This is a genomic window from Microcoleus sp. LAD1_D3 (assembly GCF_036702135.1).
GTDB lineage: Bacteria > Cyanobacteriota > Cyanobacteriia > Cyanobacteriales > Microcoleaceae > Microcoleus.
Genome location: NZ_JAUBSB010000013.1, coordinates 55,357 through 113,027 on the forward strand (window position 1 = coordinate 55,357; position 57,671 = coordinate 113,027).

General features: G+C 48.3%; 27 protein-coding genes (2 of these 27 only partly in view). 15 read left to right on the forward strand and 12 right to left on the reverse strand.

Annotated elements, in window-relative coordinates; translation table 11 throughout:
- Positions 1-694, forward strand: partial view of a hypothetical protein gene (locus QUA74_RS10240; RefSeq protein WP_333327668.1) — the 3' portion only. The gene continues 392 nt to the left of window position 1, outside the view; only the last 694 of its 1,086 coding nucleotides appear in the window; its start codon lies off the left edge, out of view; the stop codon is at positions 692-694.
- Between the two features lie 373 nt (positions 695-1,067).
- On the forward strand, positions 1,068-3,173 hold the full coding sequence (locus QUA74_RS10245) for an acylase (RefSeq protein ID WP_333327671.1): 2,106 nt from the start codon (positions 1,068-1,070) through the stop codon (positions 3,171-3,173).
- Here the strand turns inward: QUA74_RS10245 and QUA74_RS10250 are convergent.
- The 3 genes from QUA74_RS10250 to QUA74_RS10260 form a co-directional block, all read right to left on the reverse strand.
- Positions 3,150-4,496: an MFS transporter gene (locus tag QUA74_RS10250; protein WP_333327674.1), complete on the reverse strand. Its 1,347-nt coding sequence runs from the start codon at positions 4,494-4,496 to the stop codon at positions 3,150-3,152. The two genes, QUA74_RS10245 and QUA74_RS10250, sit on opposite strands and share 24 nt — an antisense overlap.
- Before the next feature lie 90 nt (positions 4,497-4,586).
- Positions 4,587-5,768: a PepSY-associated TM helix domain-containing protein gene (locus QUA74_RS10255; RefSeq protein WP_333327677.1), complete on the reverse strand. Its 1,182-nt coding sequence runs from the start codon at positions 5,766-5,768 to the stop codon at positions 4,587-4,589.
- Positions 5,769-6,039: 271 nt separating this feature from the next.
- Entirely contained in the window at positions 6,040-8,850 is a 2,811-nt protein-coding gene (locus QUA74_RS10260; RefSeq protein WP_333327679.1) for a TonB-dependent receptor domain-containing protein, read from the reverse strand.
- 804 nt (positions 8,851-9,654) lie between these two features.
- On the opposite strand from QUA74_RS10260, the gene QUA74_RS10265 reads away from it, so the two are divergent.
- The 10 genes from QUA74_RS10265 to QUA74_RS10310 all read left to right on the forward strand — a co-directional run bounded on the left by QUA74_RS10265 (position 9,655) and on the right by QUA74_RS10310 (position 45,758).
- Positions 9,655-18,294 carry an amino acid adenylation domain-containing protein gene (locus QUA74_RS10265; protein ID WP_333327682.1) on the forward strand — a complete coding sequence of 2,880 codons (8,640 nt, stop codon included), beginning with the start codon at positions 9,655-9,657 and terminating at the stop codon, positions 18,292-18,294.
- Positions 18,295-18,328: 34 nt separating this feature from the next.
- Complete coding sequence (locus QUA74_RS10270; protein ID WP_333327685.1) at positions 18,329-23,050, forward strand: amino acid adenylation domain-containing protein; 4,722 nt, start codon at positions 18,329-18,331, stop codon at positions 23,048-23,050.
- Position 23,051: 1 nt separating this feature from the next.
- The gene (locus QUA74_RS10275) at positions 23,052-26,315 is read left to right on the forward strand and encodes an amino acid adenylation domain-containing protein (RefSeq protein WP_333327687.1); all 3,264 of its coding nucleotides are present in this window, start codon (positions 23,052-23,054) and stop codon (positions 26,313-26,315) included.
- 98 nt (positions 26,316-26,413) lie between these two features.
- Entirely contained in the window at positions 26,414-28,102 is a 1,689-nt protein-coding gene (gene panP / locus QUA74_RS10280; RefSeq protein ID WP_333327690.1) for a pyridoxal-dependent aspartate 1-decarboxylase PanP, read from the forward strand.
- Positions 28,092-29,633, forward strand: coding sequence for a condensation domain-containing protein (locus QUA74_RS10285; protein ID WP_333327693.1), 1,542 nt, complete (start codon positions 28,092-28,094; stop codon positions 29,631-29,633). Before panP ends, QUA74_RS10285 begins: the two co-directional genes overlap by 11 nt.
- 67 nt (positions 29,634-29,700) lie before the next feature.
- Positions 29,701-30,750 (forward strand): TauD/TfdA family dioxygenase, encoded by a 1,050-nt coding sequence (locus tag QUA74_RS10290; RefSeq protein ID WP_333327697.1) that lies wholly within the window; start codon positions 29,701-29,703, stop codon positions 30,748-30,750.
- A 22-nt stretch (positions 30,751-30,772) separates the two neighbouring features.
- Positions 30,773-34,012: an amino acid adenylation domain-containing protein gene (locus QUA74_RS10295; protein WP_333327700.1), complete on the forward strand. Its 3,240-nt coding sequence runs from the start codon at positions 30,773-30,775 to the stop codon at positions 34,010-34,012.
- Entirely contained in the window at positions 34,009-39,873 is a 5,865-nt protein-coding gene (locus QUA74_RS10300) for an amino acid adenylation domain-containing protein (RefSeq protein ID WP_333327703.1), read from the forward strand. The genes QUA74_RS10295 and QUA74_RS10300 overlap by 4 nt, the downstream gene beginning before the upstream one ends.
- 298 nt (positions 39,874-40,171) lie before the next feature.
- Positions 40,172-44,512, forward strand: coding sequence for an amino acid adenylation domain-containing protein (locus QUA74_RS10305; RefSeq protein WP_333327706.1), 4,341 nt, complete (start codon positions 40,172-40,174; stop codon positions 44,510-44,512).
- A gap of 58 nt (positions 44,513-44,570) precedes the next feature.
- Positions 44,571-45,758 carry an aldo/keto reductase gene (locus tag QUA74_RS10310; protein WP_333327708.1) on the forward strand — a complete coding sequence of 396 codons (1,188 nt, stop codon included), beginning with the start codon at positions 44,571-44,573 and terminating at the stop codon, positions 45,756-45,758.
- A 162-nt stretch (positions 45,759-45,920) separates the two neighbouring features.
- Here QUA74_RS10310 and QUA74_RS10315 read toward each other — a convergent pair whose 3' ends face one another.
- The 8 genes from QUA74_RS10315 to QUA74_RS10350 all read right to left on the reverse strand — a co-directional run bounded on the left by QUA74_RS10315 (position 45,921) and on the right by QUA74_RS10350 (position 53,038).
- The gene (locus tag QUA74_RS10315; RefSeq protein WP_333327711.1) at positions 45,921-46,961 is read right to left on the reverse strand and encodes a tetratricopeptide repeat protein; all 1,041 of its coding nucleotides are present in this window, start codon (positions 46,959-46,961) and stop codon (positions 45,921-45,923) included.
- A gap of 390 nt (positions 46,962-47,351) precedes the next feature.
- Positions 47,352-48,125: a BMC domain-containing protein gene (locus tag QUA74_RS10320; protein WP_333045652.1), complete on the reverse strand. Its 774-nt coding sequence runs from the start codon at positions 48,123-48,125 to the stop codon at positions 47,352-47,354.
- A gap of 204 nt (positions 48,126-48,329) precedes the next feature.
- The gene (locus tag QUA74_RS10325; RefSeq protein WP_333327714.1) at positions 48,330-49,010 is read right to left on the reverse strand and encodes a carbon dioxide concentrating mechanism protein; all 681 of its coding nucleotides are present in this window, start codon (positions 49,008-49,010) and stop codon (positions 48,330-48,332) included.
- Positions 49,011-49,299: 289 nt separating this feature from the next.
- Positions 49,300-50,952, reverse strand: coding sequence for a ribulose bisphosphate carboxylase small subunit (locus QUA74_RS10330; RefSeq protein WP_333327717.1), 1,653 nt, complete (start codon positions 50,950-50,952; stop codon positions 49,300-49,302).
- Positions 50,953-51,070: 118 nt separating this feature from the next.
- On the reverse strand, positions 51,071-51,376 hold the full coding sequence (locus QUA74_RS10335; protein ID WP_006635057.1) for a EutN/CcmL family microcompartment protein: 306 nt from the start codon (positions 51,374-51,376) through the stop codon (positions 51,071-51,073).
- A gap of 280 nt (positions 51,377-51,656) precedes the next feature.
- Complete coding sequence (locus QUA74_RS10340) at positions 51,657-51,998, reverse strand: carbon dioxide-concentrating mechanism protein CcmK (RefSeq protein ID WP_006635058.1); 342 nt, start codon at positions 51,996-51,998, stop codon at positions 51,657-51,659.
- 96 nt (positions 51,999-52,094) lie between these two features.
- Entirely contained in the window at positions 52,095-52,406 is a 312-nt protein-coding gene (locus QUA74_RS10345) for a carbon dioxide-concentrating mechanism protein CcmK (RefSeq protein ID WP_006635059.1), read from the reverse strand.
- A 506-nt stretch (positions 52,407-52,912) separates the two neighbouring features.
- Positions 52,913-53,038, reverse strand: coding sequence for a hypothetical protein (locus QUA74_RS10350; RefSeq protein WP_333327720.1), 126 nt, complete (start codon positions 53,036-53,038; stop codon positions 52,913-52,915).
- Between QUA74_RS10350 and QUA74_RS10355 the strand changes: the two genes are divergently transcribed.
- Complete coding sequence (locus QUA74_RS10355; RefSeq protein ID WP_333327723.1) at positions 53,030-54,904, forward strand: NAD(P)H-quinone oxidoreductase subunit F; 1,875 nt, start codon at positions 53,030-53,032, stop codon at positions 54,902-54,904. The two genes, QUA74_RS10350 and QUA74_RS10355, sit on opposite strands and share 9 nt — an antisense overlap.
- A gap of 134 nt (positions 54,905-55,038) precedes the next feature.
- Here the strand turns inward: QUA74_RS10355 and QUA74_RS10360 are convergent, their stop codons facing one another.
- Positions 55,039-55,650, reverse strand: coding sequence for a Uma2 family endonuclease (locus QUA74_RS10360; protein ID WP_333327726.1), 612 nt, complete (start codon positions 55,648-55,650; stop codon positions 55,039-55,041).
- Positions 55,651-55,778: 128 nt separating this feature from the next.
- Here QUA74_RS10360 and QUA74_RS10365 point away from each other — a divergent pair, with 128 nt between their 5' ends.
- Both QUA74_RS10365 and QUA74_RS10370 read left to right on the forward strand, forming a co-directional pair.
- Entirely contained in the window at positions 55,779-57,293 is a 1,515-nt protein-coding gene (locus QUA74_RS10365; RefSeq protein ID WP_333327729.1) for an NADH-quinone oxidoreductase subunit M, read from the forward strand.
- Between the two features lie 281 nt (positions 57,294-57,574).
- Positions 57,575-57,671, forward strand: the 5' portion of a protein-coding gene (locus tag QUA74_RS10370; protein ID WP_333327731.1) for a CO2 hydration protein. It continues 1,070 nt past the right edge of the window; 97 of the gene's 1,167 nt are visible here — the first part of the coding sequence; it begins with the start codon at positions 57,575-57,577; its stop codon lies off the right edge, out of view.

Genomic DNA, 57,671 nt, shown 5'->3' on the forward strand with positions numbered 1-57,671 from the left:
TACAGGCACTTTTACCTCAACTAACGGCATTCGTTACGAAGGCTCTTTTACAAATAGTTCCCCCAGCGGCCGAGGGGCTTTTACGTTCAGTAATGGCACTCGATGCGAAGGAGATATTAAAGAAGGAAAAGTTAACGGCAAAGGCGTCTGTCAATATGCTAATAAGAACCGCTACGAAGGAGAGTTGCTGAATAATCTACCTCACGGGCAGGGAATTTATACCTTTGCCGAAGGAGGCCGTTATGAGGGGCAATTTAGTGAAGGGCAGTTTCACGGTAAAGGGGTTCGCGAATATCCGAACGGCAACCGCTATGAAGGAGAGTTTGTGAAGGGCAACCTTCAAGGTCAGGGGTTGTTTACTTTTAAAGAAGGGGGACGTTATCAAGGGCCGTTTGACAATGGAGAATTTAGTGGTGAAGGTGTCCGTGAGTTCGCCAATGGAAATAGCTATAAAGGCACTTTTGTCAAGGGTAAGATGAGCGGGAAAGGAGTTTTCATTTTTGCGAATGGCGATCGCTGCGAAGGCGAATTTAGCGATGGTCAGTTCAACGGCAAAGGTACCTGCATTTACGCCAATGGCGATCGCTATCAAGGTGAATTCCTCAACGGCCAGAAACACGGTCAAGGTTCTTATCTATATGCAGATGGGACGAAGGTAGAGGGAAATTGGCAACAGGGGCAGCTCCAAAAATAACTTTATAACCTATTTCTCCCTACTTGTTTACCCCCCTCGTCACCAATGACATTAATGCGCTTTACAGCGGAAACACCGGGGTTTTATAGCGCTTTTTAAGTTGGTGAGCGTAGCGGAGGGCTTTTAATTTCACATCCGATTTACACAGGGTCTTTTTTCGGATTTTCTGGATTGCTCGAAAAAGAGTTATTTTTTTTAACTGCATATCGACGCAGATAGACCTAGATACCTTACGTTTTTGGGCAACGGATTTGGTATAAATTTCTCCCTTGTTCTCCATAAAAGGGGTTTAAATCCTCCGCGTTTTGTTCATGCAGCTTGTTGAAAAGGCTGCACTGTCTCAGTTTAACCAAACCTAGCCAATTAATTTCCAGTGTTTATACAACTAAAAAAACAAGGCCGGTGGATTGTCTCCTTATTAATGAGTTTTATTTTAGTTTTGCTTCTAAATAATGGGGTTCAATCCTCGCCTGAAATTGGCAATCAAATTCTTTGGGATACCTATGGAATTCCACATATTTACGGAGAAAATAGTAAAAGCCTTTTCTACGCTTTCGGGTGGGCGCAGATGCAAAGTCACGGTAATCTGATTTTGCGTCTTTACGCGCAAGCTCGCGGGCAAGCTGCCGAATTTTGGGGCGAAGATTATCTGGAATCCGATCGCTGGGTGCAAACTATGGGAATTCCTAATCGCGCCAATGCGTGGTATGAATCACAAAATCCCATTTTTCGCAACTATCTCGATGCTTTTATTGGTGGAATGAATGCCTATGCAAAAGAACACCCAGAAGCGCTCACCGAAGAATTAAAGGTAGCATTGCCCCTCAAACCGGTAGATGTATTGGCACACGCGCAACGGGTCATCAATTTTACTTTTGTAGTCGATCCAGAGCGCCTTGAAGATATCGCTGAAAATGCTACCCCCAAAGGCTCTAATGGTTGGGCGATCGCTCCTTCCCGTTCTGAAAGCGGCAATGCCATGCTATTGGCAAATCCTCACCTTCCTTGGTCGGATTTATATTTATGGTACGAAGCACAACTGATTGCCCCAGAAATTAACGCTTACGGAGCGACTCTCGTCGGATTTCCTGTATTAACGATCGCCTTTAATGACAACTTGGGATGGACTCATACTGTCAACACTCACGATGGCTGGGATGCCTACGAATTGCCCCTCGCTAACGATGGCTATCGCTTCGATGGCGAAGTCCGAAAATTTGACAGGGAAGAGAAGGTTTTAAAAGTCAAAGAAAAGAATGGGAATTTGCGATCGAAATCTCTAGTAGTGCGGCGTTCTGTTCACGGGCCGATTGTCACAGAAAAACAGGGCAAAGCGATCGCTCTGCGCGTTGTCGGACTCGATAAACCAGCAGCCCTTCAGCAGTGGTGGGATATGGCGCGGGCAAGGAATTTCAATGAATTTGAGGCTGCTTTAAAGCGTTTAGAAATTCCCATGTTTACCGTCATGTATGCCGATCGTGAGGGGCATATCATGCACTTGTTTAACGGTCAAGTCCCCATACGCAAAAACGGAGATTTTAAATACTGGTCAGGCACGATCGCAGGCAATACATCAGAAACTTTGTGGAGCAAAAATCATCCCTATGCGGATTTGCCGCGCGTTGTCGATCCGCCCAGCGGTTGGTTGCAAAATACCAACGATCCTCCTTGGACGACGACGTTTCCCAGCGCGATCGCACCGGATAATTATCCCGCCTACATGGCACCGCGCGGCCCGATGGATTTGCGATCGCAGCGATCGGCAAAAATGCTCTTAGAAGATGAAAAAATCTCTTTCGATGAATTGATGCAATACAAACATTCCACTCAGGTAGAACTTGCCGATCGCCTCCTCGATGATTTAATTCCTGTCGCACGGCAAGGCAGTGAAAAAGCGCGTCGCGCTGCGGAAGTTCTCGCCACTTGGAATCGCAAAGTCGATGCTGACAGTCGCGGGGCGGTGCTGTTTGCCTTTTGGAAACAAGCGATGGATGCCGATCGGTTATTCGCTAAACCTTGGAGCGAAGATGCGCCGCTAACTACGCCCGACGGGTTGGCAAATCCTGCGGAGGCGGTGCGGGTGCTGGAAGCGACAGCAACCAAAGTTGAGGTAACTTATGGCGCGTTAGATGTGGCATGGGGGGAAGTCTTCCGATTGCCTGGGGAGGCGAATCTGCCTGCAAATGGAGCTGACGGTGCTTTGGGTGTATTTCGCTCAGTATGGTTCGCTCCTGGGAAAGACAATCGCTTTCAAGCGGTTGCGGGCGATTCTTTTGTCGCTGCGATTGAGTTCTCGAATCCGGTGAAAGCAATGGCGCTAAACAGTTACGGCAACGCCACTCAACCTGGTTCGCCCCACGCAGGCGATCAGTTGCAGCTCTTTGCTCGCAAGGAATTGCGCCCTGTATGGCGATCGCGATCGGAAATTGAAGCTCACCTGAGTTCGCGCCAGAAACTATCGCCTCAATTCAACCGATGAATTGTTCTCTATTGTCCTGCGATCGATTTGAATGCTTTCGATATCGCGCAGCAGTCGGGAAGCATACCCACCGACTGCAACGAGCAATAAGCCCAGTGAGGAGATAGCGTACAACAAAGCCATGCCAGCACCGGCACCTGTCCCGATAATTGGGCCAAAAATAGCTGCTAAAAAGCCTCCCGGTTGCATGGCGGGTTCAAAGACGCGATCGGCAAGTGGCCCTGCGATCAATAAACCGATCGCTGACGCCAATTGCACAATAACTGCTCTGGTAGCAAAAACGCGCCCCTGTACCTCTGGTGCGACTTTCGCCAGCCAGATCGCCTCGTTGGAACTGCCGAGGATGGGGAAATTGAAAGACGAACAAAATTGAGCGGGAATCCAGATGGAAAGCGCCTGACCGAAAGCAAAGACTATTTTACTCAAGCCCGCGCCTGCCATGCCGAACACAAAGCCCCGGATTCGGCGTTTGGGCCCGCCCCAAATAGTGACGATCGATGCTCCTAAAACGCCGCCGGCGCCGGCGGCTGAAAGGATAGTACCTAGGATTCTGGCATTGTTGCCGGTGCGTGCCAGAATCATCGGTGAGTAGAGGGCCGCGCCGATGTCGTGAGCGAACCAGAATAGCGACACGGACACCAGCAAGGCAAGCAGGCTGGGACGCTCGACGATGTAGCGGAATCCGAAGCTGAGTTCTTGCAACAGGTGGGGGCTAGTCGGCTGGGGATTGGAGGCGATATTGCTCCGCAACGCTGGCGCGATCGCGGGCTGGGGTATTTTGACACATACTAGCGTGGCGATCGCGATTGTAAAAGTTGCCAGGTCGATCGTAAAAATCCCGCCGGGCCCAATCGCAGAATAGAGAATCCCCGCCAGCGTCGGAGCAATAATATTCGCACCGTAACTGGCCAAAAAGCTTAAACTGCTAGCGCGGCTGTAATGCTTTTCTGGCATCATGGTGGCAATGGCTGCTGAGTAAGCTAACTGCTGAATTTGGTCAAAAATTCCGTTAACCGCACCCGCTACATATAAATGCCATAGTTGCAGGTTTTGGCTGATATAAAGTAATAGGATAGCGAGCGTTAACAGAGCTGAAACCGCATCGCCGATCGCCATCAAAAATTTTCGATTACAGCGATCGACGAGAATGCCAGCAACCGGAGCGAGCAAGATGCGCGGCAATTGAGTAAAAAACATCAACAAAGCCAAAGCCGTCGCTTGACTGGTGGACTCCCAAATCCAAATAGTCAGCGCAAACGCGGACATAGCGCTGCCAATCATCGAAGCAGTTTGTCCGAGCCAGAGTTGAATAAATTTTTGCATGAAATAGGGGATTGATAGGATTTAAAATTCAGAGGATAGGGGTTTTTAGGCAGGAGAATGACACCCGCATCAAACCGCACGTCGCTCTCATTAAAACCAAGGCCATTGCTGGCTAAGTGGAGATAATTCTTCATATTGCTGTCTCGCTTCCTTACGGTAAAATTTCGCCAAATGCCGCTGCCGCCACATCATTACACCCGTAATAAACAGTACAATAGCTGCTAATCCTGCGATCGCGTGTACCAGCCGCAAGTAAATTCCCCCATAGCTGCCAATATGTAGCGGATAAAGCGAGTTGAGAATTCGATTTGCTATAGAAGCTGATTTTACACTGTCAGCCTGCAATATTTCGCCACTGTATTGGTCGAGATAAATGGTGCTAATCCCGTTTGGGTGCGGCTCATTGGGGAATTTTTTCCGTACTTTAAAAGTTGCTTCAGGCGTCAAAGGCAGAGAAATAAAAGTGGTTTTAGCTTCTGTCCAAACGGTATTAACTTGGTCTAATATCTCGTCAAGGTTTTGCCTCAAACTGCTAGAGTGGGGATGAGAAGTCAATGCTGGCTGTGGCTTTTCATTCGTTAGCCAATACAGAGCCGATTCAACCGGCGCGTAAAAAATTATCGCTGTCCCTGTAGCGGAGATGAGTATGAGAAAAGCGACCGATACAATGCCAGAAACGTTATGTAAATCAAATACAGTCCGCTGCCAGTGAGCTTTCCAATTAATAGAAAATCCGCGACCCAAATTTCGCCAACCAGTCCACAATACCAAGCCACTAAAAGTTATTCCTAGCATTACTATACCGCAAATACCGACAACAAGATGACCGAATTCTCCTCCCGCTAATTCCGCGTGTAACGTAAAGATAAAACCTGTAAAAGTTTCTTTCCAAAGGCGTCCACCCGTAATTTTTCCACTGTAAGGATTGACATAAACGCTAACTATTTCCTCACTCTTGGACAGCATTGAAACTTGGCAAACATCCTTTGTTTCTCGGGGCAGCAAGATACTAAGAGCTTGATTTTGCGGATAAGATTTTTCGACAATTTGCAGGACATTTTCCAGCGGTATCCGTTCGGCTTGAGGAATAACTTGCAGGAGTTGGGGATTGAAAAACCGCTCGATTTCGGGGCCGAAAATTAGCAAGCTACCCGTTAAAGCAATTACTGCTAGAAATATTCCTACTACCAACCCCAAATACAAGTGCAGTTTGAATGCGAGTTTGCGGAACTTCATCTCGAAATTTTTCTCAAAGCCGTTAACTGTTCTCATTAAGGTAAAACCGATAGTCCGACAGGGAATTCATTCCCTGTCTCAAAGCTAAAGTCCTCGCTATGAGGACTGAGAAAAACACTTTTCAACTCATTAGTCCTCTTGAGAGGACTTTAGCTATTAGACAGGGGTTTCAACCCCTGGCGGACTGGCGGACTAGCGGGTGGCCGCGAGGACTGGCAGACTAACAGCTTAAATTGACACCAATGGGTTCTTGGAGTGTCCCTACGAGGATATTGAATCTACCTCATAACCCTGCAATCTGCTGTAATTACCAGTTAAGGCGGTAATTAACACTGAGAGTCAAACCTCTGCCTGCATAATTAGCGCTGTCCGATCCAAATCCAGCTAAGTATTGGGAGATCACGGGAAAATATTGATTATTCAATAAATTCTCGACTTTGACTTGTAGCAGCCCAGAGCCAATTTTAACCGCGCTGATGTAATCCACTGTGAGATAGCTGCTAATCGGGCCGCCATCCGAGCCGTCTTTGAAGGCTTGATCGCGATTTCCAGAATATAAGAACTGTAACCGATTGTTCCATCCCGGCAAAGTTTCGTTTTGGAGATAAGCTGTTAGCTTGAGCGGTGGAATTCTGCTGCTATCGAGGGCGATGTAACGGTTGTCCTCCTCATATTCGCCTTGAATATAAGTAGCAGTACCGCCGATCGACCATGCTTGTGCAGGTTGCCAATCCACAGTCCCTTCTAAGCCGTAAATGCGTTCTGGGGCGCGGATGAGCTCCAGGCGACCTGTGTTGCCAACTGGTTGAAAATTTACTCCTAGATCGGAGGTATTGTAAAAAGCGGCAAGCGACATTTGCACGGATCGCCACCCTCCTCGAATCCCAATTTCGTAGTTGTTGACTTTTTGCGGTTGAGTTACTTCTAACGAAGATTCAATTCCGACAAAATTGTCGGGGGGTTGGCGGAGGATGCGGCCGAAATCTGGAACTGAGAAACCTTGAGAGAAGTTGCCAAATATGTTGAAGTTGTCAGTAATTTTATAGACAGCCCCTGTATTAAATAGGGTGGCGTTAAATTTGCGATCGCCTCCTTCGATCTGGCGATCGTTAAAAGTGGTATAATCATTGACGTTTAACCCGACGCGTTCGTGACGTATCCCGCCACTTAAAATGACGATATCGTCAATATTCCATTCCAATTGACCGAAAAAGCCAAGGCTGTCGTAAGTGTAAGGAGGAACGAAAGGACGCTCGGAGATTTTCCGGTAAACCCGGCCACCACTTGCGTCAAATCTCTCCGGATCGTACAAGTCGAAACGCTGTTTGCTATCTTCAGTAATATAGTCAGAACCCCAAGTTAATCGAAGATTTTCGGCACGAGATAAAGGAGTGGTAATCGCCAGTCTACCTCCTATCTGTTCGCTCTCGGCTCCCGAACGAGCAACACCGACAAACGGCCCAAAGAAATCCGACGTGCGGTAATCTGAAGGAACACCTACATTGGAATTCGTTCGATAGTAGATTTGGCTTTGAAGGCTGCTGCCAAAAAGGTTTTGGTTGGTGTAACTTAGGTTGAGCTGTGTACTTTTATTTCCCGGTGTTTCCCCGTCAATATCCAACTCCCCGGTTCGGATGGCGCGGGCTTTTTGCCGTCCTTCCTGGTCGTCAACACTAGGGTCTGGAATCACATTGGGATCTTGGGTTTCCCGATAGTGATTGACAGTTAGTTGCAGCCGCTGTTCGGTATCCAAATCTACCCCGACTTTGCCCATCACGTTGAAGAGGGTGCTGCTGTCTCCGCCGAGTTCAAAAAAGGGAATGCGATCGCCTTTGGCATCGTAAAAAGCTCCACTTCTAGAGAGCGAGACAGTGCCCGTCAGATCGAAATTGCCCGATCGGCCAGAAATCGTCTGCTGAGCGTTAAAGCCTAGAGCATCTTCTGTGTTTGTTAAAGCGCTACTGACGCCCACTTCAGTAACAGCAGTTAGCCTTTCCTCAGTTGGCCGACGAGTAATGATATTAATCACGCCACCTGTAGCCTGAGCGCCATAGATTGCGGTAGACCCCCGCACTACTTCAATGCGTTCGATCGCGCTGGGGTCGATGTTTCTAAATTCTCTGCCAAAAGATTGAATATTGGTCGTTTGCGGCACGCCGTCAATCAGAACCGAAACGTCGCGACCCCGCAAAGTTTGTCCATAAGTGGCAGTAGTTTGAGTCGGGGGCGCGAAACCGGGAACCTGATTTGCCAGAGCTTCCCCGACATTTCTCGATTGCCCTACCTGCTGCTGAATTTCTTGTGAGTCTATCACCGTTATAGAGCGCGGCACGTTCGTCACTCTTTCTGCGGTTCGTGTTGCAGTGACGACGATTTCAATCGGGTTTCTCCCCGCCTGTGGTGTCCCTGGTGGCTGCGCTGTAGGTGGTAAGGGTTCTCCGGGCGTCCCTGGTGGCTGCGCTGTCGGCGGCAAGGGTTCTCCGGGCGTCCCTGGTGGCTGCGCTGTCGGTGGTAAGGGTTCTCCGGGTGTTCCTGGTGGCTGCGCTGTCGGTGGCAAAGGTTCTCCGGGTGTTCCTGGTGGCTGCGCTGTCGGTGGCAAGGGTTCTGCGGGTATCTCTACCGGCTGCCCTGTCTGTGGGAAGGGTGCTGCGGGTGTCCCCGGCCGCTGTGTTGTAGGAGCCGGTGCAGGCGGGCGAGCAGTCATCTCCGAGGTGGGTTTTAAACTGAGAATCAGACCCGCAGCATTAGGAATCACCCGTGCCACTGGTTGACCCCTCTCGCCAATCACTTTGATTCGGATGCTGTTGTTATCTAAAGGAGTAACGATGACAGAAGCAATTCCGGCAGCAGGCTTGTCTTGACGAAACTCATTTCCCCCCGGTAGTCGCAGTTGAGCGGTGATGACATCAACTTGTAAAGTTTCGCCAAAGCTGGCGCTGAAGACTTGCAGGGGCCTTCCATCTTCAGTGTCTAGGATGATTTCAATGCCTTCTGACGTGGGGTTGAGGCGAACTGCCGTCACCTGCGCGATGTTGGAAGCGCACACCGGCTGAGCGACTAACGCCGACACGACTCCTGCCAGCCCAAGGCTACTTAGTAATTTCTGTGATCTCTTCATTACTCTTGAATCAACAATTAATGGAACTTCGGATATGTGGTTTGCGTTGCTTGCACAACATGATTTGTGGCAGCGTTGCTGCTCTTGTGTGCCTCTTGAAACTGACCTGCGGAAGATCCGGCCCAGTTGTCGGGCGCAGTTCGATCCGATTCTCCCGTCGCTAGTGGCATTTGTCTGGGAATACAGGAGGCGCGTAAGGGCGAAAGCCTGAGTCCGGTGGCGCTCTGGACGATCGACCACGGTTGGCACCTTCCTCAGTTAAAGGAAGTAGTCGCTGGGCGCTTAATGAGAAAGTGCCTTAATTAGATAACAGAGCACTTGCATCTGTCAAGAGTTAACTAATGAAAATTTATTGCATTTTAAGTTGGGGGGTGTCACCCCTCTATCTAGTTAGACGCCACTTGCTTATTATGATTGCTTGTCAGGGCTAGACAAAAGATCGCCTAAAATGCTATGGCAAGAGTTAGAAAAATTGTCATATAGGCACTGATAGGAGTCAATAAATTATCTCAACTACTCTTGACAATAAATATCATCTAGCCTACTATGCTAAAAGTCGATAGCCGTAAAGCCCCTGAAGCTGATGTCGAAGCTGGCTCGGACTGAAATCGCCCCGGAGCCATTGCCGAACAGCGCGATCGACAACAAAACGTGAAAAGAAGCGCTAATACCCGGATTGAAGACTCAAACGCGCTGATGGGAGACTCGTAACGCCCGAAAACTGTTCACAGAAAGTCTATGTGGAAAGAATTTGGCGGAACTGGTTGGCGTACTGCAAACAAGATTTATAGGTAAAAAGAATCGATGAGTGACGCAAGCATTCAGGGAAACCAACTCACCGAAAGTTGTACCAATTTAGTAGAACTCCTACAAAACAGAGCGCTACACCAACCAGAGCAGAAATATACATTTCTGTTAGACGGAAAAACTGAAACCGCCAGTTTGACTTATCGAGAGTTAGATGCGATCGCCCGATCGCACGCCGTGCGACTTCAGACATTGGGACTCACTGGCGAACGAGCCTTACTGCTTTTCCCGCCAGGATTGGACTATCTCGCCGCCTTCTTTGGATGCTTGTACGCCAAAGTGATCGCCGTTCCCCTCTATCCGCCGAAGCTGAAACGGAATTTAGCGAAAATTAGTGCGATCGCCAAAGATGCAGGAGCAACAGTTGCGATCGCTCCCGCGCGACACCTGGAAAATTTAGAGCAGCTATGCGAACAAGCGCCGGAACTCAAAGCGATGCGTTGGCTGAGTGCAGAGGTGCTTTCCGATGACGGCGAAAAGTGGCAGCAGCCACCCATCCATCCCGACGAAGTGGCTTATCTTCAGTACACTTCCGGCTCAACCTCCACCCCCAAAGGCGTAATGGTGAGCCACGCAAACGTTTTGTACAACATCGAATACATTCACCGAGGCTTTGACCACGATGCCGAAAGCGTTGCCGTAACGTGGCTCCCCCCGTTTCACGACATGGGGTTAATTGACGGATTGCTCAAACCTTTGTATCTGGGAATTCCCTCTTACTTCATGCCACCAGCGGCGTTTATTCAGGACCCGATGTGCTGGTTGGAAGCGATTTCGCGCTACAAAGCTACCCACAGCGGCGGGCCAAATTTTGCTTACGACTTGTGTGCTAGCAAAATAAGCAAAATCTTGGGCGATGGCAAAAAAATGCTCGACTTGAGTAGTTGGCGCGTGGCCTATAACGGCGCAGAACCCATCCACAAAGAAACCCTAGAGCGATTTACCAAAGCTTTTGAGCCCTGCGGTTTTCAGGCGGATGCCTTTTGTCCTGCTTACGGAATGGCAGAAACCACGCTAAAAATTGCCACGGTTCGCAGCGGGACAACACCGACTTTCTTACCTGTTGACGCTGGGGCGCTGGAAAATAATCAGATTGTAGAAGTTGTGGAAGGCGAGGGGGGCGCGAGAACTTTAGTCGGCTGCGGTTTCCCTGAATTTGGCACTAAAGTTGCGATCGTCAATCCCGAAACTCTGACGCAGTGCCAGCCGCAGGAAGTCGGAGAAATTTGGGTAGCTGGCGAAACAGTTGCGCGAGGCTATTGGAATCGCCCAGAAGAGACAGAAAAAACCTTTCAAGCATATCTTTCAGATAGCAGCGAAGGGCCCTTTTTGCGAACAGGAGATTTAGGCTTTTTACGCGATCGAGAACTGTTTATTACAGGGCGACTCAAAGATTTGATTATCATCCGAGGTCGCAATCTTTACCCCCAAGATATAGAAAGAACAGCAGAGCGCAGCCATCCCAGTTTGCGGCCAGGGGCGATCGCGGCATTCTCGGTGGAAGTCGCAGGCGAAGAACAGCTCGTTATCGTGCCTGAATTACAATCTCGCAAAGCGCCGGATAATGCCGAGGAAATTATCAGCGCCATCCGATCCCGCATTGCTCAAGAATATGAAGTGCAAGTTTATGGAGTAGTGCTGATTAAGCCCGGAAGCATTCCGAAAACGACCAGCGGTAAAATCCAACGTCGCGCCGCCTGTGCTGACTTTCTAGCTGACAATTTGGAAGTTGTCGCCAGTAGCGTTTTAGAGTTAGCTGATTCGGTGGAAATCGAGAATCGCCTCACGCGAGAAAATCTGCTGACAGCCGAGTTAGAAGAACGGCAGGCAGAGTTAGAAACCTATTTGCGACAGCAGGTAGCGAGGGTGCTGAAAGTCAGCCTTTCTCAAATCCAATCGATCGAGGCTTTTAGTAATTTTGGTTTCGATTCATTGGCGGTATTTGAGTTTAAAAATCAGATCGAAACAGATCTAAAAATAGCTTTATCAATAGAAGACTTTTTCCAGGAATTAAGCTTTACTCAACTGGCTGCAAAAATTTTAGGAAAACTGGCAGAAGCGCCGACAATGGCGTCTATTCACACCGTTTCTCGCTTACAAAACATCCCCCTATCTTTTGCCCAAGAGCGCTTGTGGTTCTTCGACCAATTGGAACCGGGAAACCCCTTCTACAACCTCTGCGGTGCGGTTCGGGTGACGGGGCAACTTAATGCAGAAGCACTCAGGCAAAGTATTGAGAAAATTATCGATCGGCACGAGGTTTTAAGAACTGCGTTTGCCGCTGTGGAAGGGCAACCGATACAGGTTGTCGCTGCTGCGGGCGATTGGACGCTGCCGCTGATAGATTTGAGCGATCGCTCCCCTGAGGAACGCGAGAAAGAAGCGCAAAAACTGTCTGCGGCAGAAGCACATTTTCCCTTTGATTTAACTCAACAAAATCTGTTCCGTGCCAAACTTCTGCGCCTGTCAGAAACAGAACACACTCTGCTTTTATCCGCCCACCATATCATTTTTGATGGGTGGTCTTTGGGCGTGTTTTTACGGGAAGTAGCGGCATTTTATGAAGAATTTACTAATAAGAAGTTAGCCGCGATTCCACCGCTGCCAATTCAGTATGCAGACTTTGCAACTTGGCAGCGCCAACAAATGCAGGGAGAAATATTAGAAACTCAACTTACTTACTGGAAGCAGCAATTAAGCGGCAGCGCAGCGGTTCTAAATTTACCAACAGACTTTTCTCGTCCCGCTGTTCAAAGTTACAAGGGAGGTCGGCAATTATTTGAATTGCCAGAGCACTTAACCGAGGCAATTAGGCAATTGAGTCGCCGCGAAAAAACTACTCCCTTTATGACATTGCTGGCAGCATTCAATACGCTGCTTTACCGCTACACGGGGCAAGAAGATATCCTCGTCGGTTCACCAATTGCCAGCCGCAACAGCAGCGAAACCGAATCATTAATTGGATTTTTTGTCAATACTTTAGTCCTGCGATCTGACTTAACCGGAAATCCCACTTTTCGAGAGTTGCTGAGTCGAGTGCGAGAGGTTGCATTAGGCGCTTACGCGCATCAAGATGTACCGTTTGAGAAGTTGGTTGAAGAATTGCAGCCGAATCGAGATTTAAGTCACTCGCCTTTATTTCAGGTGATGTTTGCCTTTCAAAATGCCTCTGAATTCGCCTTAGAATTGCCTGGTTTAAGCCTGAACTGCCAACAGATTCACAGCGGGACAGCTAATTTCGATTTAACCCTGGATTTAGAAGCCACAGCAACAGGTATTAGAGCGTGGTTTGAATATAGCCTAGACTTATTTGAACCGACCACAATTGCGCGAATGGCAGGACACTTTCAGAACTTATTAGAAAGTATCGTTGCCCATTCTTCCGCACGACTGTCAGATTTGCCCATGCTTGCAGAAGCAGAACGCCAGCAACTTCTATTTGAGTGGAATAATACTGGGATAAATTACTCCCAAAATGGGTGCGTTCACCGTTTGTTTGAAGCGCAAGTGGCGAAAACACCTGATGCGGTTGCCGTGCAATTTGAATGCCGAAGTTTTACCTACCGAGAACTGAACGATCGCGCGAATCAACTCGCACATTACCTGCACTCTTTCGGCGTGAAGCCAGATGCCATAGTCGGCGTTTATATGGAGCGATCGCTCGATGCGATAGTCGGGATTTTAGGCGTATTAAAAGCAGGCGGCGCTTATTTACCCCTCGATCCAATCTATGCTAAAGAACGCCTGGTTTTCATGTTAGAAGACGCTGGCGTTCAGGTACTGCTAACGCAAACGCAACTAGCAGTAAACTTGCCAGCCCAAAATAATATTTCTGTGATTTGCTTGGATGCAGACAGGCAGACGATCGCTCAACAAAATAAGTCAAATCCTGAGAGCACCGTTTTGCCAGAAAACCTCGCTTATATCATCTATACATCCGGGTCTACTGGCAAGCCAAAAGGAGTGATGGTGCAGCATCAATCTTTGGCGAACTATACGCAGGCTGCAAGTGTCGAATATGGCATTAAAGCAGGCGATCGCGTTCTTCAATTTGCTTCCCTCAGCTTCGACGCCAGCGCCGAAGAAATCTATCCCTGTTTAACGCAAGGTGCCACCTTGGTACTGCGCGGAAATTCCATGTTAGACAGCATTTCTTCCTTCCTGCAAAAATGCCGGGAATGGCAAATCACCGTCTTAGATTTGCCCACAGCTTACTGGCGCGAATTAACTGCCAGACTCAGCGCCGAAAAAGCAGAATTTCCCCCCTCAGTGCGCTTGACAATTATTGGCGGAGAAACCGCACTTTCAGCATCCCTGAATCAGTGGCAAAAGTGCGTTTCAGAAAAAGTACGACTTGTCAATACTTACGGCCCCACAGAAACAACCATTGTCGCCACGTGGTGCGACTCTCTCCCCTCTTCCTCCTCTTCTTCTCTCCCCTCTGCGCCCTCTGCGCCCTCTGCGGTTAAAAACTCCGCAAAAACCTTGCCGATTGGTCGTCCAATTCCAAATGCCCGCACCTATGTACTCGATGCTAATTTGCAACCCGTTCCCATCGGAGTCCCCGGCGAACTTTATATCGGAGGTGCGGGGGTTGCCAGAGGATATATCAACCGTTCGGATCTGAATCGAGAAAAATTTATTCCCGATCCTTTTAGCAGCAAACAAGGCGATCGCCTTTACAAAACAGGCGATTTAGTCCGCTATCTCCCCGACGGGAATTTAGAATTTCTCGATCGCACCGATCGCCAAGTGAAAATTCGCGGTTTCCGCATTGAGTTAGGAGAAATCGAATCCACACTCAGCCAACATCCAGACGTGCAAGAAGCAGTCATTCTCGCGCGTGAGGAAGATTCAGGCAGCAAGCGCTTAATCGCCTACCTCGTTTTAAACTCAGCACTCAGCATTGGGAAGTCTGCACTGATTAAAAATCTGCGCTCTTTTCTCCGAGAACAACTGCCAGATTATATGGTGCCTGCCAGTTTCATGTTTTTAGAAGCGATGCCATTAACGCCAAACGGCAAGGTAGATTTCAAAGCTCTTCCCGCACCGGAAACCAACAGTTCAGAGGCAGATTTTATCGCACCTCAGACTTTAGAAGAACAAGTATTAGCTGATATTTGGGCTGATGTCCTCGGCTTAAAACAAGTGGGAATCAATGACAATTTCTTCGAGTTGGGAGGTCACTCTTTGCTGGCAACTCAACTGATTGCCAAAGTGCGCGATCGCTTTCAAGTAGAACTATCGTTGCGCTGTCTGTTTCAATCCCCCACTGTCGCCAGTCTAGCAGCGACGATCGCGGAAACTAAAAGCGAGCCATATCAAGAACCTATTAAATTACTGCCGACAATCGCCCCCGATCCTCAAAATCGCTACAAACCATTTCCGCTCAATGAAATGCAGCAGGCGTACTGGATCGGGAGAAATAGCTTCTTTGAAATGGGCAATGTTGCCATTCACGGTTATGTCGAAATTGAGAGCGACGAGTTAGATTTAGAGCGGTTTAGCCTCGCGTGGCAGCGAGTTGTAGAGCGTCACGATATGCTGCGGGCGATCGTACTGCCCAACGGACAGCAGCAAATTCTGGAAAACGTACCCGCTTATAAAATTGAGGTTTTGGATTTGCGATCGCTCGATTCAAAAGTTGTCGGCGAACAACTCGAAGCAATCCGCGATCGCCTTTCTCACCAAGTGCTGCCGCTCGATCGCTGGCCGCTGTTCGAGATTTGCGCTTCGCAAAGGGGCGATCGCCGCACCCGCCTCCACATCAGCATTGACGCCTTGTGCATAGACGGCTGGAGTTTTCAAATTTTGTTTGGCGATTTGGTAAAGTTTTACCGCAATCACCATACTGCGATCGCGCCATTGCAACTGTCTTTTCGCGACTGCGTGTTAGCGGCGATCGCCTTAGAAAACTCCCCACTCTTTCAGCAATCCTTAGATTACTGGCGAAATCGCCTCAAAACCCTGCCACCAGCGCCGGAATTGCCCCTCGCCAAACACCCGAATTCCTTAACGCAGCCGCGATTTAAACGCTGGAGCGATCGCTTAGACTTGCAAACCTGGCAGCGCCTCAAAACGCGCACAGCTCGTGCCAGCCTCACTCCTACGGGTTTATTGCTCGCTGCGTATGCCGAGGTTCTCTCCCTGTGGAGCAAAACACCTCGGTTTACCCTCAACGTGCCGCGCTTCAATCGCCTTCCCCTCCACCCTCAAGTTGAGGAGATTATCGGAGAATTTGCCTCGTTTACTTTGCTAGAAGTAGATAACTCGAAGCGAGAGAGTTTTGAAACGCGAGCCAAGCGATTGCAAGAACAGCTTTGGCAAGATTTAGAGCACCAGTATGTCAGCGGCGTGCGGGTTTTGCGAGAACTCGCTCAAGCGCAAGGTACAACCGCAGCGCTGATGCCAGTCGTTTTTACGATCGATCCGCAAAACGCGCCTGGGGAAGATACTTCTATCTTTTCTCTCATTCAAGAATTGGGAGAATTGGTGCACATTATCGGTCAAACTCCGCAAGTTTGGATAGACGCGCAATTTACCGAAACTGCTGAGGGGCTGTCTTTTAGCTGGGATGCAGTGGAAGAACTCTTCCCGCCACGGATGATTGACGATATGTTTGACGCCTACTGCCGCCTGTTGCAGCGCCTCGCAAGCTCGGAGTCAGCTTGGCAGGGAACGGCGCAGTTGCAGCAGCAAGCCGTCGCTAACGGCATTGATGCACCGATTCCCGACGCACTGCTGCACGAACTGTTTGCTCAGAAAGTAGCCTTGCGATCGCAGCAAGCAGCCGCGATTACTTCAACGCGCACCCTCACCTACGAGGAACTATATCTGCGATCGAATCAAGTCGCTCACCGATTGCGGAAACTGGGAGCTCGCCCTAACCAGTTGGTTGCCGTGGTTATGGAAAAAGGATGGGAGCAAATCGTCGCTGTGCTGGGCATTCTCGCATCCGGGGCAGCTTATTTGCCCGTAGATGCGGCGCTGCCAAAAGAACGGCTGTGGTATTTGCTGGAAAATGGCGAAGTTGAGATTGTTTTGACGCAATCTCAGTTAAATCAGCGATTGGAATGGCCGGAAAATGTGCGGCGAATTTGTCTCGATACCGACGAATTGGCGGCCGAAAGCGGCGAAGCTTTGGAGTCGGTGCAGGAAGCGGAAGATTTAGCGTATGTGATTTATACTTCCGGCTCAACTGGCTTGCCGAAAGGCGTGGCGATCGCGCACCGAGGTGCAGTCAATGCGATCGCTCAAACCAACCAAGTGTTTAATGTGGCCGAGTGCGATCGCGCGATCGCACTCACCGCACTGCACCACGATATGTCGGTTTACGATATCTTCGGCATCCTAGCAGCCGGGGGAGCGATCGTCATTCCCGATGCCGCACAACGGCTAGACCCCGCTCACTGGAATCAATTGATGGTAAAAGAGCGCGTCACCATTTGGAACTCGGTTCCCCCGATGATGGAAATGCTCCTCGATTACGCTGCCGGACGTTCTGAGGTGTTGCCAGAGTGCTTGCGCTGGGCGTTTCTCGGCGGAGATTGGATTCCAGTAACGCTGCCTGAGAGGTTAAGGGCGATCGCCCGTGAATGTCGTGTTGTCAGTGTCGGCGGGCCAACGGAAACTACCCTTTGGAATATTTGGTATCCGGTAGAAACTGTTGATTCTTCTTGGAATAGCATTCCCTACGGATCGCCGATCGCTAATACACGCTATTACATTTTGAATGAAAGGCTCGAAGACTGTCCCGTCTGGGTTGCCGGCGAGATGTGCTGTGCCGGAGTTGGACTGACAAAAGGATACTGGCGCAATGAAGAAAAAACTCGCGCCAGTTGCCTCACGCACCCCGTCACGGGCGAACGCTTGTACCGAACGGGAGATTTAGGGCGCTTCCTCCCTGACGGCAACATTGAATTTTTAGGGCGAGAAGACTTCCGCATCAAAATTCGGGGATACCGCATCGAGGCGGGGGAAATTGAAGCTGCTTTGAACCAGCACCCGGCAGTGCGATCGTGTGTAGTAACGGCATTCGGGGAAGATCGCAGTCAGAAACGGTTAGTAGCGTATGTGGTTCCCCAACAAAATGCAGCGCCAGAAACTTGCGAATTGCGGCAATTTCTGAGCCAAAAGCTGCCCGAATATATGCTGCCGTCTGCATTTGTCATGCTGGAGGCGCTGCCGCTATCTGCCAATGGAAAAGTAGACCGCAAAGCTCTGCCCGCACCGGATGCCGCCTTCCTTCCCAAAACCTTTGTCGCGCCTAACACCCCGGTTGAAAAAGTTCTCGCAGGCATCTGGGCTGAAATACTCGGAGTGGAAAAAATCGGCATTCACGACAACTTTTTTATCGATTTAGGAGGGCACTCCCTACTAGCCACGCAAATCATCTCAGCCGTGCGCGACACCTTCGGGGTAGATGTCCCCATGCGCTCCTTCTTCGAGTCGCCTACCGCATCCGAGCAAGCCGCTGCCCTGGTGGAAAATCCCGCGCAGCGAGAGAACGTTGAAAATACCGCTCAATTGCTGCTGAGTCTTGCGGAACTTTCCGATGAAGAAGTAGAGCGAATGCTAGCGGAGAAAACTTCTTTCCGCGATCGGGAATTGACCGTCTCCGCTTTTTCTAGTTATTAATCCCAGCAATTCATTCAAAACAAACAAAAGTCCAATGAGCTATTTGAAACTATCTGCAAAAAAACGCGCCTTGCTGGAAGTGATGCTACGAGAACAGGGGGTAGAATCCTCAAGCGATCGCAGAATTCCTAGAAGGAAAGAAGGCGACTCGATCCCCTTGTCTTTCGCCCAGCAACGGCTGTGGTTTTTCGACCAGTTCGAGGCTGGAAAATCTTTCTACAATCTCCCAGGCGCTATCCGGCTCAAAGGCAAATTAAATGTGACCGTGTTGAAGCAAACTTTCAACGAAATCGTCAACCGGCACGAAGCTTTGCGCTCGACTTTTACTGAGGTTCAGGGACAGCCCATTCAAGTCATTGCTCCCCCTGTTTCTCGCCTGCCGCTGCCAGTAATAGACCTCCGAGAACTGCCCCAGAGCGATCGAGAGGCAGCCGTAAAGCAGCTATCTGCAAAGGAAGGGCAACAGCCCTTTGACTTAGAACGAGGCCCCTTGCTGCGAACATCTTTGCTACAGCTTAGCGAAGAAGAATACGTCCTGCTGCTGACGATGCACCACATCGTTTCAGATGGCTGGTCGATAGGATTGCTGGCGCGGGAACTGGCGGCAATTTACGAAGCCTTATCCGCCGGAAACCAACCGCAGCTTCCAGAGCTTCCCGTGCAGTATGCCGACTTTGCGATCTGGCAGCGCAACTGGCTCTGTGGCGAAGTGCGGGAAACTCAGCTTGCGTACTGGAAGCAACAGTTGGAGGGAGCGCCTCCCTTGCTGGAACTGCCTGCCGATCGACCCCGACCTCCTATTCAGACCTCCGAAGGCGCAACCCAGTCGCTATTGCTGTCTCAGGAGCTGACAGCCGCCCTCAAAAACCTCAGCCAGCGGGAGGATGTTACCCTGTTTATGACGCTGCTGGCGGCATTTAAAGCGCTGCTTTACCGCTATACAGGGCGGACAGACTTGCTAGTCGGCTCGCCGATCGCCAACCGCAACCGCGCGGAAATTGAAGGGCTCATTGGCGTATTCGTCAATACGCTGGTCTTGCGGACTGACGTTTCCGGCGATCCTACTTTTCGAGAATTGCTTCAACGCTTGCGCGAGGTGACTTTGGGAGCCTACGCGCACCAAGACTTGCCATTTGAGAAACTGGTTGAGGAACTGCAACCCGAGCGCAGTCTGAGTTATAACCCGGTATTTCAGGTTATGTTCCAGTTGCGGAATAACCCCATGCCGCCCTTGGATCTGTCCGGATTGACTTTAAGTCTGCTCGAGGTCGAAACGAATACGACGCAGTGTGATTTGAGCTTGGATTTAGAAGAAGTGGGGGAAAGGCTGCAAGCCTCAGTGGAATACAGCACGGATTTGTTCGATCGCGCCACCATTACCCGGATGCTCGGACACTTGCAAACCTTGTTGGAAGGTATCGCCGCTAATCCAGAGCAGCGCCTCTGGAGCTTGCCCCTGCTGACAGCAGCCGAAAAGCAGCAACTGCTGCAGTGGAATAATACTTTTGCCCAGTATCCCCAGGATAAGTGCATCCATCAGTTATTTGAGGAGGCTGTCTCGCTATCGCCCGACGCTGTGGCAGTGGTTTTTGAAGGAGAAGAACTCAGCTATAGGGAACTGAACGCGAGAGCAAACCAGTTGGCGCGCCACCTGCGGTCGCTAGGAGTGAAGCCAGAAGTGCTGGTGGGGATTTGCGTCGAGCGATCGCCCTTGATGGTAATCGGCTTGTTGGGCGTCCTCAAAGCGGGCGGTGCTTACGTCCCACTCGATCCAAACTATCCTAAAGAGCGCTTGGCTTTCATGCTAGAAGACTCTTCAGTGCAGGTGCTGCTGGCGCAAGAAAAGCTGCTCGAAAAACTTCCCCCACACTCGGCGCGTGTTGTCTGCTTAGACTCGGGCTGGGAAGAAATTGCTTTTTACAGCTCAGAAAACCCTCGCAGCGGCGTAAAGCCAGAAAACCTGGCCTACGTTATCTACACGTCAGGGTCTACAGGAAAACCCAAAGGCGTTTTAATCGAACACCGATCGCTAGTCAATTACACGACGGCTGCGATCGCTGAATATGGAATAGAAAAGCGCGATCGCGTTTTGCAGTTTGCCTCTATTAGTTTCGATGCCAGTGCCGAAGAAATCTACCCCTGCCTGACTTCGGGTGCAACACTCGTATTGCGTACTGATTCCATGCTGGATTCAGCGGGTGTATTTTGGGAAAAGTGCAGGACTTGGAACTTAACTGTTCTGAGTTTGCCGACAGCCTACTGGCACGAACTGACAGCCTTATTGAGCCAAGAAACCTTGGTACTTGCCCCGTCATTACGCTTGACAATCATTGGCGGAGAAAAAGCGCTTCCCGAACGATTGAAAACTTGGATTGAGCGTGTAGGCGAACAAGTACGTCTGGTGAATACTTACGGCCCTACAGAAGCCACTGTGGTGGCAACGATATGCGAATTATCGGCAGCCGACGCCACATTGAGGGAGTTGCCGATCGGGCGTCCTATTGGGAATGTCCAAACCTACATCCTAGATTGTAACGGGCAGCCTGTACCCACTGGCATTCCGGGCGAGTTGCACGTCGGCGGCGCTGGTTTGGCACGGGGATACCTCAACCGTCCCGAGCTGACGGCAGAAAAATTTATCCCCAGCCCCTTTAGCAATGAACCTGGTTCGCGCCTCTACAAAACTGGAGACTTAACTCGTTATCGACCAGATGGCAACATCGAATATGTCGGTCGCATTGACAATCAGGTAAAAATTCGCGGGTTCCGCATCGAGCTCGCAGAGATTGAGGCGGTGCTGTCCCAGCATCCGGCAGTGCGGGAAAGTGCGGTTTTGGTGTGGTTCGGGGCGAACGCTCGCAAGCGTCTCGTTGCTTACGTCGTCCCCGACGCCCAAGAGCAAAATTCTTCACTGTCTTCTAGCGAGCTGCGCCAGTTCCTGCAAGAACGCTTGCCAGAGTATATGGTGCCGTCTGCCTTCGTCTTGCTGGAGAAACTGCCTCTAACGCCCAACGGCAAAATCGATCGCAAGGCGCTTCCCGCACCGGATCGCGATCGGCCAGAACTCGAAGAGGCATTCGCCACGCCAAGCACGGCTATTGAGAAAATCCTGGCAGAAATTTGGGCGCAAGTATTGGGGTTAGAACAAGTGGGAATTGACGACAATTTCTTTGAATTGGGCGGCGATTCTATCCTCAGCATTCAAGTCATTTCTAAAGCCAATCAAGCGGGGTTGCGGCTCACTCCAAAACAACTGTTTCAACACCAAACCATTGCACAGTTAGCAGCCGTCGCCGATACAGCGGGAACCCAACAATCCGAACAAGGATTAATCACTGGTGAAGTTCCTCTGACACCTATTCAGCACTGGTTTTTCGAGGAAAATCTCTCCGATCCACACCACTGGAATCAGGCGGTGCTTTTAGAGTTGCGGCAACCTCTCGAACCTGCATTAATTGAGTCAGTTTTGCAAGAATTGCTGAAGCACCACGACGCGCTGCGCCTGCGTTTTGCGCGAGGAGAATCTGGCTGGCAGCAGGAGCTCGCCAATCTCGACGAGGTTGCTCCGTTTACCTGCATTGATTTGTCGTCGCTACCTCCAGACGAGCGAGAAGCCGCTTTCCAAACCGCCGCCACTCAGTTGCAAGCCAGTTTGAATTTGTCAGACGGGCCATTACTTCGCACTGCCCTATTTGACTTGGGCAAACATCAGCCAAATCGCTTGTTATTAGCCATTCATCACTTAGCGGTTGATGGGGTTTCGTGGCGAATTTTAATTGAGGATTTCCAGACTGCTTATGGGCAACTTAGCCGCGACGAAACAGTCGCGCTCCCGCCCAAAACAACCTCATTTAAGCAGTGGGCAGAACGCTTGCATGAGTGGGCGCGATCGCCCGAATTGCAGCGAGAGTTCGATTACTGGTTCGCCCTTTCTCACCAACCAACTTCTCGCTTGCCGGTGGATTTCCCAAACGCAGCCAATTTAGTTGCATCTGAAAAGACAGTATCCGTTGCTTTGAGTGTTGAAGAAACCAAACTGCTCCTGGAAGAAGTACCTGCCGCTTACCGCACTCAAATTAATGATGTATTGCTAACTGCTTTAGGTCAAGCATTTGAACGCTGGACTGGCAATAACTCACTTTTACTTGAATTAGAAGGTCACGGGCGCGAAGATATATTTGACGGAGTAGATTTGTCGCGCACAATTGGCTGGTTTACAGCAGTTTTTCCCGTTCTGTTAAATTTAGAAAAACCTGCCGATCTAGGGGCGGAAATCAAATCAGTGAAAGAGCAGTTACGCGCCGTGCCAAATCGCGGTATTGGGTGCGGTGTCCTAGGATATTTAAACCCAGAAATTGCTAAAAGATTGCACAAATTGCCGCAAGCTGAGGTAAGCTTTAACTATCTCGGACAGTTTGACCAAGTGCTGCCGAAATCTTCTTTGTTGATGCTGTCTTCCGAGCCTAGTGGCCCCATCCGCAGCCCGCGCGGAAATCGGTGTTACCTGCTAGAAATTAACGGATTTATTGCCAGCAGCAAGCTGCAATTAGATTGGACGTACAGCGAAAACATTCACCGACGAGAAAGCATTGAAAATTTGGCAACGGGCTTTATAGAATCGCTGCGATCGCTAATTCAATACTGTCAGTCCCCCGACGCCGGCGGCTGCACTCCTTCTGACTTTGCAGAGTTTAAGTGGAGCCAGTGGGGCCAGGACGATTTAGACAACATTACCGCAATTTTGGCAGAGCTTTAATATGATCAAAGGCAATATCGAAGATTTTTATCCCCTCTCCCCAGCGCAGCAGGGCATTCTCTTTCATTCCCTTTACCAGCCAGAATCGGGCGTATATTTCGGGCAACTGCTGTGCGTCTTGCGCGGCGATCTCAATGTTTCTGCGTTGAGAAATAGTTGGCAAAAAGTTGTAGACCGGCATCCCATTTTGCGGACTTGTTTCGTGTGGGAAAATTTGAAAGAACCCGTGCAAGCGGTGCGTAAGCAGGCTGCATTATCTTGGCAGCAGATGGACTGGCGATCGCTCTCCGCGTCCGCACAACAACAGCAGCTAGAAACGTTCCTAAAAGCCGATCGACAGCAGGGCTTTGACTTGACATCAGCTCCCTTAATTCGCATTGCACTGGCGCAGTTAGACACAGATACTTTTCAGTTTATTTTGAGCCACCACCACTTAGTTTTAGATGGGTGGTCGCTGGCGATCGTTCTTGATGAAGTTTTTGCATTTTATCAAGCCTTCTCCCAGGGCGAGGAATTGCACCTCAAACGCCCTCGCCCTTATCGGGATTACATCGCGTGGCTGCACCAGCAAGATTTATCTGCGGCTGAGTCATTTTGGCGGCAAACTCTCAAAGGTTTTGCAGCTCCAACTGCGATCGCCCGGGGCAATATTGTCGCGGGAAACCGTTTAGAAAGTAGTGGCGAACAGCAGGTGATATTTTCTGCAACAGCCACCGCCGCACTGCAATCTGCCGCGCGGCAGCATCAGCTAACATTAAATACCCTCGTACAGGCAGCTTGGGCGCTACTTTTGAGCCGATACAGCGGCGAGGAAGATGTGGTTTTTGGTACGGTTGTCTCCGGGCGGCCGCCAGAGTTAATGGGTGCTGAATCAGTAGTGGGGCTGTTCGTAAATCCTCTGCCAGTGCGCGTAAAAATTGACCCACAGGATTTTATTTTATCCTGCTTGAAAGAACTCCAAGCGCAACAAGTTGAGGCGCGACAATATGAGTACAGCCCCCTCGTTGAGGTGCAGGGGTGGAGCGAAGTTCCTCGGAGTTTGCCTCTATTTGAGAGTTTGGTCGTTTTTGAAAATTATCCTTTGGATGCTTCTTTGCAGGAGAAGATTCAAAACTTAAAAGTAGAGAATATTCGCTCCTGGGAAACAACGAATTATCCTCTAACGGTGATGGCAATACCGGGTGCGGAATTGACGCTGAAAATTGGTTACAATAGCAACCGCTTTGAAGACGCTGCGATCGCACGGATGCTCGGACACCTGCAAACTTTACTGGAGGGAATGACTGCCAATCCTGAGCGGAAACTGTCAGAATTGCCCCTATTGAGCGCCTCCGAACGCCAGCAATTACTTGTTCAGTGGAACGACACCCAAGCGGATTACCCCAAAAATTCCTCAATTCACGAATTATTTGCAGCGCAAACAGAGCGAACCCCAGATGCAGTGGCTGCAATTTGCGAAAATGAACAATTGACTTACCGCGAATTGAATGCCAAAGCCAACCAAATCGCGCATTACCTGCAAACTATCGGTGTAAAACCCGAAGTTTTGGTGGGAATTTGTTTAGAGCGATCGCTGTCCATGCTGGTGGCCATTTTGGGCATTTTAAAAGTCGGTGCCGCTTACGTTCCTCTCGATCCTGCTTATCCCCAAGAACGCCGCTCCTTCATGCTGGCCGACGCAAAAGTTCCGGTGCTTTTGACTCAAAAAAACCTCCTAGAAACCCTCCCCGAACACAGCGCTAAAGTCGTCTGTATCGACGCCGAATGGCAGGAAATTTCCCGGCAGAGCGATCGCAACCCCGCTGTTAAAGTGGAAGCTGAAAACCTCGCTTACGTCCTCTACACTTCCGGCTCGACAGGCACTCCCAAAGGCGTACTCGGCACCCACCGAGGCACAGTCAATCGCTGTTTTTGGAACCCCTACCCTTTTATCCAAGCAGATATTTGCTGTCAAAAAACGTCCTTAAATTTTGTCGATTCGGTTTGGGAAATTTTTGCTCCTTTGCTGCATGGGTTGCCAACTGTGATTATTCCCGATCGAGCCGTCAAAGATATTAACCAATTCCTTCAAACCTTATCAAAGCAAAATGTAACCCGACTGGTGCTAGTTCCTTCTTTGTTGCGCGCTATCTTAGATTCCTTCCCTGATTTAGACAGGCGTTTGCCTCAATTAAAATATTGGATTTGCAGCGGAGAAACTCTGCCGATGGAACTTTGCCACCAATTTCGAGAGCAGATGCCCCAGCGGGTATTAATCAATCTTTATGGCTCTTCTGAAGTAGCTGCAGACGTGACGTGGTACGATGCAACTCACTGTGTCGAGAAAGTTCCAATCGGTCGCCCGATCGCCAACACGCAAATTTATCTGCTCGATCGCAATTTGCAACCCGTTCCGATAGGAATTCCCGGCGAGATTTACGTCGGCGGCGATGGATTGGCACAGGGCTACTTAAACCGCCCCGACTTAACCTCGGAGAAATTCATTTCTAACCCGTTTGGGCAAAAAAAATTAGATTTCCTCGGTAATTCTCATCAAAAAGTTTTGTTCAAAACAGGCGATATCGGTTGTTACCTGCCGGATGGTAATATAGAATTTCTGGGTCGTGGTGATTGCCAAATAAAAATTCGCGGTTTCCGCATCGAACTCGGAGAAATAGAGGCAGCACTTTCTCAACATTCTTCTGTGTCCACCGCTGCTGTTTTGCTTCAGGAAAATGCACCAGGCAGTCAACGCCTAGTCGCTTACCTAGTTCCTAACTCAGAGTTCAGAAATCAGCACCCAGAACTTATTTACGAACTGCGTTCATTCTTGAAGCACAAACTGCCCGATTACATGGTGGCTTCAGCGTTTGTGCTATTAGATGCGTTGCCATTAACGCCCAACGGAAAAATTGACCGCCTCGCCTTATCTCAAAGGTGCGATTACGTTTCTGATGAAACAGCCTTCACTGAGCCACAAACGCCCACCGAGGAAAAAATTGCTGAGATTTGGACTGCTCTTTTAGGGCTAGAAAAAGTAGGAAGTAACCAAAACTTTTTTGACCTCGGCGGTCACTCTCTGATGGCAACACAGTTAATATCGCGAGTGCGATCGTGCTTTGGGATAGAGTTAGCGCTGTGCGATTTTTTTGCCGCTCCCACAATTCAGAATTTAGCTGAACTAATCGAGGAAGAAATTCTGGCAAACGCCGATTCTAACCAGATAGATGAATTGCTCGACCTCTTAGAAAAAGAGGAAGCACAAACTGTGATGCTGACTGAGTAAAGAGCGCGTTTGTAAAAAAGCATAAAAAGCCCTATCCCCTTAAAGCTTTGGTTGGGGATAGGAAAGCAAAAAAGCCCATTAAAAAGGATGGATTCGGGATGAGTAAACTAACAGTAGAAGCCAAAAAATCTCAAGATGTAATGGAGCAATTAAAAGCCTCTGTTACCCCACTTGAACAAAAGTTAATGGAGCTATTCAGTGCCTCAGAAAAGTCATTTTTGGCAGAAGAAGCAATGGAGGAGCGAATTTCTGCCCTAGTTCAAGACTTTTTGTACGCAAAAACCGCTAGTACAGATATTGACTTAGAGTTAATTATTCAGGAGTTTAGGGAAAACAAAATTCCCGCCCTTCCTACAGATGTTGGGAATTATATTGATGATTTGGCCCAAACCCTCGTTGCCCATTCCATTCACACCTCTTCCCCGCGATATATCGGTCACATGACGAGCGCACTTCCCTATTTTGTGCGCCCGATCGCGAAGCTGTTAATCGCGATGAATCAAAATTTAGTCAAGATGGAAACTGCCAAAGTTTTAAGCCCCTGCGAGCGCCAGACTTTGGCAATGATGCACCGATTAATTTACGATTTTTCTGAGGATTTTTATAACCAGCACATTCAAAAAAGTGATAGCACGCTCGGTATCATGGTAACGGGCGGCACCCTAGCTAATATCACAGCCCTGTGGTGCGCTCGCAACGCTTCTTTAGGGCCAAAAAATAACTTTAGTGGCATTGAAAAAGAAGGGTTGTACGCAGCTTTAGAGTTTTACGGCTACAAGGGAATGGTGATAATCGGCTCGAGTTTGATGCACTATTCTTTTGAAAAGGCTGCCGGTTTATTAGGCATTGGCGATCGCAATCTCCTAAAAGTCCCCACCGATGCCAATCACCGGATGGATTTGGCAGCGCTGCGCCAAACTGTAGCCGAATGCCGCGATCGCAATCTGCACATTCTGGCAATTATCGGTGTTGCAGGCAGCACCGATTCGGGAAGTATCGATCCGCTTCCAGAAATAGCGGCGATCGCCCAAGAAGCAAACGCTCACTTTCACGTCGATGCCGCTTGGGGCGGCCCCGTGCTTTTTTCCGAACGTCACCGGCACAAAATCGCAGGCATTGAACTAGCAGATTCCGTCACCATAGATGGACACAAACAAATGTATTTGCCAATGGGAATCGGTCTGGTTTTATTCCGCAATCCCCAAACCGCCAAAGTTATTGAAAAAAACGCGCCCTACACGGTGCGAAAAGACTCCATCGATCTAGGCAAGCGCTCTCTCGAAGGCTCTCGACCAGGTGCGAGTTTGTTCTTGCAAGCCGCGTTGAATATCATCGGCCATCAAGGCTATGAGTTTTTGATAGATGCAGGCATCCATAAAACGCAGCACCTCGCCAATTTAATTCGGGAAAATCCAGAATTTGAATTGCTGCTAGAACCAGAAATTAATATTCTTTTATACCGCTACATTCCAGAAACATTCAGGGAAAAAGCAGCCAAAAAACAACTAGCCGAAGCAGACAACCACTTCATTAATCAATTTAACGAGCGCCTTCAGGAGGCCCAGCGGCGAGCCGGTCACACCTTCGTATCGCGAACAACCATGCAAACCACCTGTTATGGCAAAACCATTCCCATTGTTGCTTTTCGAGTCGTCCTTGCCAACCCCCTCACCACTGAAGCAGATATCAACTTTGTTTTAAACGACCAGCTAAAAATAGCAGCAAAGCTTTCCTTAACTATCACAAACAGCGACCACTGCGAGGAAGTGAATCATCATGTCTACTAATCGTTCAGAACGACTGAAAAACCTCTCGCCCCAGAAGCGAGCGCTCCTCCTCAAAGCATTGGGCAAAGAGGCAGTACAGGCTGAGCAATCTCAGCGCATTCCCAGGCGATCGCAGCAAAATTCTGCTCCCCTTTCTTTTGCCCAGCAACGGCTGTGGTTTCTCGATCGATTGTCTCCTGGAAACCCTGCCTACAACCTTCCTGCTGCTGTGCGTTTGCAAGGGCAATTGAATTTGTCAGCACTGCAACAAACACTCAATGAAATTGTCCGCCGTCACGAAGTTTTACGGACTGCTTTTGCAGAAGTGGACGGGGAACCTGTTCAACTGATTTCTCCTTCCTTGGATTTCGCTTTGTCGGTGGTAAACTTGCAACATTTACCAGAAACTGAGCAGCAAGCTGAAATTGAGCGACGTACTCTTGAAGAAGCCCAACGCCCTTTTGACTTAACGCGATCGCCATTACTGCGGGGCACTCTGCTGCAACTTAGTCCGGCAGAATATGTGTTGCTGCTGACGATACACCACATTATTTCTGATGGTTGGTCTATGGGGGTATTGGTGCGAGAAGTGGCCGCACTTTATGAAGCTTTTTCCACTGACAAACCCTCTGGGCTGCCTGAACTTCCCGTGCAGTATGCCGACTTCGCCAGTTGGCAGCGGCAGCATTTCCAGGGAGAGAAATTAGAAAAACAGCTCGCTTATTGGAAACAGCAATTGGGAGGCGCTTTAGCGGTGCTGCCAACAGATAGGCAGCGCTCTTCTGTGCAAACTTTCCAAGGATCGCAGCAATCTTTTGTGATTTCTGCTTCATTAACTGAAAGGCTGAAAACCCTCGGCCAGCAACAAGATGTCACCCTATTTATGACGTTGTTGGCAGCATTTCAATCCTTGCTATCCTGCCACATAAAGCAGGATAACATCGCTATTGGCTCTCCCATTGCCAATCGCAACCGCCTTGAATTAGAGGAACTGATTGGATTTTTTGTCAATACTTTAGTGCTACGAATTGACACCGCAGGCCATCCAACTTTCCGCGAACTACTCAATCGAACACGCGAGGTAGCGTTAGCAGCTTACGCTCACCCGGATGTTCCTTTTGAAAAGCTCGTGGAGGAATTGCAGCCGGAGCGAAATCTCAGCTATAACCCGCTGTTTCAAGTGTGGTTTGTACTCCAGAATGCGCCCATGCCACCCCTGGAGTTAGCTGGTTTGATCTTGAGCATTCTGGAATCCGATGTCGGTATGTCGAGACACGACTTAAGCCTCACTCTCTGGGAGAGTTCAGAAGGAATTCAAGGCTTATTTGACTACAAAACAGACTTATTTGAGGCTGCGACTATTGCCCGAATTGTAAGAGGTTTTCAAATCCTCCTCAACCAGGTAGTCATCCAGCCAGATATCAGGATCGACGACTTGGCAGAAATTCTTGCCGAAGCAGAAAGGCAGCACCAAATCGAGCAGCAAAAACAAATTCATCTTTCGGGAATTCAAAAATTAAAAATGGCTAAACGCAAAGTTATGAAAAGTTGAAAATGATGGCTCAATCTCTCATGTTTTTTCGGGAAAAAGGGATAAAGTCCTCACCAAAGCAAAAACTATGACAAATACAGAAACAAAGAATCTCAATTCCCAAAAGTTAGGATCAGTTAGGCGCAAAGCCGTCAGCCTGTCCTCAGAGGAATTAGTCAAAACCGCCTACTTCCAGCCCGAAAACCTTCTACCTCTAGTTGTTCAGCCAACAGTAGAAAAATTAAATCTCGCAGGTTGGGCACAAAACAATCGCTCATCAATTGAAACGCACTTATGGAAGCATGGAGGAATACTTTTTCGAGGCTTTGAAGTCGGCGGGGTGAATGGTTTCGAGCAGTTTATTCAAACTCTTGCTGGCGACTTGTTGGAATATTCTTTTCGCTCGACTCCGCGTAGCCTGGTGAGCGGAAATATCTACACTTCCACCGAGTATCCTGCCGAGCAATTCATCCCACTGCACAATGAAATGGCTTATTCTCGAAATTGGCCACTGAAAATCGCTTTTTTCTGCGTCAAGAAAGCCGAACAGGGAGGAGAAACTCCGATCGCTAACAGCCGCAAAGTGTTTGAAAGCCTGGATTCAAAGATTAGAGAAAAGTTTGCCCAAAAAAAGGTTATGTATGTGCGAAATTACGGCGGCGGCGTAGATTTACCCTGGCAAAATGTCTTCAATACTGATAGCAAAATTGAGGTAGAAGAGTATTGCAAAAAAGCGGGAATTGAGTTAGAATGGAAAAGTGGCGATCGCTTGAGAACTCGGCAAATATGTCAAGCCGTCGCCCAGCACCCAAAAACGCAGGAAATGGTGTGGTTTAATCAAGCTCACCTCTTCCACATTTCCAATCTCGAACCCGTCGTTCGCAAAGAGCTTTTAACTTCTTTTAAGCAGGAAGATTTACCCCGCAATGCTTATTACGGCGATGGCTCGCCCATTGAAGATTTTATATTAGACGAAATTCGTCGCTGCTACCAGCAAGAAACGATTGTTTTCCCTTGGGAAGAAGGAGATGTCTTGCTGTTAGATAATATGCTAGCCGCGCACGGACGCACGCCATTTTCTGGTTCGCGTCGGGTTGTTGTCGGTATGGCAGAAGCGTTTAGCTGTCAAGATATTTAGGCTTATTAAAGGAACTTTAGAAATGCAAAATGAAACAATCGAAGGGTTTAGACTTTCTCCACAGCAACGGCATCTGTGGGGGTTACAGCCAAATAAAAGCCAACAGACTTATCGCGTTCGAGGTGCAATTTTAATTACCGGAAACCTCGATCGAGAGATTTTAACAAGGGCGCTGCAAAATGTCGTGAATCGGCACGAAATCCTGCGGACGAGTTTTCACTGCTTGCCTGGGATGACACTACCCCTGCAAGCGATCGCCAGCACTGGTGAAGTTCCTATCTCGGAATACAATCTGAGCGGTTTGTCTCCCGAAGAACAAGAAGCTAAAATAGAAGCGCTTTTTCAGCAACTAAATCTGCTTCCTTTTGATTTTGAGCGCGGCCCACTTTGGCATCTCTCTTTAGTCACTCGGGCGCAAAACAAGCACCTATTGCTGGCGAACTTCTCTGCCTTAATTGCAGATAGCGTCACCCTGAAAAATTTTACCCGCGAACTCAGTCTTTCTTACTCAGCCTGCGCGTGCGGGGAAGAGTTCTCTGATGAGTCAATGCAATATGCCGATATTGCTGAGTGGCAAAATGAGTTACTCGAATCAGAAGAAACGGCCATCGGCCAAGAATACTGGCGAAAGCTGAACATTGAATCTTTGGATTTATTAACGCTTCCTTGGGAAAAGAAGAATTCAGAAGCGGAATTTAAGCCGCTAGTAGAAAGGGTGGAAATTCGGGGTGATTTGTTGAACAGCCTCGAAGCGATCGCCCCAAAGCACAAAAGCGATATTTCTGCCTTCCTGCTGGCTTGCTGGCAAATTCTCATTTGGCGGCTTACCAGAGAGCCAAACCCGATAATCGGCGTAGCGATTGACGGCAGAAAATATGAAGAATTAGAACACTCTCTGGGGCTGCTGTGCAAATACTTACCCCTACGAGGCCCAGTGCAAGACGAGTTAAATTTCTCACAAGCGAGGCAGCAAGTTGAGCTTAATCTCAACGAGATGTACAACTGGCAAGAATATTTTAGCTGGGAAGAAATCCTAGAAAACGAAAAAAGCAGCAGCTTTTGGCCCGTCTGCTTTGAGTTCCAAGGAGAGCCTAAGAACTATGATAATTTAGACGTTTCATTTTCCCTTGTTCGGCAAGATGCCTGCCTAGAGCCATTCAAACTCAAGCTCTCCTGCCTTCGCCTGTGCAATTCCCTAACCGCTGAATTTCACTACGATTCCGCTTTATTTGCTGCGGCCGATATAAAGCGCTTGTCAGAACACTTTCAGGCGCTCTTAGAAAGCATAGTCAAAAATCCAGAAGTCGCTATCAGTCAGGTAGACATACTGAGCGATCGCGATCGGCTGCAACTTCTCATTGACTTTAACCAAACTCAAAAAGATTACCCGAAAAATAAATGCGTTCATCAGCTTTTTGAAGAACAAGCAGAACGCAACCCAGACAACATTGCCGTCGTCTTTGAAAGTGAAAAAATCACCTACCGAGAACTCAACCATCGCGCCAATCAACTCGCCCATCACCTGCAAAACTTGGGAGTTGAACCAGAAGTCGTTGTTGGCATTTGCCTCGATCGCTCCTTAGAAACAATCGTAGGAATGCTGGGCGTACTCAAAGCCGGTGGTGCCTATTTACCCATCGCTCCAACGACCCCAATAGAGCGCAAAGCGCTAATGCTAGAAGACGCTCAGGTGAAGGTTTTGCTCGTACAACAGCGGCTCATCGAAAGCTTGCCGAAAACTCAGGCAAATATTGTTTGCATAGATACAGACATTCCCACTGTTTCTGCATCTTACACCGCTCGCGCCTCTTCTGACAATTTAGCTTACGTCATCTATACTTCCGGTTCCACTGGCACGCCCAAAGGAGTCGCGATCGAACACCGGCAACTGCTCAATTACCTGCACAGCATTCAGGAAAAATTAAACCTACCAGCCCATGCCAGTTTTGCTACCGTTTCCACCTTCGCCGCCGACTTAGGAAACACAGCGATTTTCCCCGCCCTTTGTTTCGGCGGTTGCCTGCATATTATCTCCCAAGAACGCGCCACCGATCCAGAGGCACTGGGTGAATATTTCTGCCGCCATCCCATCGACTGCCTCAAAATAGTTCCCTCTCACCTAGCCGCCCTTTTAAATTCCTCTCAACCCAAGTCACTTTTGCCTGGTAAACGGCTTATTTTAGGAGGTGAATCTGCCAACTGGAGCTTAATTAAAACACTTCGCAATCTTGCTCCCACTTGCTCAGTATTCAATCACTACGGACCAACTGAAACCACTGTAGGTGTGCTGACTTATCAAGTCGAATTTGATAAAATTGGGTGCGAATTTGACACAGTGCCACTCGGTCTTCCGATTGCCAACACTCAGATTTATATCTTGGATTCTTACTTGCAGTCGGTGCCGATAGGCGTAGCTGGTGAACTGTACATCGGCGGTGATAATTTGGCGCGCGGATATCTTAACCGCCCTGAATTAACCGCAGAAAAATTTATTCCCAATCCATTTGACACGCAAGCAAAGACGCGACTGTACAAAACCGGCGACTTGGCTCGCTATTTGCCAGACGGAAACATCGAATTTATCGGGCGAATTGACGGTCAAGTAAAAATTCGCGGTTTCCGCATTGAATTGGGAGAAATCGAGGCGGTGCTGGGGCAACATCCAGATATCGCGCAGGCTGTAGTTGTGGCGCCAGAAGACGAGATGGCACAAAAGCGCCTCGTGGCTTATTTGATTTCCGAGCAGAAACAAGCACCTACCGACAAGGAAATTCGCAATTTTTTAACGTCAAAATTGCCCGAGTACATGGTGCCTTCTGCTTTTGTGATACTCAAAAGTTTTCCTTTAACTTCTAACGGAAAAATAGACCGACGAGCGCTGCCGGCACCTGACGAAATGCGACCGGAGTTGACAGGAAACTTTGTCGCGCCTCGCACAAATATCGAGGAAGTTTTAGCCGCTATCTGGGCTGAAGTTCTCAAAATTGAAAAAGTCGGCATTTACGACAATTTTTTTGAATTAGGAGGGCATTCCCTATTAGCAACTCAAGTAATTTCCCGAGTGCGCCAAGCATTTCAGGTCGAGTTGCCTTTGCAGCGTTTATTTGAGTCGGCCACTTTCGCCGATTTTGCAGTAGCGATCGCGCAAAAGCAAGCCGAACAAACAGACAGTGAAATGCTCGCTCAAGTTTTAGCAGACCTCGATCAACTGTCAGAAACCGAAATTCAGGAAATTATCGCCCAACAAGGAGTCAGCAAATGAGTGATTTAATCGAACGCATCGCGGCTCTTTCTCCCGAAAAGCGCGAGTTGCTGTTGCAGCGGCTCAACCAGAAAAAAGAAAGCGTTTCGCTAGAAAAAATTCTGCCTCAAAGTCGAGAGTCTAACAATTTTCCTCTGTCGTTTGCTCAACAGCGGTTGTGGTTTTTTGAGCAACTAACTCCCGGCAACTTTACCTATCACATCCTCGCCGGCGTGTGTTTGACGGGAACACTCGACGCGAGAGCTCTCGATCGCAGTCTCAACGAACTTGTCAAGCGTCATGAAGTGTTGCGAACGGCTTTTAAAACAATAAACGGGCAACCCGTTCAGGCGATCGCTTCAAACCTGGAATTGAAAATTTTAGAAATAGATTTGCGAGGTCTTCCTGAAACTGAACAATCTCGCGAAGTAGAACGGTTAATCGCCGCAGAAGCAAAGCTTGCTTTCGATTTGTCACAAGCACCCTTATTGCGTGCCAAATTGCTGCACTTGAGCGATTCCAACTGGGTGCTGCTATTGAGTACGCACCACATCATTTTCGATGCCTGGTCAATGGGAATATTCATCCAGGAACTCGCAACGTTTTATCAAGCCTTTTGCACTGGCAAACCTTCTCCCCTTCCCGAACTGTCGGTACAGTACGCAGACTTTGCAAGTTGGCAGCGCCAGTGGTTGCAGGGAGAAGTTTTAGAGACGCAGCTTGCTTACTGGAAAAAACAGCTTGGAGGCAATCTCCCGGTACTAAATTTGCCAACCGATCGCCCCCGCTCGGCAGTACAAACCTTCCGAGGTGCCGTGCATAAATTCACCATTCCCAAGGCAATCGCAGAGGAAATGACCCTATTAAGCCAGCGGGAAAAAGCTACTTTATTTATGACCCTACTGGCAGCGTTTAAAACATTGCTCTATCGCTACACCGGGCAAGAAGATATTTTAGTCGGCTCCCCCATTGCTAACCGCAACCGACGCGAAATCGAGGAAGTAATTGGCTTATTTGCTAACACCTTAGTTTTCCGCACCAATCTGTCGAGCAACCCGACTTTTAAAGAGTTACTTGGTCGCGTGCGAGAAGTAGCTCTCGGCGCCTATAACCACCAGGACTTGCCCTTCGAGAAACTGGTAGAAATCCTACAGCCCGAACGAGATTTAAGTCATAATCCGCTATTTCAGGTGTTGTTTTCTCTGCGAAATGTTCGGACGCCGCAGATAAAATTGCCAGAAGTGACGTTGAGCAGTTTGGAAATAGAACAGAAAACGGCGAGATTAGATTTAGCGCTTGACCTGGAGGAAGGATTAGAGGGTATTAATGGAACGCTTGAGTATAGCCAAGATTTGTTTGACGCTAGCACTGCACGACGGATAGCCGGACATTTTCTAACCTTACTAGAAAGTATAGCTGCCAATCCCGAAGAGCGGATTTCAAATTTGCAAATATTGACGAAACCTGAACAGCAGCAACTGCTGTTCGAGTGGAACAATACTCAATCGAATTTTCCGCAAGATAAGTGCATACACGAATTATTTGAAGCGCAGACAGAGCGGACGCCGGATGCGATCGCTGTCGTCTTTGAAAATGAATGTCTGACTTACCGGGAACTGAACCAAAAAGCAAATAACCTCGCCAGTTACTTGCAAAAAATCGGTGTCAAACCAGAAGTTTTGGTGGGAATTTATGTCGAACGTTCCCTAGAAATGATGGTAGGGCTTCTCGGCATTCTCAAAGCCGGTGGCGCTTATGTTCCCCTCGATCCAGCGTATCCACCAGAGCGCCTTGCATTCATGCTGGAAGACGCGAAAATTTCAGTGTTACTCACTCAGAAAAAGCTATTAGAAACCCTGCCCAAGAATAGCACCTCCCTCGTGTTTCTGGATGGAGATTGGGAAGGCATATCGAGCAGCGACGAGCCACTCGTGGGTTTACAAAATTCCTCCAATTTAGCCTATGTCATCTATACTTCAGGCTCAACAGGTAAACCCAAAGGAGTGCAAATTTCCCACGCCTCTGCCGTTAACTTCTTGAGTTCTATGCGCCAACAACTCGCGATCGCAGACCGAGATGTTTGGCTAGCAGTAACATCCTTATCTTTTGACATTGCAGCGCTGGAACTGTTCCTGCCTATTACAACAGGTTCTCGGGTTGTTGTAGCCAGCCGAGAAGTGGCATCTAACGGGGAAAAGCTTTTAGAAACATTAACAAATTCTGGCGCGACAGTCATGCAAGCTACTCCAGCCAGTTGGAAAATGCTTTTAGCAGCAGGATGGCAGGGAAACAATCAATTAAAAATACTCTGCGGGGGAGAAGCTTTACCCCGACAGCTAGCCAATCAGTTGCTTTTGCGCGGCGCTTCTGTGTGGAATTTATACGGCCCTACAGAAACCACTATCTGGTCTACTCTCTATCAGGTTGATTGCAAAGATGAATCAGTTTCCATCGGTCGCCCGATCGCTAACACTCAAATTTTCATATTAGACCGCTATTTAATGCCGGTTCCCGTTGGCGTATTTGGCGAACTGCACATCGGCGGTGCCGGCTTATCTAGAGGCTACCTAAACCGACCGGAACTGACCGCAGAGAAGTTTATTCCTAACCCCTTTGCAGAGGACGGAATTCATGCTTCATATCGTTTCCGGTTGCATCGGAATCATAAAATCGAGTCAACAGTCAACAGTCAACAGTCAACAGTCAACAGTCAACAGTCAACAGTCAACAATCCTTCATCGTTTATTCTTTCAGAACGCCTCTATAAAACCGGGGACTTGGCTCGCTATCTCCCAGATGGAAACATTGAATTTATGGGGCGCAGCGACCACCAGGTGAAAGTTCGCGGATTTCGCATCGAATTAGGCGAAATTGAAGCGGTACTCAGCCAATACCCAGCCGTGCGAGAAGCGATCGCACTGGTTCGAGAGGACAATCCGGGCGACAAGCGTTTAGTAGCTTATATCGTTGCTAACTCAGAACTCCGGGGCGGACACGGGGACACAGATCCTACGCATTCAGAATTTATTAATCACTTGCGCGTCTTTCTCAAACAAAAACTGCCGCAGTACATGATGCCGTCAGCGTTTGTGCTGCTGGAAGCAATGCCTTTAACGCCTAACGGAAAAATCGATCGGCGATCGCTAAGAGCACCTGACACAAACACAGCGGAATTCGAGAGCAATTTTACCGAGCCTCGAACTCCAGACGAGCAATTAATAGCAGAAATTTGGGCTGAAGTTCTCGGTTTAGAGCGAGTGGGAATTCACGATAACTTCTTTGAATTGGGAGGACATTCCCTATTAGCTACTCAAGCGATCGCGCGCCTGCGAGAAGCGTTTCAAATTGAATTGCCCCTGCGCGTCTTATTTGAATCGCCAACAGTGGCAAGTTTGAGCGATTCCCTACGGGATAGCTTCGCTTCCCGCATTTCCCAAATCGGCAGCAGCCAGCAAAAACTGGAAGCACCTCCCATCGATCGCGCACCGCGAGGCCCAGAATTGCCCCTTTCTTTCGCACAACAGCGGCTCTGGTTTCTCGATCGGTTGCAACCGGGCGATCCGGCTTACAATATCCCCGCTGCCGTGCGGTTGAAAGGTGCGATCGACGTGACAGCATTAGAGCGTAGTTTCCAAGCAGTTATCAATCGCCACGAAGCCTTGCGGACAACTTTTGGCGCGGTGGAAGGGCGGCCCATTCAGTTGATAATTCCCGAACCTACTTTCGCGCTCTCACTTGTAGATTTGCAGCACTTTCCTCAATCTCAGCGAGAAGCAGAAGCTATGCGACTCGCCGCCGAGGAAGCGCAACAACCTTTTGACTTAGCAAACTGGCCATTAATGCGAGTCACTTTGCTACAGTTAGGCGACACAGAATTTATCTTATTGCTAACCATCCATCACATCGTTGCCGATGGCTGGTCTCTTGGGGTACTCGTGCGGGAAATGGCAACCCTCTACGAAGCTTTTTGCACTGGCAAACCCTCCCCACTTCCCGAACTTTCAATCCAATACGCCGATTATGCCGTGTGGCAGCGAAACTGGCTTTCTGGGGAAGTTTTAGAAGAAAAACTTGCCTATTGGAAGCAACACTTAGGCAATCACTTACCAGTGCTGCAACTGCCTGCCAAACAACCGCGCGCCGCTGTTTCTACCTATCGCGCTGCCGTTCAACCTTTCCAGCTTTCCCCAAACCTTTCCGCAGCGCTCAACAAGCTGAGCCGCCAACAAAATGTCACCCTATTTATGACGTTGCTAGCTGCTCTTGAAACCCTGCTATATCGATCGACAAATCAGGATGACATGGTGGTCGGCACCGACCTCGCCAACCGCACCCAATTGGAAACAGAAGCTCTGATTGGTTTCTTTGTCAATATCTTGCTTTTGCGCGGCGATCTCAGTGGCAATCCTACTTTCATTGAATTGCTCGATCGCGTGCGCGAAGTCACCTTAAAAGCCTACGCTCACCAGGATTTACCATTCGACAAATTGGTGGAGGAATTGCGGCCCGATCGCAGCCTGAATCAAACACCGCTCTTTCAAGTCTTATTCGTCATGCAAAATATGCCCATGCCTACTTTAGAGCTAGGCGGGTTAACTTTGACTCCCTTAGAACTTGACAGCGGCATCGCTAAATTTGATTTAGTTCTCTTCGTGGGAGAAACCGAGCAAGGAATTGCAGGCACTTGGAAGTACAACACTGACCTTTTCGATGCCGCCGCCATCGAGCAAATGTCCAGCCGTTTTGAAACCTTACTCAACAGCATTGTGGCGGAGCCTGAGACTCGGTTAAATAACTTAGAAATTCTCACAAAAGCGGAAAGGGAACAACAAGCAATGCAAGAAGTCAAGCGCGAAAAGCTGAATTTTAGCAAGTTTAAGAGTGTTAAACCGAAAGTAGTCACTCTGCCAGACGGCGAGTTGATAAAAACCGAATTTCTCCAGCCTGGGGAACTATTGCCGCTAGTCATTAAACCCGCTGCCAGCGATGTCGATCTCATTGATTGGGCAAAAAACAGCCGAACTTTGATCGAAACAAAATTGCAGCAACACGGCGCAATTTTGTTTCGAGGCTTCACCGAGCCCTTAGTTTCTACTTTCGAGCAGTTTGCCTTGGGGATTTGTCCGCAACTGTTCGGCGAGTACGGAGATTTGCCGCGCGAAGGAATCGGCGGAAAAGTTTACGGTTCGACCCCTTATCCTGCCGAGCAAACCATCTTCTTTCACAACGAAAGTTCGCACCTGCACCGTTGGCCCATGAAAATCTGGTTTTTCTGCGTTCAACCCGCGCAGTCAGGCGGCGAAACCCCGATCGTTGATTGTCGGAAAGTTTACCAGTTGCTAGACCCCAAACTCCGAGAAAAATTCGCCCAAAAGCAACTGATGTACGTCCGCAACTACACCGACGGACTCGATGTAAGCTGGCAAGAATTTTTCAAAACGGCGCATAAAACTGAGGTGGAACAATATTGCCGTCAAGCGGGCATAGAATTTGAGTGGAAAGACGGAAATAAGCTCAGAACTCGCAAGCGGAGGCCGGCGATCGCCAAGCACCCCAAAACTGGAGAGATGGTATTTTTTAACCAACTTCCTTTGCACCACATTTCATGCTTAGATCCGGCCGTCCGCAACTCCTTATTATCTGTCTTTGGAGAAGGAAACCTGCCTCGCAATGTTTATTACGGCGACGGCACTCCCATTGAAGACTCGGTAATGGCAGAAATTCAGGTCGTCTATCAGCAGGCAACCGTTAGTTTCCCTTGGCAAGCTGGCGACATATTAATGTTAGATAATATGTTGGCTGCTCACAGCCGCAATCCATTTGTCGGGCAGCGCAAAATTGTGGTGGCAATGGGCGAAATGATCGGTGAAGCAGAGATTTAAAAGCTGAATCCTCTCTCGCAAAAGTCGGCCAAGTCTGACTCTGGTATGAATTTATAATTGCCAGTAGCCGCCACTTGAACGCCTTCCCCATAGTCTGTTTTAACTGAGATGTTGCACCATTCTCAATTACTTGTTTAGGAACAGGCAAGATGCCTGTTCCACAAGAGAAAAATTTTATTGTGGAACAGGCAAGATGCCTGTTCTTGACAATGGTACAAGATGCTAGTTTTAACAGACTTGAGCTATAAGCTTTGGACTAAAGTTCCTGGCGATCCTAAAACATAAAGCAATATAACCAATGCAAACAATTAATGGATTTCGGCTTTCTCCTCAACAAAAATATCTGTGGCTGTTGCAACAAGATAGTCCCGCTTATCGCGCTCAATGTGCGATTTTGATCGAGGGCAATTTCCAAACAAATGTCTTAAAAGAAGCGCTGCAAAAAGTCAGCGATCGCCACGAAATTCTGCGGACGAGCTTTCAGCGACGTTCTGGGATTAAATTTCCCATTCAAGTGATAAACGATCGCAGCTTAATTTCCTGGCATAGTGTTAATCTTGAATGCTTGACGCCGCCAGAACAAGTGGCTAAACTATCTGAATTTTTTCAAAACGAAAAAAGCTCAGTTTTCAACTTTGAACAAAATCCAATTTGGCGCTTATCCTTAATTTTTCTATCAGCAAACAGGCACATTTTGGTGGTCAGCCTGCCTTCCCTGTGCGCCGATTCTCGCACCCTCAAAAATATAATTCGAGAAATTAGCCAGTGTTATGCAGCTTGCTTGCAAGGTGAGGAATTCGCCGACGAAGTGGTGCAATATGTCCAATATTCGGAATGGCAGAATGAATTGATTGAGGATGAAGAGGCTGCAGAGGGCAAAAAATATTGGACTGAGCGGGACTACTCGGCGCTAGCCAGTTTAAAATTGCCTTTTGAAAATAAAATAATCGGCGTTTCTGATGCCTTTGAACCCAAGTGTTTTGAGGTTAAAATAGAACCGAGCTTACTAGAAGAAATAGAAGCGATCGCCCGCCGCTACAAAACCTCAATATCTGCTTTCTTTCTAGCTTGCTGGAAAACGTTGCTCTGGCGGCGGGCGGGAAAGGCAGAAATCATTATTGGCACCGCCTTCGACAATCGCAAATATGAAGAATTAGAACCAGCACTCGGTCTATTTGCCAAGTTTTTACCGCTTCGCAGCCAACTGCAAGAAAATTTTACCTTTCAGGAAGTTTGGCAGGAAATTCAGCAATCCGAAAGCGAGGCTTATAAATGGCAGGAATATTTCAACCGGGATGATATAAACGGATCGGCTGGATTGCCATTTTGCTTTGAGTTCGAGGAACAAGTAGAAAAGTATGCGGCGGCTGGCGTAGATTTTTCAATTTACCAGCAATATGTCTGCGGCGATCACTTCAAAGTTAAACTCTCCTGCGTGCGCCGAGAGGATGCTCTCATCGCTGAGTTTCACTACGATCCGGCCTTGATAGGGGAACAAGCGATCCAATGTTTAGCAGAGCAATTCTACACCTTAATAAAAAGTGCTGCTAATCAGCCAGAAACCGCTCTCGGCGAGTTGGAAATTCTGAGCGATCGCGCCCGCCACCAAGTCTTAGTTGAGTTCAACCAAACACAGAAAGATTACCCAAAAGACAAGTGCATTCACCAGCTATTTGAGCAACAAGTGGAGCGCGTACCAGATCGCCTTGCGGTTGTGTGTGACAATCAGCAACTCACCTACCGAGAACTCAACGCCCGCGCCAACCAAATCGCTCATTACCTACAACAATTAGGAGTAAAATCCGAAGGATTAGTGGGAATTTGTGCTGAGCGATCTGTGGATGCGATCGCCGGAATGCTCGGCATTCTCAAAGCAGGCGGCGCATACTTGCCACTCGATCCGGCCATGCCAAAAGAGCGCCTCGCCTTGATGTTGCAGGATGCCGGAGTCGCAGTGCTATTAACGCAACAACAGCTAATCGAAAACTTGCCAAAAACTCAGGCAAAAATCGTTTGCTTAGACGCAGAAATGCCCTCTGTCTCCCCCTCTCTCTCTCCTCATCTCTCTCCTGAAAATTTAGCTTATGTCATTTATACTTCCGGTTCCACTGGCACGCCAAAGGGAGTGGCAATTGAACACCGATCGCTCGTCAATTACCTCTACAGCATTCAGGAACGGCTAAACCTGCCATCAGGTGGCAGTTTCGCAACCGTTTCTACCTTGGCAGCAGACTTAGGAAATACAGTAATTTTTCCAGCTTTATGTACGGGAGGAAGCCTTCACATAATTTCCCAGGAACGCGCCACCGATCCAGAGGCGATCGCTACTTACTTTCAGCAGCATTCCATTGACTGTCTCAAAATCGTTCCCTCCCATCTAAAAGCTTTATTAACTGCTTCTGATCCGGCGCAGGTTTTGCCGAAAAAGCGATTAATCCTTGGCGGCGAGCCCTTAAGTTGGAATTTGCTCGAAACTATTCAGAAATACGCCCCAGACTGTTCAGTCTTCAACCATTACGGGCCAACAGAAGCAACCGTAGGCGTGCTGGCTTATCCCATCAAAGACCGAGAAAATTGTATTTCTGAGACAGTTCCCCTCGGTCGCCCTATCAATAACGCGCAGATTTATTTACTTGATTCGCACTTGCAGCCAGTTGCCATTGGCGTGTCCGGCGAGTTATACATCGGCGGTGCTTCTTTAGCTCGCGGCTATCTAAACCAACCCCAATTAACAGCAGAAAAATTCATCATCAACCCCTTCGACGCCGAACAAGGAGCGCGTCTGTATAAAACAGGAGATTTGGCTCGGTATTTGCCGGACGGAAATATTGAGTTTTTAGGACGGATCGACAGCCAAGTTAAACTGCGAGGGTTCCGCATTGAATTGGGGGAAATAGAAGCAGCGCTATCTCAACATTCCGCTGTGCGCGAAGCAGTAGTTTTGCTACTGGAAAATGAACCGGGGAATCAGCGCTTAGTTGCCTATGTTGTACCCGCGAGGGAATCAGCGATCGCTATTAACGAGCTGCGGTCATTTTTAAAAGAAAAACTGCCCGACTACATGGTTCCTTCTGCTTTTGTCGTACTGAAAGCATTGCCCCTCACTGCTAATGGAAAAATAGACCGGCGGGCGCTGCCAGCGCCGGAGGCGGCGAGAGCCGATTTAGCAGATACTTTTGTCACTCCTAGCACTCCCATTGAGAAAATGCTGGCTGAGATTTGGGCCCAACTGCTAGGGCTGGAAAAAGTGGGAATTTATGACAATTTCTTTGATTTGGGGGGACATTCATTACTGATTACTCAGTTGCTAGCAAAGGTAAGAGATTCTTTCCAAAAGGAATTGCCCTTGCGCCGTTTCTTTGAAGCGCCTACCATCGCTGCTTTAGCAAAGAATATTGAGGTGAAGCATGGGGCGGATTCTGCGGGCGATCGCACTGCAAGTTTCGATATTAACGCTGAAGTTGTTTTAGATCCGGCAATTCGCCCTGCAACTCCATTGAGCGAGCCAAAAACTGAACCAGCTTGCATTTTCTTAACAGGGACGACGGGCTTTTTGGGAGCCTTTTTACTCCGCGACCTCTTGCAACAAACTCAAGCAGAAATTTATTGCCTAGTCCGTTCTGCCGATTCAGAATCAGCTAAAAAGCGGATTCAAAGCAGCCTCGAATCCTATTTAATTTGGGATGAAAGCAGCAGCGATCGCATTATCCCAATTGCTGGAGATTTGTCTCAACCACTTTTGGGGCTTTCCGAAGAGCAGTTCCTAGTTTTAGCCAGTAAAATTGATGTCATTTACCACAATGGCGCGTTTGTCAAGTTTACTTATCCCTACTCTGTTCTCAAACCCGCTAACGTTTTGGGGACGCAGGAAGTTCTGAGATTGGCGAGTCAAACTAAGCTAAAACCCGTCCATTTAATTTCTACGATTTCCGTTTTCTCGGCAATGGGGGAATCTGGGATTAAGGTGGTGCGAGAGGAGGATGAACTAACTCCCGGAGAGGGTCTAAAAGGCGCTTACACTCAGACTAAGTGGGTGGCAGAAAAGTTAGTAGAGGTCGCGCGCGGTCGGGGCGTTCCTGTTAGCATTTACAGGCCAGGTCGCATTTGTGGGGACAGCCAAACAGGGGCTTGCAATCCCAGTGACTTACTGTACAGGTTAATCGCTGGTTGCGTGCAACTTGGATGTGCGCCCGATGACGATAAGCTGATGAATGTAGCGCCTGTTGACTATGTGAGCCGAGCGATCGTTCATCTTTCGAGCCAAAAAGAATTGCTCGGAAAGACTTTTCATTTAGTCAACCCTCAGTCCTTTCAAATGAGTGAATTGCTTGGCTGGATTTGCTCCATGGGTTATCCAATCAAACGAGTTTCGTCTGAGACTTGGCAAGCAGAAATAATCAATCGCGCTGGATATTCTCCAGAAAATGCGTTGTATCCGCTTGTCGGTCTTTTCTCGGAAAAAGTTTCGGAAGCAGAAATGGCTAAATCTGCCACGCTGCAATTCGATTGCCAGAATGCGTTGAAGGGACTTTCTGGAACGGACATTATCTGCCCGCAAGCGGATGCGAGTTTGTTTCGGACTTATTTTTCCTATCTCGTCGATCGCCAGTTAATAGAGGCTTCCAAACATCTGGTCTAAAAATGTAGACGCGCGAGCGATCGCGCTTCTACCTTGCTCACTTTGAGGAGGATTTTCAATGAAGGAGGGCTTAAACTTAATGAATGTTAGCTTAGGAAATAATAATGCGATCGCGATCGCAGGCAGAGCTACCGCAGAAGGAACGCAGCGTTACAGGGAACGGCACAACAAAAATTGTGCAGCCGATCACTTCGGAGAAACTGGTTCGCTTGTTGTCAGCTCGATTGGAATTGGCACTTACCTTGGCGAACCAGATGAGTATACTGACACTCTGGTGGCGGAAGCTGTAGTTGAATCGGTTCGGCGGGGTGCCAACGTAATTGACTCAGCAATTAACTACCGCTACCAGTACGGAGAGCGGAGTGTCGGAAAGGCTATCCGGCGTCTCCTGGAATCGGGAGAAGCTTCAAGGGATGAACTAATTATCTGTACGAAAGGCGGCGTTGTTCCGCATCCAAATCCAAACCATGTAGACTGGTTTTATCAGCAGTACGTCGAGCCAAGCAACTCTACTGTCAGCATGGCAGATTTGGCCCAGGAGCGTTACTGCATCCACCCACAATACATTAAAGATCAGCTTAATTGGAGCCTCGCCAACCTCGGCATTGAGACAATCGATGTCTACTATCTTCACAATCCAGAAAAGCTACTTTCTCAAGTTGAACCAGATACTTTTTACAATCGGTTGCGAGAAGTTTTTGAGGTACTTGAAGGTGCAGTTTTAGCTGGAAAAATTGCCAATTACGGTCTGGCAACTTGGAATGCTTTTCGCGTACTTCCAACTGAAACAAACCATATCGATTTGGCGCGTGCGAAGTCCATTGCTCGGGAAGTAGCTGGGAACAAAGAGGATCGGTTTCGGTTTATCCAGCTTCCTTTGAATATGGGGATGCCGGAAGCGGTGCTAACTCCAACTCAAACAATCGAAGGAGAACAAGTCTCAGTATTGGAAGCTGCCGATCGCTTAGGCATTTGGGCGATCGCCAGTAGGTCGATCTGTGAAGCGCAGGTTATCGGTCAGATCCCAGAAAAGATTGCTTCTGCCTTTGGCGAAAGCTTGCGGACAGACTGCCAGCGGGCGCTCCAATATACCCGGAGCGCCCCTGGCCTCCTGAGTGCCCTTGTAGGGATGAAAGCGCCAAAACATATCGAAGAGAACCTAGCCCTTGCTGCTGTCGGGCGGCTTGGGAGAGCAAGCTTTCAGGAACTTACTGATTCAATTGTTGAAGTGTTAAAGGGAAATTGAAGTTCCCCTTGCCGGAGAACGGCTGAACTTAAAATCTTGAATGGCATTATGGAATAGTTTCAGTTAATGTTTATGGTTCTTCCGTACTTAGTGTCCTAAAATTGGATATTATTGTAACATTTTAGCCCACTAAGTACGCAAGCTTCCTGATTACTGACTAAATCAATCATTAATAAATTCACCTTCACAGATAATCGAGTCTCTGTTCTCCAAATCTTCTTGATTCCAGACCGCGTTTAATGCTGCTGAACTTAAAGAAGTTGACATCGTATTTAAGGTTGTGTTGTAGTATTCGACAGCATTATTAAGTTCTACCTGTGGCGCTTCCTTAAAGTACGAATTAATATCAGGCGTGCACCGCTGGGCCTGGTAGTATACATAAGCTTCAGCATTAATGCACATTACGTGGTAAAAATCTCTATTTGCTGCCGTCACATCTCCAAGTTTATACAGCGCTAAACCCCGGTTGAGATAAGCTTTAACATAGTTGGGCTCTAGTTCCACTGCTTTGTCAAAGTCTTCAATTGCAAGCTGCATTTGTTTTAATTTATAGCGAACGCAACCTCTGTTATAATAGGCATAAACATTTTGTGGATCGATGCCGAGTGCAGTGTTGTAATCGGCGATCGCCTGCGTATTGTCTCCTAATTGGTGGTAACAGAGACCTCGATTTATGTAAGCTTTGATATATTTAGGATTCAACCGCAGCGTTTCGTTAAAGTTTTCTGTTGCTGCCTCTTTTTCTCCCAAAAGGTAGTAAGCGCGCCCCCGGTTGTAATAGGTTTTATAATTGTGGGAATTGAGAGAGAGAGCTCGATTGTAGTCTTCTATTGCTTCTTCGTAATTTCCTAAATTAGCAAGTACAAGTCCCCGGTTGTTGTAGATAGCATGGCTGTTAGGCTTATTTGCTAAAGCGCAGTTGAGATCTTCAATGGCTTTTTCGTGTTCTCCGAGATGACGCCAAGCATTGCCTCGATTCAAGTAAGCCTCGAAGAAATTAGGATTGATATCTAGGGCTTGGCTGAGGTCTGCGATCGCTTTTTGGTAGTCTTTCATGTAGTAGTAAACCAAGCCGCGATTGTTATAGGCTTTGGCATCCGCGGGATTGACTTGCAGTATCTGATCGAAGTCCTCAAGTGCTGCTTCATAGTTTCCTTTCTTGGCGCTGTGCAAACCACGCTTGTAAAATTGTTTGAGGTTCATAGGTCAACTTTCAGGATTGCTTGATGCTGGGGGTTGATTCCTGTGCAGTCAGTTTTGAGTTCGACAGCCGTTAATCTGTTGAAAGAGCATCCACCTGCGGTCAGAGTAACTCTTAAATGATTCCCGGCAATCTACCCTAAACAGGATTTTGGGTTTATTTTAACAGTAGTTAAATCCTGTTGAAAGGCTCTGCACGTCGGCTGGATTTACTTATTAGTCAGTTCGATTGTTTACCCGACGATCGACTGGATCTCAAAAGTCTAGTTTTACTTGGTGCTGTATAAATTGTTGCCAGCAGTCCTACCGAGTAAACTCTATATTTTTTTGACAAACTTCGTCCCATTATTTGCTGCAGTACGTCTCTACAAACTTTTGTTGCCTAATTACCAATTACCGATTGATTTCCTCTTCCACATAAACAGTCAATTTCTCCAAATCTGGAAGTTCAATCAATTCTTGTTCCTTTTCCTTAACCGACACGGGCATCATCACAGGTTTACGGTGCTCGATCCAGCAACTCGCCAGCGGTAAAGTTTGTTCCAAATCTTCCAAAGGCCTCGGAATTACCATCACCGCGTTCAACTCGCCAATTCGCTCAGCTTCGTACATCCCGGCCTCTACGGCTACTGCTACATCTGCAACTGCACCGCGAATAATTGCCGTGCACAAACCGGCGCCAATTTTCTCGTAAGCTGCCAAGTGTACGTCTGCGGATTTGAGCATAGCATCGCAAGCACCGACCATTGCCGGAAATCCCCGCGTTTCGAGCAAACCGATCGCCTGATTGCTAAGCCGAGAATAATTGCCACTTTCGGAAAGTTCAGTCAGCCGAAAGCCGATCGGCAAAACCACTTCCAAATTAGCCAAAGGTCTAGGAATCACCAACTTAGAAACAAACTGCCCGAACTGTTCGGCAGTTTGAGCTCCAGCTTCCACAGCCAAACGCACATCCGAAATTCTGCCCCGGACGATCGCGGTACAGTGACCGGAACCAATTTTTTCGTATCCTACTAAAATCACTCCTGCCGACTTCAGCATCATGTCAGCAGTCCCCACAATTGCCGGAAAACTCTTGGTGGATACCAAACCCAAAGCAGTGTCTTTGAAGTATTCCTGGCGCTGCGATCGCTCTTCGTGACTGTTACGATCTGTTTGTCCGTCCATCTTCTATTACCTTTAGAAACTTCCCAAAATAAAAATTTGTTGATAGTTTTAGTTTCTCAGATGAGAAGACAGACTGCACGAGCTACAAGACACAGATTGCTGCTGCAAGGCCTTACAAATTGCTGAGCTACCAATAATATGAGATTACCTATTTATATTTGATCTTTCTGCCTTCAGCATAGCTGCCTTTTGCCGAAATGACGGCTACCCGGAACCGCCCGATAGAGTTTGGCCGTTTTCGTCCGATCGATTAAAAGCTTGCCGGTGCGGAAACAGCGTCCCCAACAGCCGATTGATGTGAGCTTGACCGTAGAGAATAGTCGGCGTTTCCCCTGGTTGGGGAGGCTCTGCTGCGGTGGATTCCGGCGGGTCTGGGGCAGTCTCCGGCTCCGTTTGAGGCGGTGTTGGGGCGGGTTGTGGCGGCTCGATCGGCTCGATCGGTCGATCGACTGGTGGCGTAGTCGCTTCGGGGGTTTCTGGTGATGTTGGCGCTGCTGTTGGCGCTGTTGCGGTTGCTTCTTCTGCAGCGGCTTGGCGGCTGGTATCTCCCATTAGAGAACCTGCTGGCATAATTTGCATTTTTTCGATACAAGGATTGATTAGGGTCGTTCCGGCGCCAATACAGGCATTTTCCCCGATCGTTCCCGCACCTACCACCAGCACCCCTGCACCCAGAATAACGCCCGCCGCGATTTCCAGAGTACCTTCACGGGCGTGAAGGATAACTCCCATACCGATACAGGCACCGGCGGCGATCGAGATCCGGCTGCCCGGAGCTGCTTGCAGGATTGCTCCAGGGGCGATCGCCGCACCCTCATTCACAACTACATCGCCACTCATCAAAATCTGAGAGTTGCTACTTAATTGCAGTGGCGATAAATACATTCAACTTCACCATGAAAGGAGCTATTTTTTTAGATCAAAGGACTTTAAATTATGGGTTTTTTCGACTAATAAATTTAACCATGTCAATCTAAGAAACGATAATTTACTAATACTGAGAAGATTGATGCTTTAACGTTTTCTAGAAAGTTCCAGAAGATTCTAGATTTTGACCAGCCCTTCTCAATCGAGCTTTTTAACTATCTCAAATCCAACTTCAATCCGCTTGGATTTCTCCCGTGGGCACCTGTGCGAGGGCTTAACGGGAGAAACAAGCTAATTACCAGGCAAATTAAGGTCGTTGGATAATTTCTTCGAGGACCCGGCGCTTCGCCTTGGAGTCGATGCCAAGCAAACGGACGTACTCGCCACTGTGTTCTTTGAGACAGCTTTCGAGGGCAGAAATCACTTCAGATTCGCGGTTGGATGCGATCGGGGCACAACTGCTCCAAGAACCGGTGCGGAAACGGCGCGCGTCGGCGTGTTCCGTGCCAATTTTGTAGCCTTGGGAAAGCAGGTTGCGGATTTGGTCGATCGTCTTGCCGGTCAAACTTCCGTTGCTCGCCGAACCAGTCGAAGCTGCTTTGTATCCCGATGTTGCTGCCGACTTAGATGTTCCTGCCGGGTTAGCCGATTGACCAACCGGGCCGTCGGGACGCTGAATAATTTCTTCAACTATGCGTCGCTTAGCTTTCGGGTCAATCCCGATCAAGCGCACGTACTCGCCCGGGTACTCGTTCATCACAGCTTCCAAAGCGGCGATCGCCTCAGATTCGTTTCTCACTTGCAGCGAAGCCCCGCTTTGCCAAGAACCGGTGCGGAAGCGGCGCGCGTCGGCGTGTTCCGTCCCCACCTTGTAGCCTTGAGCTAGCAAGCCGCGAACCTGAGCCACTGTTTCGGCACTCAATTTTCCGCTTGACACGGAACCGCTATTGTGGTTGGAAGCTTGTGCAACTTTACCGTTAGATTGGTGAGTTTTCGCACCGTTAGAACCGTTAGAGCCGTTGTCTCCCGGTCTTTGGACGATTTCTTCTAGTACGCGGCGCTTGGCTTTGGTGTCAATCCCGATCAAGCGGACGTATTCTCCTTGGTGTTCAGCCATGCAAGCTGACAAAGCCGCGATTACTTCTGAGTCACGGGTTGAGGAAATCGGGCCGCAAGTGCGCCAAGAACCGGTACGGAAGCGGCGCGCGTCGGCGTGTTCGGCTCCCACGCTGTATCCTTGGGCTAGTAAATTGCGGATGCTATCGGCTAGAGTTGGACTCAATTGGGTGCCGGCATGGGTAGAATATTTGGTTTGATTCATGTTTGGGTTTGTACTTTTCTCGTTGCGAATTGGTGCTAGACAGGCGATGTTCTCAGCGCAGCGATAACCCGTTCTCAGAGCGTCATTGATGCCGATGACATGGGTTGCAAATTGAACGTCAGAATCTTGAACGTCTGGCAAGCGATCGGCTTGCTTCTGATTAGTGATGATGGCTCCCGAAGGCACGTACTTACCCGGGGGAATCTCCACATCTTTAATTAGTACGTGCATCATGACAATGCAGCCTTTGCCCACTCTGGCATTGAACACCGTAGAGCGAAAGCCGATAAAGCTATCCTCGCCCACGTAGGCAGGGCCGTGAATTAAACTCATGTGGGTGAGGGAAGTATTTTTCCCCACCCACACAGAATAGGATTTGCCGTCGTCTCCTGTGACTCGGCCTTGTTCTAGGCCGTGAATCACTACTCCGTCTTGAATGTTGCTTCCTTGTCCGATATAAAAAGGAGTACCTTCATCGGCGCGAATAGATGTCCCGGGGGCAATCATCACATTAGAACCGATATGCACATCCCCAATAATGTTAGAAAAGGAATGTACGAAGGCGGTATCGTGAATTTTGGGCTCAGCCAAGTTTTTCGACCAAGGCGTCGGGGGAGCCGCAACGTTGCGGACTGCCATAAATTAAGTTCTCCTAAGCTGAAAAATCTTTTTGTTAGTTGTTAGTTGGTAGTTGTTAGTTGTTAGTTGTTAGTTGTTAGTTATTTTTCCACTAACTGCTAACTGCTAACGGTTGCAACTAGCCGTATGGGTCGTCTTTTTTACTGTAAATGAGGCGGTTTTCTACATTGACAGTATCTATAATGCCTACTACCAGAGCATCGATCGGACGGTTTTCGCTTCCGGGTGCAATCCGGGCTGCGCTGCCTCGGGTTACTAAAACCCATTCATCGATACCAGCACCCACACAATCAGCGGCTACCTCATAGCCGGGAACTGGCGAACCTTCCTCATCGATGAATTGCAGCAGTAGAAATTTCGATCCTCTCAGCGTCGGCTCTTTTTGGGTACTGACAACTGTGCCGAGAACTTTGGCCATTTGCATTTTAGGTAATAGGTAATAGGTAATTGGTAATTGTCATTTTTACACTGTCACTTGTCTTTTTTTTATTAGCTCTGTCCTCAGTCCGCTGTCCGCCTTTTAGATCTTCGTCTAGTAACTAATGACTAATGACTCATGACTCATGACTAATAACCAATATCCCATACCCACCTCAATTAAAAATTAAAAATGCTAAATCAAAAACCTCGCGATTTTTAATTTTTAATTACCAAACGCCCCTCACCGCCGTGAAGCGAAGCTATCCCGTAGGGAATCGCCTATCTTATGATCTGTTGAGGGGGCGAATGCCGCTCACGCCTTCACGGAACTGTTCTACAGCTTCGGTGTAGCGAATCGGCAGCACGTACTCTAAGTTTTCGTGAGGGCGGGCGATAATGTGGGTGGACATCACTTGTCCGCCGTTAACGCGCTTCACTGACTCTACTCCGGCGGCGACGGAAGCTTGCACTTCGGAGACATCTCCTCTTACAATGACCGTAACGCGAGCGCTACCGATTTTTTCGTAGCCTACCAAGGTGACGCGGGCTGCTTTGACCATCGCGTCAGCGGCTTCTACCACTGCCGGGAAGCCTAATGTTTCGATCATGCCAACTGCAATTGCCATTGGTTTTACTCCTGATTGAATATTTGGGGAACTAAACAGTTAATTTTTGACGATCGCACAAATTTTCCTTAAACGAAATTTTTGTGCGCTAAGAACTTAGTAGCCTCGGAACTGTTCTACTGCTTCTGTATATCGAATCGGCAGAACGTATTCTAGGTTTTCGTGGGGGCGAGCGATGATGTGGGTAGAGACGACTTCTCCGCCGTTGACCCGCTTGACTGATTCCACTCCTGCTGCGACTGAGGCTTGGACTTCCGACACGTTGCCGCGCACAATTACGGTGACGCGGGCGCTGCCGATTTTTTCATAGCCCACGAGGGTAACGCGGGCAGCTTTGACCATAGCATCGGCCGCTTCCACAACAGCGGGAAAACCTTTTGTCTCAATCATTCCCACGGCAATTGACATTTTTGAATCTCCTTTGAGGATGAGCGAAATTACCGTTACAAATCTTTGAGAAATCTAAAAATTTGGACGGGGAGGCCCACATTTTTTAGTAATGCAGTGTAAAGCTTCCTATCCTATAAGAATAGGGGAATCTGTCCACCTTGACAATATAAACTAACATCATAATGTTTAATAACAAAAATTAAAATTTTTTATGTTACTTAAAATAATTTAATATTTATTTAATAATCTTAATATTTAGAGGGGTAGATACCGAGAGCGAGGGGGGATTAAAGTAAGTAAGAATACTCATAAAGTAGAGTTCGGTATGTGAAGCCGGAGCTGATCACTGCCTGGAAAATTGGGGATTTCAAAAGGGGGATCGCAGGGAAATCGGCAAAAAAGGCAGTCTTGACCCCTCGGCAGGGATTTTTTTCTTTGAGTGCCTCTTCTGCTCAGCCAGTAATTTTGTGTTGAGATAATTATCAGTTTTGATGCTTTAATGTATAGTTAATCTGGAGTGCAAATTATTTTGCCACAACTATACGATCGGCTTTAGTCAAAGTTTTAGGGCCTCGTGCGATCGCCCGCGACTGTTTTTGTATAAAGGCAGCCAGTAATTTCAAGTTTAAGGGATAAATTAAATGACTCAATTTCTCCTCCAAGCCTGTTGGTGGGTACCTTTATATGGCTTGATAGGCGCAATTTTAACTTTGCCGTGGTCTACGGGAACCGTTCGCAGAACAGGCCCGAGACCTGCAGCTTACTTCAATTTGCTGATGACGGTGGTGGCTTTCATACACGGGTCAGTTATTTTTACAGCGACTTGGGATCAACCACCCCAACAGTTGCTAGTGCACTGGGTGCAAGCAGCAGATTTAGATTTGTCTTTTGCAATAGAAATCTCCACCGTCAGCGTCGGAGCAATGGAGTTAGTTAGTGTTCTGAGTTTGCTAGCACAAATTTACGCTCTTGGCTACATGGAAAAAGACTGGGCGCTAGCTCGATTTTTTGGGCTGATGGGTTTTTTTGAAGCAGCAATTAGCGGCATTGCCATTAGCGACTCGCTGCTTCTAACTTACGCTTTGTTGGAAGTGCTGACGCTTTCAACTTACTTGCTAGTCGGGTTTTGGTACGCTCAACCGCTGGTAGTAACAGCCGCTAGAGATGCGTTTTTAACCAAGCGTGTAGGAGACGTGCCACTGCTGATGGGAGTAGTGACGCTTTCAACTTTAGCAGGAAGTTTGAATTTTTCCGATTTGGAAACATGGGCGGAAACTGCAACTTTGTCTCCCCTAGTGGCGACTCTTTTAGGTTTGGCTTTAATCTCCGCACCTACGGCCAAGTGCGCTCAATTTCCCTTCCATTTGTGGCTCGACGAGGCGATGGAAGGGCCCAACCCGGCTTCGATTATGAGGAATACGGTAGTTGTGGGCGCTGGGGCTTATGTTTTAATTAAACTTCAGCCTGTTTTAGCGCTGTCGCCCGTGACTGATGCGGTGCTGGTGGTGTTGGGTGCAGTGACTGCTGTTGGCGCTTCCTTGGTGGCGATCGCCCAAATCGACATCAAAAGAGCACTATCGCATTCTACCAGCGCTTCTATGGGTTTGGTGTTTATCGCCGTGGGGCTAAATCAAGTTGACATTGCTTTGCTGTTGCTGTTCGCACACTCGATCGCCAAGGGCCTATTATTCATGAGCGTAGGGTCAGTTATTGCCACAACTAACACTCAAGATTTAACAGAAATGGGTGGGTTGTGGTCGAAGATGCCTGCCACGACTACGGCTTATTTAGTAGGCGCTGCGGGGATGGTGGCGCTGTTGCCTCTAGGCAACTTTTGGGCGATGCGGCGCTGGCTCAACGGTTTTTGGACTCTGCCTTTGTGGCTGGTAATTGTGTTGCTTTTGGTTAATGGTTTGACGGCGCTAAATTTAACTCGCATATTCGGTTTAGTGTTTGCTGGAAAAGCGCAGCCGAAAACTCGCAGAGCTCCAGAAGTCGGTTGGCAAATGGCTTTGCCGATGGTAATTTTGACCGTAATGGGGCTGTTGGTACCTTGGATGTTGCAGGAGTGGCAACTTTTAATTAGTTGGACTGGGCCTTGGGCGGAAACGGGGGATTTTGATACTTTAAATTTGCTGTTGAAGACTCTGCATATTCCGCTGTTAATGTTATCTGGGTTGATTGGCGTTGCGGTTGGGGTGGCGATTTATTGGTACGGGGCTTTACCTCGACCGGTACGGCTGCCGGTACCTGCGTTGCAGGATTTGTTTGCTTACGATTTTTATATCGATCGAGTTTACCGCTTGACTGTTGTTTGGGCTGTGGCTTCGATTTCTAAAATCAGCGCTTGGACTGATAAGTATGTGGTGGACGGGGCGGTGAATTTGTTTGGTTTTGCCACAATTTTCAGCGGCGAAGGGTTGAAGTACAGCGGCACCGGTCAGTCGCAGTTTTATGTGTTGACTATTGTGGCGGGGGTTGCTGTGTTGCTGGCGTTGATTATTTGGCAGTTTTAAACTGTAGAGGTTGGCAGATGAATTTTTCGGGGTTTGTCTGCTTTTTGTCTGATGTTATTTAATCTTAAACCGCAGATGAGGGCGGATGAACGCAGATGATTTTAGTCGGGGTTTGTCTCCTTTTTTATCTAGTTTTACTCAAAATCGATCGGCCACAATTCGGTCACCGCAACTTCCCAACCGGGCAAAAGTTCGGGAATTGAAATCATGTCGCCGTCTCTCAATACAACTGGCTCGGCTGTCGGAGTGTAAATTGTTATTGTGCGCTTGTCTGGGTCGATTAATATTCCTACTTTGGCTCCGAGTTCGATAAATGATAAAATTTTTTCTCGCAGGGGTTTGAGGCGATCGGACTGAGATTTGATTTCTACAACTAAGTCGGGAACGAGTTCGGCAAAATACCTTTTACTTTGTTTGAGGCGAGCGACTACCACAAACGAAACATCGGGTGCTCTGATATCGGAATTGGGAAGGATAAACCCGCCCCTGGACTCAAAAACTCGTCCGAGTTTGCGAGGTTTGACCCAGTTCCCCAAAAGTCTGCCAAACTCAAGTCCAATTTCGCTCGATACAATGTCTGATGGGCCCATAAGGATAATCTTCCCGTCTACCAGTTCGAGTTGGTAGTCGAGATTTGCTTCCGAGAGTATAGCTTGCAGTTCTTCCAAGTCGGCAACGGTGAGGCGGGTGGAAGGAGAACCGGATTTAATTTGCAAATCTTCTCGATCTGTAAGACTTGAGGTCATAGGAGGATTCCAGAGACATTGGAATCTATGTTAACAAGAAAATCAGCCGATCGCTTTTATATGTAGTTGCTTTGCGTTAATGTTAAATATAGCTCTAAATACTGTGTAACAAAGGAAAGTTTTAATTGATGCTCAGTGCTTTAATCTGGATACCAATGTTGGCTGCTGCCCTGATTGGGTTCTGGCCCGGTTCAGTGAGTTCTAAAATAGTTCGGAATGTCGCGATCGCCATTGCGGGTATAACTTTTATTCTCTCGGTGATTTTGGCAGTTCAGTTTGATGCCAGTACCAGTCAGTTGCAGTTTGCGGAATTTATTCCTTGGATAGATGCTTTGGGATTGAATTACAATCTCGGCGTTGATGGTTTGTCTCTGCCTTTGGTAATTTTAAATACTCTGCTGACAGCGGTAGCTATTTACGCTACGGATGAGTCGATCCGCAGACCTCGACTTTATTATTCTTTGATTCTGTTAATTACTGGCGGCGTAACAGGGGCTTTTTTATCTCAAAATTTGCTGCTATTTTTCCTGTTTTTTGAGGTAGAATTGATTCCGCTTTACCTGTTAATTGCGATTTGGGGAGGCGAGCGCCGGGGTTATGCTGCTACTAAGTTTTTAATCTATACTGCATTTTCGGGAATTGTGCTGCTGGCTGCTTTCTTGGGGACTGGTTGGCTTAGCGGTGCTTCTAGTTTCGATATGGTTGGTCCAGCGGGCGCATCGCATTTGCAAGGAGGATTGCCATTACCTTTGGTAAGGCAAATTGTTTTGCTGGCAGGGGTGTTGCTGGCTTTTGGAATTAAGATGCCTTTAGTGCCTTTTCATACTTGGCTGCCGGATGCTCACGTAGAAGCTTCGACGCCGGTTTCGGTGCTGCTGGCGGGGGTGCTTTTGAAGCTGGGAACTTACGGGATGCTGCGCTTTGGTTTGGGTTTGTTTCCAGATGCGTGGGCTGTGGCGGCACCTTGGTTGGCGAGTTGGGCTGTGGTAAGCGTGCTTTACGGGGCTAGTTGCGCGATCGCCCAAAAAGATATGAAAAAAATTGTAGCTTACAGTTCGATCGCTCACATGGGCTACATTTTGTTAGCTAGCGCCGCAGCTACTCCGATTAGTATGCTGGGAACTGTTTTACAAATGGTTAGCCACGGCTTAATTTCGGCGCTACTATTCTTAACCGTCGGCATTGTTTACAAAAAATCCGGCACTCGCAACATCGATGTGCTTAAAGGTTTGTTCAATCCCGATCGCGGTTTGCCGATGATTGGCAGTTTAATGATCCTCGGCGTGATGGCTAGTGCCGGCGTTCCTGGTTTGGCTGGATTTATTGCTGAATTTTTGATGTTTCGGGGCAGTTTGCCAGTGTTTCCCGTGCAAACTTTGCTCTGCATGATCGGCACTGGTTTAACTTCAGTTTACTTTTTAATTATGGTCAACCGCGCCTTTTTCGGCCGCCTTTCGGATTTGGTGGTAAATTTGCCGCAAGTCCGCTGGCGCGATCGCATTCCTTCGCTGGTTTTAGCAATAATTATTGCAATCATGGGAGTGCAGCCGGGAGTTTTAGTTGCTTTGAGCGAGAAAACTGCGATCGGAATGGTAGCTAATGTGCCACCGCAAGTTAAAGTGATTGCTCACAACTTAGATTGATAGGATGTCCGGTCGATCGACCCCAATCCAATTCGTTTGTAGTGAGAATACAAGTCATCCTACAATTGTGAGGATGGCCATACTCACTACAAACAAACGCCGCCTACATAAACCGTAAAAATCCCGCTTTCTTCGAGATAGAGTGCCTCCTGGAGGGTAGGTATTTTTATATCACTAAAAAGTAAAGGTTTGTGTTTTTATGTAGCAAACATTACCAAAAATGATATAATAGCAGAGTTATAAACAGTAAAAAAATAGTTTTAAATTCAGGCTAAATCCCGATGAAAAGTACCGTATTAAAACCGTCTGCCCATCCCCTAGCCGCATACATTGACCTCTTGGAATCAGGCAAAGCTTTACTGCCTGAATCTACGGAAA

What these genes read in the sequence shown, in the direction of transcription:
- QUA74_RS10250 (WP_333327674.1), bottom strand. Translation starts at nt 4,496, where the DNA reads ATGCAAAAATTTATTCAACTCTGGCTCGGACAAACTGCTTCGATGATT.
- QUA74_RS10255 (WP_333327677.1), bottom strand. Translation starts at nt 5,768, where the DNA reads ATGAGAACAGTTAACGGCTTTGAGAAAAATTTCGAGATGAAGTTCCGC.
- QUA74_RS10260 (WP_333327679.1), bottom strand. Translation starts at nt 8,850, where the DNA reads ATGAAGAGATCACAGAAATTACTAAGTAGCCTTGGGCTGGCAGGAGTC.
- QUA74_RS10265 (WP_333327682.1), top strand. Translation starts at nt 9,655, where the DNA reads ATGAGTGACGCAAGCATTCAGGGAAACCAACTCACCGAAAGTTGTACC.
- QUA74_RS10270 (WP_333327685.1), top strand. Translation starts at nt 18,329, where the DNA reads ATGAGCTATTTGAAACTATCTGCAAAAAAACGCGCCTTGCTGGAAGTG.
- QUA74_RS10275 (WP_333327687.1), top strand. Translation starts at nt 23,052, where the DNA reads ATGATCAAAGGCAATATCGAAGATTTTTATCCCCTCTCCCCAGCGCAG.
- panP (WP_333327690.1), top strand. Translation starts at nt 26,414, where the DNA reads ATGAGTAAACTAACAGTAGAAGCCAAAAAATCTCAAGATGTAATGGAG.
- QUA74_RS10285 (WP_333327693.1), top strand. Translation starts at nt 28,092, where the DNA reads ATGTCTACTAATCGTTCAGAACGACTGAAAAACCTCTCGCCCCAGAAG.
- QUA74_RS10290 (WP_333327697.1), top strand. Translation starts at nt 29,701, where the DNA reads ATGACAAATACAGAAACAAAGAATCTCAATTCCCAAAAGTTAGGATCA.
- QUA74_RS10295 (WP_333327700.1), top strand. Translation starts at nt 30,773, where the DNA reads ATGCAAAATGAAACAATCGAAGGGTTTAGACTTTCTCCACAGCAACGG.
- QUA74_RS10300 (WP_333327703.1), top strand. Translation starts at nt 34,009, where the DNA reads ATGAGTGATTTAATCGAACGCATCGCGGCTCTTTCTCCCGAAAAGCGC.
- QUA74_RS10305 (WP_333327706.1), top strand. Translation starts at nt 40,172, where the DNA reads ATGCAAACAATTAATGGATTTCGGCTTTCTCCTCAACAAAAATATCTG.
- QUA74_RS10310 (WP_333327708.1), top strand. Translation starts at nt 44,571, where the DNA reads ATGAAGGAGGGCTTAAACTTAATGAATGTTAGCTTAGGAAATAATAAT.
- QUA74_RS10315 (WP_333327711.1), bottom strand. Translation starts at nt 46,961, where the DNA reads ATGAACCTCAAACAATTTTACAAGCGTGGTTTGCACAGCGCCAAGAAA.
- QUA74_RS10320 (WP_333045652.1), bottom strand. Translation starts at nt 48,125, where the DNA reads ATGGACGGACAAACAGATCGTAACAGTCACGAAGAGCGATCGCAGCGC.
- QUA74_RS10325 (WP_333327714.1), bottom strand. Translation starts at nt 49,010, where the DNA reads ATGTATTTATCGCCACTGCAATTAAGTAGCAACTCTCAGATTTTGATG.
- QUA74_RS10330 (WP_333327717.1), bottom strand. Translation starts at nt 50,952, where the DNA reads ATGGCAGTCCGCAACGTTGCGGCTCCCCCGACGCCTTGGTCGAAAAAC.
- QUA74_RS10335 (WP_006635057.1), bottom strand. Translation starts at nt 51,376, where the DNA reads ATGCAAATGGCCAAAGTTCTCGGCACAGTTGTCAGTACCCAAAAAGAG.
- QUA74_RS10340 (WP_006635058.1), bottom strand. Translation starts at nt 51,998, where the DNA reads ATGGCAATTGCAGTTGGCATGATCGAAACATTAGGCTTCCCGGCAGTG.
- QUA74_RS10345 (WP_006635059.1), bottom strand. Translation starts at nt 52,406, where the DNA reads ATGTCAATTGCCGTGGGAATGATTGAGACAAAAGGTTTTCCCGCTGTT.
- QUA74_RS10355 (WP_333327723.1), top strand. Translation starts at nt 53,030, where the DNA reads ATGACTCAATTTCTCCTCCAAGCCTGTTGGTGGGTACCTTTATATGGC.
- QUA74_RS10360 (WP_333327726.1), bottom strand. Translation starts at nt 55,650, where the DNA reads ATGACCTCAAGTCTTACAGATCGAGAAGATTTGCAAATTAAATCCGGT.
- QUA74_RS10365 (WP_333327729.1), top strand. Translation starts at nt 55,779, where the DNA reads ATGCTCAGTGCTTTAATCTGGATACCAATGTTGGCTGCTGCCCTGATT.